A 57671-nucleotide genomic window follows, 5' to 3' on the forward strand; every position below is an offset into this window, starting at 1 on the left:
CAGGCATAGCCATCGGCAAAGCATTTGTCCTGCCCAGTTGGGAATGGGATCTGCCGGATCAGAAGATGGATTCGGTGGATCTCGCCCAAGAGTTCGAACGGCTGTATGAGGGCATACGGACATCAAAGGATGAGATCGAATATATCAAAAATGAGTTCAAGGAAGTCGTTGGTCCAGAGGAGTCCAGTATCTTTGATGCACATCTGGCAATCCTGGAAGATCCGGTATTCATGAACGAGATTCGCGGCATTATCGAGCGTCAATATAAGGCAGCAGAAGTGGCGGTCAAAGAAGCCATTGATCACTTTGTCACAATGTTTGACTTGCTGGAAGACGAGTATATGAAGGAGCGGGCCATTGACATCAAGGATGTGGGTAACCGTCTGCTCAAGCATTTGCTTGGTGCACCGGAGATTACACTTCCTTCGGATACCCAGCCGTATGTACTCGTTGCCAAAGAACTGTCGCCATCTCAACTGGCGCATCTGAATCCCACCCATGTGCTAGGCATTGTAACCTTGATCGGCGGGAAAACATCACATTCTGCGATTATGGCTCGTGCCCTTGGCATTCCTCTCGTTTCCGGTCTGGAAGCGAGTCTTGGCATGCCGGTAGAGACAGGGGATATGCTTGTGGTGGATGGTGACAACGGCTTGGTATTTACGGACCCGGATCGCAAGACGATTGAACGGTATACGATGCTTCGCAGCAAGCAGCTGAAGAAAAAGGAACAACTTCAAGTCCTTGCTACCGTGGATGCTGTAACCAAAGATGGGGCCGTTTTGCACTTGGCTTCCAATATCAGTTCGGTGAAGGAATTGGACCTTGCTTTGAAACAAGGAGCCAAAGGTGTGGGCTTGTTCCGAACAGAGTTTTTGTATATGGACAGGGCTACGTTCCCGGGTGAGCAAGAACAGTATGAGGTGTACCGTCTTGTGGCAGAGAAAACAGTAGGACAATCCGTTGTTATTCGTACACTGGATATCGGTGGTGACAAGCAACTCGATTACTTTGAACTGCCGGAGGAAGACAATCCGTTTCTGGGGTATCGTGCTATTCGGATTAGTCTCGACCGCAAGGATCTGTTCAAAACACAGCTTACAGCCATTCTGCGTGCCAGCGCTGCCGGAAATGTCAAAATCATGTACCCGATGATCTCTTCGGTGGAAGAACTTCAGCAGGCCAATGAGATTCTTCGTGAGGCGATGTCCGATCTGGACGAGCGGGGATTATCATACGACCCTCACATTCAGGTGGGAATTATGATTGAAGTTCCTGCAGCGGTGATGATTGCTGATCTGCTCGCAGAGGAAGCTGATTTCTTCAGTATTGGTACGAACGACCTGGTTCAATATGTACTGGCAGTAGATCGAATGAATGAGCAGATTGCTCATATGTATCACCCCTATCATCCGGCTGTTCTGCGGATGCTTCGTGCGACCGCAGATGCGGCTCATACGGCTGGAATTGATGTCAGTGTGTGCGGAGAGATGGCAGGGGACGAGCGTGCCATTCCGCTTTGGTTGGAGCTTGGCATTCGCCACTTGAGTATGTCTCCACAATCCTTGTTACGTGTGAAGCACAGAGTACTGAACACAACAGCATCGGCCGCCAAAGAAGAAGCGCGAAAGTGCTTCACCCTTCGGACCAGCGGAGATATTGAGGAGCGACTGCAAGTCTTTAATGACTCTACGGGAAGTCCGGATGAACAAAGTGGTTCGAACGCATCGTGATTAGGGAAACTGGATATAAATACCTTTAAGTTAATATATTTACATTTGTGATAATTATTTAAGAAAAACTTGTTATATAAAACAACCCCACTGTGCATGAGAGCACAATGGGGTTGTTTTTACTTGTCAGCGAGTGCATCACAGAATGCCTTGCCATAAGGTGGAAGGTCAGGCGGACGACGTGCTGAGATGATATGTCCATCAACAACAACCGCTTCATCTTTCCAGATAGCACCTGCATTTTCCATGTCATCCCGAATGCCTGGTGTAGAGGTTACTGTAACCCCGTCCAGAATTTTGGCAGAAATCAGCACCCAGCCCGCATGACAGATCTGTCCAATCGGTTTCCGGTCTGCATTCATTTCCTTCACAAGCTCCAGTACTTTGGGATAACGACGCAGCTTGTCTGGCGCCCAGCCGCCTGGCACGAGAATGCCATCGTAATCTGCACTGTCGAGTTCATCGAAACTGTATTCGGCTTCAGCAGGCACACCGTATTTGCCAATATAGGTTTTTCCTTTTTTCTCTCCAGCAAGATGCACTTCTGCACCTTCTTCACGAACCCGATGTACAGGGTACCACAATTCTAAATCCTCGAATTCTTCATCGACCAGAGCGATGACTTTTTTACCAGTTAATCTCATGTCCATCTCTCCTTTTTGCGGTGATTAGGGATGTTGCGTCTTTAATTGTAACAGATTCTCCAAGGGACTTCATGGAAGTGCATATTCAGTTTGGAGGAAGCGATTACAAGTCAGTGACTGCCTGCATTCGACAACCTTCATCTGGAGGGAGTGGTAATTTGTGCAACCTTTCGTTTATAGCAGGATTTGAGCCGAAATAGGTCGAATGGTACTTATATAGAGTATAGAACGAATGAGGTGATGGTGGTGCGCAAGTCGTGCAGATGTGGACATGTAATGGAGTTGGAATTAAGAACAGTGGTATACGCCAAAAAAGTGGAGATTCGAAACGTACCCGTATTTGCGTGTACAGACTGTGTATCATACGAAGTGCTTCCGCCGGTCAAGCCGGACTTAACAGAATGCATAAACACATTGGGTGAACAGCCCGTGAAGCAAGACGTATCTTTTGGTGAACGTAATGAATTGGCAGACCTGTTTCATGAGCTACTGCTGGCCTGGCCGGATGCGACCGATCGGGAGATGGAATATCGAATGCAGCAAGCAGTGGAGGAGCGTATCAATCTGCTGCTTGACATTATGGGTTACGCAACGAAGTCTGGTGATGCAGCGTGGATTGAGACCACGGAGCGTAGATTAAGTCAATTATCCGGATTTGTGTGGCAGGAGTACTTCTCAAATGCTGTCTAATTTTGACGTGTAAAATGCTTGTTTTCATGAAAATTGGCTTTTTCGCGCACTTTTTGTTAAGATATCGAAGAGTGAAAACGCTCAACATAGCGGTATTCTTGGTAAAGGGGGATGTATATCTAATGGCTGACATGACTAAAATGACAAGTATTGAACAGCTAAACTCCGCAGTGGAGGCTACCAAGGATCAACCCATGCTCCTGTTTAAGCACAGCACGCGCTGTCCGATCAGCTCGAACGCTTATCAGGAGATGAACGATTATTTGCTTAACAATGCCAATGAACAAGTGAAATATGGCATTATCTATGTTGTGGAAGATCGCCCGGTATCGAATGAAGCAGCAGACAAGCTGGGTGTTAAGCACGAATCTCCACAGGCAATCCTGATCAAAAAGGGAATTCCTGTATGGCATACTTCCCATTCAGATATTACTAGCGCCACACTTACGAATGTTTTGAGTGAGTCCTAAAGCCTATTTTAATTGATTAATGCAAAAATTTGTCGTAATATAAATCTTAATGAAAATGGTATGAAAATTTACTGGTAATGGAGAGAAGTACTGTGACGGTAACCATTTATGATGTGGCACGTGAAGCTGGAGTGTCTATGGCAACGGTATCACGGGTAGTTAATAATAACCCTAATGTCAAACCGCAAACGCGGAAAAAAGTATATGAAGCCATCGAACGGTTGGGATATCGTCCGAATGCGGTAGCCAGAGGTCTGGCAAGCAAGAAGACAACCACGGTCGGGGTCGTTATTCCAGATATTTCGAATTCAACCTTCGCGGAGATTGCCCGCGGAATTGAAGATATTGCGAATATGTATCACTACAATATTATTTTGTGTAATGCAGATAAGAAGAAAGAAAAAGAAATTCGAGTTATTAACACCTTGCTCGAAAAACAAGTAGACGGACTGCTCTTCATGGGCGGAACAGTAACGGATGAACACATTCAGGCGTTCCAATCTGCGGCTGTGCCGATCGTACTTTGTGCAACGAGTGATGAGAAGGGCTCATTCCCTTCTGTGGATATTGACCATGAGGCGGCTGCGTTTGACGCCGTAAACACCTTGATTCGTCATGGACACAAGGAAATTGCGATGATCAGTGGAACACTGCAAGATCCGGCGAATGGATATGCCCGTTTCCAAGGATACAAAAAAGCACTGGAAGCAGCGGGGATTGAATACCAGGAGGATCTTGTTCGAATCGGTAACTATCGATATGAATCCGGTGTGGAAGCAATGAAATATTTCCTTGGACTCAAGAAAAAACCATCAGCTATCTTTGCTGCTACAGATGAAATGGCCATTGGTGCCATTCACAGCATTCAGGATGACGGTCTGAAAGTACCGGATGACTTCTCCATTATTAGTGTGGATAACATCCGTATGGCTTCCATGGTGCGTCCTCAGTTGACAACAGTGGCTCAGCCAATGTACGACCTTGGCGCAGTAGCTATGCGTTTGCTGACCAAGTTGATGAAGAAAGAAAATGTGGAGAACCCACGGGTTATTTTGCCGCATGAAACGATTCTTCGTCTGTCTGTAAGTCACGCAGATGTAGTTTAATTGGGATTATATACAGTAAGGGAGAAGTCATTCTCTCTACATAGTGGATATGCGAAAGCTCCGGAGACGGAGCTTTTGTGCTGAATGAGGTTAAAAGTGAAAACAGGAGGTATCGGAAGATGCGTGAAACGATTGGGATTATCGGAGCGATGGATGAAGAAGTCGAGCTTTTGCTGGCAGGTATGAAGCAGCTTGAGACGGTCAAACAAACCGGGATTACATACGTTGCAGGCGAGTGGCTGGGCAAGCAAATTGTCGTGTGCAAATCCGGCGTAGGTAAAGTAAATGCAGCGGTTACGACGCAGATCTTGATTGATCGTTTTCAGGTTAATCGGATTATCTTCACAGGTGTTGCGGGTGCAGTTAACCCGGAGCTGAACATCGGAGATATGGTTATATCGTCTGTATGTGTTCAGCACGACATGGATGTAACGCCACTGGGGTTCGCACGCGGGGTTATTCCTTACCAGGAGACATCTGCATTTCCTGCCGAGGCTTCGCTTATTACACTGGCTGAAGAAGCGTGTAAAGCGCAGGGAGCCCATTACCTGATCGGTAAAGTGTTATCTGGAGACCAATTTATTGCGAATAAAGATACGGTTAACATGTTATATACCGAAATGGACGGTGCATGTGCCGAGATGGAAGGGGCAGCAGTTGCTCAGGTCTGTTACATGAATCGAGTACCATTTGTTGTCCTGCGTGGGATGTCAGATAAAGCGGATGGTTCGGCGCATGTTAACTTTGCTGAATTTACCGTGGAATCTTCTCAGCGTTCACATCGCATTGTGGAGCATATGTTAGAAAATATGTAATGGCAGTAACTTGAAAAACCGCCTTTCGATTAGCTGTTCCATGAAGTATGGAGCAACGCTGCTGGAGGCGGTTTTTGTTATGTATATCGTTTTCGAACAAGTCATTGAATTAATACATGAACCGATGGCGGAAGCGCACACGATCGAACTGTTCTTCCGATGTTATGGGCACCTGACTTCCGATTCGTACCATCAAACAGTTTGCAGGATGTGAACAGATTTCGGGGTCGTCTGTTGCATACCAGGTCATGTCGATTGTCTGCATCAGCCTCTCCATCATTTTGCGATAATCCCATACGTTTAGTCCGCTGCCCTTCAGATCCCAATGCCAATAATATTCTGTGGTGAAAATAATGTAGTTCTCCATATGTTTATCTTCTAGAGCCGTAAGCAACATTTCACGTCCAATGCCAAGCGAACGATAGTCGTCCGCAACCTCGATTGCCCCAAGCTCAATCAGATCAGTCATATTGCCCTCGGACCAGCGTTCACAATCATCTGCATAGTGAAAGGTTACATAGCCGATAATCGTTTCATTTTCGTGTGCAATGATAATTCGTCCTTCAGGCAATGCTGCGATCTCTGCGAGAGCTTCCTGCTGCTCCGTTGGGCGCCGAAAGGCATCCAGATCCGGATGGAAGGCTAGACGGGTTATCTCATCGGCCTGCACGGGGCCTTCAATCGTAATTCGGTGGCCGGACTTGAAGATGGAACGCATATGATGTTCTTTGATATGTTCCATGGTTCATGCTCCTCTCTCCCCCTAAAATTGAAAAGCCATAGACGACAATTGAAAAAATTTGCTATAATTGCGTAGACAAAAAATGTTCACAATTCAATACAGTATAGTTAACATCTGTTTGGCCGAGCAAGTACATGATGAGAAGTTCTCTCTACTAATGTAAGCGCTAACTGGAAGTTCAGTCAACACAAAGGCAATGAGAATTGACCCCTAACGGGAATCGAAATGTCGAGTTGAAGGAGGCTGGCAAGCATGAGTCAAGCACATGGTGAGATGCTGCAAACGGTTGTGTCTGAATCTAATCTGGGCGATTACACGGAGGCGAGAAGCCGGTTCGATTGGGAATCGGTGGAAAAGCACTTTACGTGGCACGCCAGCGGAAAAGTAAACATGGCGCATGAAGCGATTGATCGTCATGTACTGGAAGGAAGGGGCGGGAAAACCGCTTTATTGTATAGCGATGCTTCACGCGAAGAGGCCTATACTTTTGCTGATCTGAGTGAACAGTCGAGTCGGTTCGGGAACGTTCTCCGCAAATATGGCATAGCCAAAGGGGAACGAGTGTTTATTTTTATGCCTCGAAGTCCTGAGCTGTATTTTAGTCTTCTGGGCATATTGAAAGCTGGAGCTATCGCGGGCCCTTTGTTCGAAGCTTTTATGGAAACGGCTGTGAAGGATCGGCTGGAGGATAGCGGAGCAGTAGCACTCGTCACCACTCCGGAATTACTGAAACGCATCAAACGTTCCGAATTGCCCGAACTCAAACATATATTTATCGTGGGTGGGGGCGTGCAGACTGAAGAAGGACTCATCGATTTTGATGCAGAGATGTCTGCCGCTTCGGATGAGATGGAAGTAGAGTGGCTGAATCGTGAGGATGGTTTGCTTATTCATTATACCTCAGGCTCTACGGGTAAACCCAAAGGGGTGTATCATGTTCAAAATGCCATGATTCAGCACTATTATACAGGTAAGGTTGTCTTGGATTTACGCGAGGATGATGTATACTGGTGCACTGCTGACCCTGGTTGGGTGACAGGCACCTCTTACGGTATCTTTGCTCCATGGCTCAACGGAGTGACCAATGTGATACGGGGTGGCCGGTTCAGTCCTCAAGATTGGTACAGCACCATCCAGAAAAACAAAGTCACGATCTGGTACAGTGCACCAACGGCCTTTCGTATGCTGATGGGAGCGGGAGAAGAGACCATCGCCCAGTTTGATCTGAGCAGTCTGCGTCATGTCATGTCTGTCGGTGAACCGCTCAATCCGGAGGTTGTTCGTTGGGGATGGAAAGCTTATGGTCAACGAATTCATGATACATGGTGGATGACGGAAACAGGCGCTCAGCTGATCTGTAACTATCCCGGAATGCCGATCAAGCCTGGCTCCATGGGACGTCCGTTGCCTGGAATCGAAGCAGCCATTATTGATGATCGCGGGCAGGAATTGCCGCCATACAGTATGGGTAATCTGGCCATACGGGCACCTTGGCCATCCATGATGGCGAAGATCTGGAATAACCCTGTGAAATACGAGGAGTATTTCAGGCTTACGGGCTGGTATGTATCCGGTGACTCCGCTTATATGGATGAAGAAGGATATTTCTGGTTCCAGGGACGTATTGATGATGTGATTAATTCGTCAGGCGAGCGTATCGGACCCTTTGAGGTGGAGAGCAAGCTCGTGGAGCATCCTGCGGTAGCAGAGGCGGGTGTAATCGGTAAGCCGGATGTGACACGTGGGGAGATCATCAAGGCCTTTGTAGCGCTTCGTGAAGGATATGAGGCGACACCGGAGCTGAAAGAAGAGATCTATCGTTTTGTCAAAGAGGGCCTGTCTGCCCACGCTGCTCCGCGTGAGATTGAGTTCAAAGATAAACTGCCTAAGACACGTTCCGGCAAGATCATGCGCCGTGTCCTGAAAGCCTGGGAGCTTGATCTGCCAACAGGAGATCTATCCACCATTGAAGACTAACGCGACAGTGCTAGGATCATCAATGTGTCGGTATCAATGCCGATACATTGAGTAGTGGGGAAGAAGTTAATATTCTGCGATTCCAAATACAGTGACTCTACCCATTAAAATGGATTGTAAAAGCCTGCTTTATGCCAATGGCATGAAGCAGGCTTTTTTAGCTGTTGCCTGCTGCACATGCAAATAAAAAGCCGCACCCTCAGATACGGTCTGAGAATGCGGCTTGTTTTGGATCGCTATGCCTGAATCAGGGTTGAAAATGTATGGCTGCAGAAGGTTCGGATTCACCCGCACTGTTACTGGCAGATACCTTGAACCATCCACTGGTAGATGCGGGTACTCCATAATCCATGGTATTTCCCGCTGTTGTTCCAATTTTGGTGTAAGGAGCTGAGCCTGTTTCACTGTAATATACAGCATAACTATCTGCGTTTGGAGTTGACGCCCATTGAATACGCAGTCCTTGAGAGAGGGCAGATACGCTGACTTGACCAGGTGTGCCTGGGGCTGTCGTTGTTGTATTATCGGTCTGCGTTTCTCCCGGCGTAATGACTGTACCTGGAACTTCAATCGGCTCATTAATCTCTTCTTCCACAGGAGGAGCTACACCAGCACTATTTACTGTAGCGCTAGGAGCAGACTCTCTGCCGGCAACATCCACTGCGGTTACATAGAAGGCGAAGTTGCCACCTTGCGCTGCATATGCAGAGAATGATCTGGATTCACCAGTCAGGACAACTTGACCCTGGTTCTGGAATCCTCCACCGTTTACAGAACGGTACAGACGATAACCAACGACATCATTTTCAGGTGTCGCATTAAATGTAATTACAGCTCTGTCACCTGAGGTTGAGATGCGTACGTTGCTTGGTGCATCAGGAGATTTGCCGTTATCTGTCCTTGGATCAATCTGTGTTGGCATGTCTGCATCAGCATCTTCAGGAAGGTAATAAGCAAGTGACTCATGTCGACTCATACGTGAGAATGCATTTTGCAATTCCTTGATGAGATCCGAGATTGGCTTTTTACGCTTGATTACTGTTTTTTCCTTCAACATGTCCGAAGGTGTTCCGTCACGCGGAATATAGTTTACACCATTGTAAGTAATGTACCTGGCTTTGGCGACACCGTCATCGCTATCCTTCGGAACAAACTTGCTGTTGAAAATATCCGTAACAAACTTGTCAGTCATGGATGTTGGCAACTTGCCACTGTATGCCGACACCGTGCGCGTTTCGATGCCAGATGGTTTTTTGAACGAATCTGTAACGAACAGATCTTTTTGCGTATCGATCACTTCGTTCAGGATTTTCGACCACAGTTGCTGCGCACGTTTTCTCTGTGATTTACTTTCCAGCGTATTCACCGGCTGTTTGTATCCAACCCACACGCCAAGTGTGACATCTGGTGTATAACCTTCAAACCAGACATCTGCGTAGTTTTGAGTGGAACCCGTTTTACCTACGATTGGAACACTCTTGGAATATTTGTAATTTTCACGTACTTTATCTGCCGTTCCTTCTGTAATAACGGTCCGCAGCATATCGGTCATCAGGTATGCTGTCTGCTCCGAGAAGGCTTGGACAGGTTCGGTATCATGTTTATAAACGATGTTTCCTTTGGAATCTACAATTTTGCTAATCATGTAAGAATCGTTATATACACCATTATTGGCGATAGCACCATAGGCACTGGTTAATTCTTCAACGGTTACACCGTATTGGAGACCTCCGAGAACACCGGTCTGAGCTTGATAGTCTTCCTTCTGAATGGTGGTAATCCCCAGTTTCTTGGCGAAGGTCCAAGCCTTCTCGATCCCTACTTCTTCATTGAACAACTTCAGAGCCGGTATATTAAGAGAATAATTAAGTGCTCTGCGGGCAGTGACCAGTCCCTGATACCGGTTGTTGGCATTCTTGGCAATGTGGTAGCCGCTCGGACCATTTTTGAGAATGATCGGTGAGTCATCAATAATAGAAGCAGGTTGGACCAGACCCTCATCCAGAGCTGGCAGATAAGCTGCAATAGGTTTCATCGTTGAACCGGGCTGACGTACCATCTGTGTTGCATAGTTCATCTGTTCGTCCTGGAAATCCCGACCCTCAATCATACCTAGAATTGCACCGGTTTTGTGATTAATCAGCATAGCAGCAGTTTGTTCTTTTCCTTTGACAGGATCATCAGCTGAGAAATTGCTGTCATCTTCCGCAATGGTACGCATCGTTTTGTAGATACTTTTGTTGATGGTCGTGTATATACGATATCCACCTGTCCGCAGTTGCGTCTGAGCTTCCTCTAATAATGCACTGCTTTCCTTCTGAGGTGTGTCTGCATCCGTAGCTTTGTCTGTAGATTCAGCTGTGTCGGAATTCAACTGTTTCATCAAAATCTGTGCAGCTTGTCGTTCCGTTTCCATCATAAGATATGGATAAGTGTTGTAAGCCTTGATGGTCTTCGGAGCGAGTGAGCTTTTGATATCAAAAGCAAGAGCTTCGTCATACTCGGACTGATTGATTTTGCCCAGTTCAAGCATACGGCGCAGTACCAGATGCTGACGGTTGATTGCGCGGTCAAAATTCTCCTCTACAAAATCACCTTTACCGTTAAAAGCGGAGTAAGAGGAGGGGAGTTGTGGCAATCCAGCAAGATAAGCAGCTTGAGCGATGTTGATTTTTTCCAGATCGTTAATATTGAACAATCCTTTGGCGGCCGCTTTGATTCCGTAAACGTTGTATCCGCTGGAACCATTACCAAAAGGAACTTTGTTCAGATAGGCTGTCATGATCTCGTCTTTGGTCAGGAAACGTTCGAGTCGGAGTGAGAGCAAAATTTCTTTCACTTTCCGATCTTCCGTGCGATCCAGATTCAAAAACACACGACGCGCCAATTGCTGAGTCAGTGTACTACCGCCGGTTTGTACTGATTCTTTCAGCACTTTCTGTTTCACGGCACGTAGGGTTCCGCTCATGTCTACACCTTTATGTTCGTAAAAATGATTGTCTTCAATCGAAATGACAGCATCAATAACCTTTTGTGGGATCTGGTCCGTAGTGACCGGACGCCTGTCTTCTTCCGTACGTAGTTGACCGATCGGACTGCCGTCGGCAAAGTAAGCAAAGCCTGTGATGGAGTTTTCGCTGACTTTTTGTTCAATCAGGGCCCTTGAACGGACAGGCTCGTCTTTCACAATGGAACTGACGTATCCCATCAAAGCACCGCCTACAAATAGTACCCCCATAAATCCAAGGACAACCATCCATTTGACGAAACTTCCCAGTCTGCGGGCAAAACTGCGTTTGCGTACAGGCTGTTCATCGGGCTTTTTCTTATTAACATCAACCATTCAGTGTCTTCCTCCTTTTAACAGCACTTATTATAGCATAAAAAGGCGGGTTTGCATGCCTGAGAAATACAAGTAATGGTCGAAATTTGCCATTCTGCCATGCGTTATGTTATATATCATGCGATATTGAAGCACATTTCATGAGTTGTAAGCCAAAATAAGCAGGCCACCTCCATGCTGAGGTGCATAGGGTGGCCTAAATGATGTGTCGTATTGGAGGTCTTCTACATTAGGTTTTGAATCGTTGAATCAGCTCTAATAGTTCCTGGGTAAGATTAGCCAGTGAGGCAGATGCCGCCGTAATCTCTTCCATGGATGCGAGTTGTTCTTCAGAGGCAGAGGCAACACGAGTTGCGTGATCTGCTGTCTCATGACCAATGGTTTTGAGTTGCGCTAACGTGGCATCAACCTGTTGTGATCCAGCTGACATCTGCTGCGCAATGGCTGAGACATGCTCAATCTGCTCATTAACATCTGTAATCTGTGATGAAATCGAGAGGAATAGTTTACCACTCTCATTAATCACTTCCGCTATATGGCTCACCTGGGCATTCCCATGTTCCATATTTTCAACGAGAGAAAGGACCTCTTGCTGAACGCTATGAATTAACGCTGCAATCTGTGCTGCTGATACTCTGGATTGTTCAGCCAGATTACGAATCTCAGAAGCAACAACACCGAACCCGCGCCCGTGTTCACCTGCTCGCGATGCTTCAATGGAAGCATTAAGGGCAAGTAGGTTGGTTTGACGGCTAACTTCCGTGATCATGCCTGTAATATGGCCAATCTCTTCCGAACGTTGGCGGAAATTCTCCAGTGCGGTCATCGACGTCTGCACAGAAGAAGTGGCACTATCGACCATACGCATAGCGGACTGAATCTTATCAGTTCCGATGGTTGTTCGTTCGGCCACAGTTCGCGATGAATCGGATACATCGGAGGCGGCCTTTGCAATTCTTCCGATCCCTGCAGATATTTCATTCATGGAACGGGAGGACTCTTGCAGCTCCTGCACCTGTTTACCTGCTTTATCTGCAAGTTCGACTCCTGTTAATGCAATCAGTTCGGCTGCTTTACCTGTTTCTTCGGCACCTGCGGTCAACTGTTGAGAGGTGGAGCCGACAGATAAAGCATGTTCGGATATAACCGATATGGTATGACGCAGTGTATCCATCATCTGATTCATATGACCCGCCATGATGCCAAATTCATCTTTGGATCGTACAGGTAACTTTTGTGTCAAATCTCCGCCAGCCAGCTGTCCAGCGACGATATTGACTTGATTCAACTGTCTAACAATGGAGACGATGGTGTAGGTAACCACACCTGCAAGCAGAAGTACTGCCAGTGCGGCAATCAGTATGGACCAGTTCAAGCTGTCATAAAAGGGTTGAAGGATATGGCTCTTTGGCAGCGCCGATACAAGGTACCAGTTTGAATCTGTTCCTTGTAACTTGGCAGGCTCGGCAATAAACAGTTCTTCCCCTACTTCAGGGTCTGTAGCGTAAAACTGAGACTCACCAGATTGTATACGCTGAATGATCGTCTTCATCTCAGATGGAATTACGGCTCCTTCATGAGCCAGTTCCGGTTTGGAGCCGTGTGCAGCAATCTGTCCTTCACTAGTAATAAGCATGGCATAACCTTGATCCGGATTAAGTGATGCTATATTTTGCTGAAAACGATCAATGGTAAAGTCGGCCCCAACAATGCCCAAGAATTTTTTGTTTTCATCTAATAGAGGGAGGACAATCGAAACGAGTAGTGTTTCTTTTCCACCAACCGTATAGGTAACAGGCTCGGACCAATAGATGGATTTGGTTTTCTTTGGCTGCTGATAGTAAGTACTAGTTTCACCGCTTCCCTCATAAGTAGGCATAGGCTCAAAATGCAGGGAGTTGCCATCGCGTATAACGTATGGAACGAATCGACCCGTAGCATCATCATATTCTTTTTTGTTGACGTGCTCCGCATCGTTTCCATCAAAGGCGTCAGGTTCCCAGCCCGTATAAAAGCCAAAAACTTTCTCGTCCTTTTTCAGATACTGTTCAAGGAGTCTAACGACTTCTTCGCGGTTGAGTGATCCGTTCTGAGCGGCATCCAATAACGTGGTACTCATGGTGTCCAACGTGTTTTTCACCTGATTAATGTCAGTCATAAACTCATTTGTAGCCCGGTTTGCTGCCTGTCCAGCAACGGTTTCGCCGTACTGGAGGCTTTTGTCGTAAATGGATTTGGTATTAAATGCAATCAGGGCTCCAATACAACAGAGTAATACGATCCCGAGTAAAAGTCCAAGCTTAACAGCGAGCTTGCGATTGCGAAAAAAATGCATGTTTTAATCCCCCTCGATGTCATTCTTGTGATGTTATACGGATGTGTGCTTCTCCTGAAGGGAGTCTATATTTTATATCGTTATTTACGTTCCTATAATGAAGATAATTAAAAAAAGCATAGAAAAACAGCTGCCGAGAAAATCTCGACAGCTGTTTGAAGTGAAACTTTAATGTGATTGCAACGATTAACGGTTGTAGAACTCGACGATTTGTTTTTCATCGATGTCTTGGGACAATTCAGCACGCTCAGGCAAGCGGATGAATTTACCTTCTACAGCTGCTTCGTTGTATTCAACGTATGCTGGAAGATGCGAACGGCCTTCCAAAGCTTCTTTAATGGAAGAAAGAGCGCGGCTCTTCTCACGCAAGCCGATTACATCGCCAGTGCTTACTTGGTAAGAAGCGATATCGACTTTTTTGCCGTTTACAGTTACGTGACCGTGTGCTACCAACTGACGCGCTCCAGCGCGGGAGTTAGCGAACCCAAGGCGGTAAACGAGGTTGTCAAGGCGGCACTCAAGCAAGAACATGAAGTTCTCACCGGCAATACCTTGCATTTTTTGAGCTTTAGAGAACAGTGTGCGGAATTGCTTCTCGCCCAAACCGTACATGTGGCGCAATTTTTGTTTTTCTTGCAATTGCATACCGTAGTTGCTGATTTTTCTGCGTTGGTTAGCTCCGTGCTGACCTGGAGGGAAAGGGCGTTTCAATTCTTTGCCTGTTCCGCTAAGGGAAATGCCGAGGCGACGGCTCAATTTAAATTTAGGACCAGTGTAACGTGCCATGTTTAAAGTAGCTCCTTTTTAGTTAAAGTTCATATTAGGGCTCTGTTTGCGCTCCAATTTGTTGATGCGGGCTTGGCCACGCATAGAACGATCAGGAAAGTTCAGCCGCTGTCCTGAAAGCAACAAAAAGAATGAGGGTGACACAACCGGTAATGCCCAAATTTAAAGACCCATTAGTAGTCTTCATCAACAATTTATATTACAGTTTATGAGAAACAAAGTCAAGCGTAGAATAAAAGCAAAAAAACGTCTAAATTTGTCGATAGGTCATTGGGCCTAAAATAATGGGACGATTTTCTGAAATATGGATGCAAAAAAGGTTTAAACAGAGTAAAATAGATTGTATCTTAACTTTAAATCATCTTTATGTAGCAAGGTTATCGCGACGGATTTGCAGGTTTGCGATAACGTCTGCAGATTAATGCATCCTGGTGGATGCAAAAACGGTGCAAAGGAGCGCCTGACATGTTAGAACATCTAAGAAGTTTACCTGCCAGCTTGAATTCACGAAGTTCGGGCGATTCCGCATCTTTTGCCGCTCCTCGTTCTCATGAAGAGCATGTGTTGTGGATGCAAAAAATGGATATCACACCTTTTGATTTTTCATATCTGGGCAGCTTGCTAGAGCAGGCATACAGTGACTGGAACTCCAGAGTGGGTTCAAGGCTGGCCGGGACATCAACCTTTTACAGCGTGTGGAACACGGAAGGTGATTGCATAGGATACGATAGCGATCATGAAGCTGATCCGGGCGTAAATGCACGCAGATTGGTATTGGAATGTTTGGATAAAAGACAGGTCCTGTCCCTTAAAGGGACAAGCGAACACGGAGAATATCTTATAATAACACATCCCTTATTCTCCAGAACTAACAAGGATATGTTTGCCGTATTCACTGCTGTGATCTATGAATCCAATGGATATGAAACGTCTGAAGCTGTGGTTCAATCTGAGGCATTGCATTATCGCACCTGCTTTTACCGAAGATTTGAATACATATTTATGACGGACCTGTTACATGCTCATGAACAAACAGCCCGTGAGGAACACCGGAGGTCCATCCTCTTTCAGATTGTTCAGCGAATGCATGACAAAATGGATGTCGAGGCCATATTGGATGAGGTATTTGACAGTATGGACTACTTGTACCCGGCCACTTATATCAAATTGTATATGTCTCAGGATCAGAGCAACTCTGATCCACGGATTAAACCGTTGCTTGTCCACGAGCGAGGAGAAGATATTTGTGTGCGTTCATTTATGGAAGGTAAGCTGATCGTTGCTCGCTCACATGATGCAGAGAACCGCATTGTAGATGTAGGGATTCCGCTGAAAGGCAAACAAGGCATATACGGTGTGTTCCATATCGAAATGAATGAAGAGATCATGGAAGAATCGGACTTGCAATTGATTACGATGATGGTAGACACTGCAGGAACGGCCTTTGAGAACGCCAAGTTGCATGAACAATCCAATATGTTAATTCAGGAACTTCGTTTAATTAATGATCTTACACAGCGGTTGAACAAAAGCCTGCATCTTTCGGAGATTTATCAACTATCCGAGCAAGAGTTAAAGGAAATATTCCAGGCTGAAACGTGTTGCATCCTTCAACTCAATGACAGTACCAATGACTTCGAAGTCATGTCATCTAACGTGAAAGATGTTTTTCACCAATCCTTTTCTGTAGACTACGGTATCGCAGGTTTGGTGTATCGAACAGAGGAACCGCTTATTATAGCCAATTATGCGCAATTTGATAAAGTGTCCTCCTTTTTCATGGAAGATACGGGATCCATGTCACTGATTGCATCACCGATCAGAGTCAATGGTGAAGTGAAGGGTGCCATTTTGCTGGGACACAGCAGAGAGCACTACTTTTCATATGATAACTATAGGCTCTTGCAGATGTTATCCATTCATATCGGGCTTGCCCTTTCAAATGCCACGCTGCATGCCGAGGTTCGGCGCTTGGCTAATCTGGATATGTTGACAGGTCTGTACGTGAGGCATTATCTGGATAGTGTGATTCACGAGCGACAGGCTCATGAATTCTGTGGCTCCCTCATTGTGGTGGATATTGATCAGTTCAAACAGGTGAATGATACGTTCGGACACCAGACGGGGGATCAAGTATTGAAGCAAGTGAGTGAGATCGTCACCAGCTCTGTTCGCTCGGAGGATGTCTGCGCCAGATGGGGTGGAGAAGAACTGGCGATCTATATGCCACAGGTGAGTGTAAGGCAGGCGTTAGATTATGCGGAAGTGATTCGAAAGAGAGTCGCAGAAGAGACTAGACCGCCCGTTACGGTATCCAGTGGCATCGCAGAGTGGAATTGGATGGATGAAAAGGTCAGTGTAGAGTCCTTGTTTTATCGGGCTGATATGGCTTTGTACAGCGCCAAGAATGGTGGTCGGAACAGAATCGTTGTAGAGGAACAGGATGTAACACGTTAAGAGAGAACCATTCCAATTGCGGAGTCGTTCTTTTTTTTTTGTGCATCGGAGATCAAGTTGTGTATAGAAGGAAGTATAAGCGTATACGGGCGGGGCAATCTATGGAGAAAGTTCACGGAAGGGTGAAGATAGACATGTTTAACCGCCATTCGGTACGTACATTATGGTTATTTGTGAGCATCGTGATTATTGGTGTTCCGGGTTGTGGATTAATCCAGCGAGATCAAACGCCTGAAGAGGTTTTTTCATTGGCTTTATCCGGGATAGCGGGAAAAGAAACGTTGAGTTTTGAAGGAGAGGCAGGACTTCGACGGGAGAACAGTGGGCTGTTCGAGAATCAGTTCAAATTCGAAGGCAAGCTGGAGAATCATGATCGTCTGACCCTTCAGACCCGATTACCTGGAGAAGTAACTGCTGTGGGGACAGGCATCCAAACAACTGCCGTAAAAAATAATGGACAGCCCAGTGGGTTTAGCGCCTCTTTCGAGCGGAAACAAGGGCAATGGCTGGCATTGTCAGCGCAGCATGAGCCGCTGCGAGGGTCTCTTTCTCGTTTTAATCCAATTGCCCAATTGGAGAAGATCGATGGGATGCACAAAACCATTCAATCTGAATATGGGGCCGGTCGTCGAACCAGAACATTACGGATTGAACTTGCACCGGAAGACGCCAAATCATGGGCTGTAGCCCAGCTAAACGACGAGATGAACGCCATTCAGGCAGAATATATGCATAAGGCAGCTAACGTGAAAGGGGCGCGTAAGGAGAAGCTTGAGAAGGATCTGGAGAAAGTTTGGAAACAGGGTGAAACAACGATGCAACAGATGATGAAACAAGCGAGCGTGCAGACGGTATATCATCTCACGGTAGATCGGAAGAGCAGTCTGCCTCTTCGCTTATCCTCTGAAAGTCAGATGAGTTACACGGACAACAACCGTAAAAGTAACAAAGAAGCCCTTGTCACCGATGTTAACTTCAAGTCATATCAATAAACGAAGTGAGGGACTGCCTGCTGACGGGATGACTGTTCGCGTGCTACAATAGTATCGTAATTTACCGTTGTTCAATTCAAGTATGGCAGATGACAGGAGGATTTTACCAAGATGAAAGACCCAAGAATTCAAAAGCTTGCAGCAAACCTGGTGGGCTATTCAGTAGATGTACAATCTGGTGAAAATGTATTGGTTGAGATGATTGGATCGGAACGTGATCTGATTAACGCCATTATTGAAGAGGTAGGCAAAAAAGGTGGTAACGTCTTTGTACAGTTGACTGATAAAACCGTACAGCGTGCGATGCTGAAAAATGCCACAGAAGAAATGATGAAAACATGGGCAGAGATTGATCTGAACCGTATGAAACAGATGGATTGTTATATCGGTATTCGTGCGGGAGAAAATGTGAATGATCTGTCTGATGTGCCGGAAGAAAAAATGAAAATGTACAATGCATTGTACTCCCACCCGGTACATAGTGAACAACGTGTCAAACATACGAAATGGGTTGTACTTCGTTACCCTAACGCAAGTATGGCGCAACTCGCCAATACAAGTACAGAAGCGTTCGAAGATTTCTACTTCGACGTATGTAACCTGGATTACGCCAAAATGGACAAAGCGCAGGACTCGCTCGCTAACCTGATGAAGCGGACGGACAAAGTTCGTATTACCGGACCAGGAACAGAGCTGAACTTCTCCATTAAAGATATCGGTGCAGAGAAATGTTCTGGCCAAAAAAATATCCCGGATGGCGAAGTGTACACTGCCCCTGTGCGTAATTCCGTGAACGGAACGATTAGTTATAACACGCCAACGCTGTATAACGGAGTGACATTTGAAAATATCAAGTTCACGTTCAAGGATGGCAAAATCGTTGAAGCGACAAGCAACGATACAGAGCGTTTGAATGAAATCCTGAATTCGGATGAGGGTGCTCGTCATATTGGTGAATTTGCGATTGGATTTAACCCGCATATTCTGCATCCGATGAAAGATATCCTGTTCGATGAGAAAATCGCAGGCAGCTTACACTTTACACCAGGTCAGGCTTACGAAGAAACAGACAATTTTAACCGCTCTTCCATCCACTGGGATCTGGTGTTAATCCAGCGTCCAGATTATGGCGGCGGAGAAATTTATTTTGACGATGTGTTGATTCGTAAAGACGGTATCTTTGTTATTCCTGAGTTGGAATGCCTGAATCCGGACCGTTTGAAGTAGGAACAGGATTTTTCTGTTGCTAGGAAAGCGGATTCACGGTATCATGTAGTGGTAATTAATAGATGATACCAATAGTAAAAAGACGGAGGGATTCCTATGTCGAGTAATAATGTAGCTGTAGTGGAAATTGCTCAAACAGCAGGCAAGTTTACTTCTTCAATCGTGCTTCATTCGGAGAACAAGTATATCGATGTAAAAAGTATTCTCGGATTGTTTACAACGCTGATCAGCACGCACAGCTATGAACTGCATGTTCATGGTCCAGATGCAGTTGAAGCGAAAGCAGCCATGTCAGAAGTATTTGCCAAGCATGGACTGAATGTAAGCATCGCATCTGAGTAATAGCTCTCAAGAAGCACCTCTGCCTTTTTTGGCAGGGGTGTTTTTTTGGCATGGAATGCGCTGAATGCACATCTGGAGGTGACTGGAATAGGAGGATTAAGCTTCAACAAAAGGCTTAACTTTGTGGGCTTATTTTGGTCGGGTTCTTGTATTAGCTCTTCATTTCGTCTAATATTAGAGGTAGAACGTCTTTACGCGATTTTTGGGACATAGGGGGGAAAAATGCATGACTTCATCTGATCTGCAGGACCAGCTGAATTTGAAAGCGATCAGTCTTCTTCAAGAAGATGCAGATAAAATACAGAAGCTTATTGAAGTACAGATGGAGAATCTGGCTACCCGCTACTGCCCTCTCTATGAGGAAGTATTGGATACACAGATGTATGGGTTCTCCAAAGAAGTTGATTTTGCTGTTCGTGCAGGGCTCCTTCCAGAAGGTGCAGGTAAGCAGCTGGTTAGCGCGCTTGAGCGGAATTTGGCAATTCTATATGAAGCCTTGAACAAGAAGAATGAGCAATAGCCTGCAAATGCGCGGGTCAGAATAGAAGGCATGCAGGCGTTTATGCATGCTTTTTTTGTGCATTTGAACGGGGATGGGATGAAAGCCAGCCGGAAGGCGTATACAAGCAAAGAGACAGCTCCAAATGTATATTGTGGCTGCCTCCCGTGACTTGTTTATTTTAATGGTGACTACGTGAGGGCCTGGTTACACCAGGAAGAAAGATACTCCCAGAATAATATATACCACGAGCAGGAGTAAACCTTCGTACCAATTCGTTGAACCATCTTGGGTAATGGACTTCGCAATAAATACGGATACGCCGATGGCGACCAACTCAATCGTTGTAAATACGATATCCATGGTTCTGCCTGTGAAGTAGCTGACAAAAATCAGCACAGGAGCAACGAAGAGCGCAATCTGCAGGCTGCTGCCGACCGCAATTTCAACGGCGGCTCCAATTTTATTTTTCATGGCAAGCATGATGGCTGCACTGTGTTCGGCCGCATTACCGATGATGGCCACAAGGAATGCACCAACAAACAGTTCACTAAGTCCAAATTCCGAAGTGAAGACTTCGAGCGTGCCCACCAGCCATTCACTGACGAAGGCAACCATGACTGTTGCGAGCACCAGGTAGAGAATAGATTTTTTCTTGGACCACGCCGGAGCATGCTCATGAGGTAGCTCTTCATCGCGATCCTCAGTGACGTCTGCGAGGTAGTTCTTATGCGTCACCATGGAGAATAGTAACCAGGCGATATACGCGAGAATGAGCAACCCGGCCACGATGAGACTAAGTGTATTCGTGTCTTTCTGTGTAATGGAATGTGTATTGAGAAAGACTGCCGGAATAAACAGGGCAATGATGGCAACAATCATCAGGGAACCATTCAGACCTGCGAGTGAAACATTATAATTCTGAATTTTGAACTTGAGTCCTCCGGCAAAAATACTTAACCCGAGCACTAACAGCAAATTTCCGATGATGGAACCTGTCAAACTTGCCTTGACCATGTCGAACAGTCCCTCTTTGACGAGGAAAATGGCGATGATCAATTCGGCGGCATTGCCGAAAGTCGCATTCAGGAATCCACCCAGCCGCTGTCCGGCATAGTGGGCCACATTTTCGGTGGCTCTGCCTAAAAAACCGGCCACAAAAATAACCGAAATGGCTGAAATCACGAACTGTAGAATCGAATCCCATTTCATGTAGTGGGCGATGGCACTGAGTGCAAAGAACGCAATCAGCAAAATGGATGAAATCCGGTTTCTCACAACAAACACCTCGGTTATAAATTATTTTGTTTTGAATTGCATTGTAAATCGCTTATGAGATTATTTTCATATTTCAATATAACCAAATGGTGGTAGGTTGTAAACGCATCTTTTTGAGTTTAATTTGCTTTTTGGGGTGGAAAGGATTTAAAATACGAGTAACGAAGTGAAGGAGGATGTGGCATGGCAGAACAACTTCAACTGGAGAGCGGAAACATCCGGATTGCCGATGACGTGGTTGCAAAAATTGCCGGAATGGCTGCAATGGAAACACCCGGAATTGCCGCAATGTCTGGAGGATTGTCAGAGGGCTGGGCGAAGCGACTCAGCGGTAAAAACGTACAGAAAGGCGTGAGCGTTGAGGTCGGCCAGCTGGAAGCAGCCATTGACCTGCGCATCATCGTCCTGTACGAAACCCCGATTCATGAAGTTTCCCGTATGCTTCAGCAGAATGTAAGAGAAGCGGTAGAGACCATGACCGGATTACGCGTGGTTGAAGTCAATGTAAAGGTAGAAGGCGTATCTTTCAAAGGCGACGATCTGTAGAAATCGCAATCCGCAATGGAGGACAGAGCTACATTGACCTGTTCTCCATCTTGATAGACAGAATTGTAAAGAGTACACAGAAAAAGGCTGCGCATCCATTCGATGCACAGCCTTTTTTGTGTTGTTTTTTTATCGAATCCGACGGATGGATTCCCGTGAACGAAGAGCAGGAGAGGTACGAGTCTGTGTCTGTACAGTCACGGACTTCGTTTTCTCTTCCTTGATCACGTCCAGATTGTTGGTGCGTGAGATGCTGAGCAGAATGCCCATGGCAACCATCATTACAAAGAGTGAGGTACCCCCATAACTGATAAACGGAAGCGTAACCCCCGTCACCGGAATGGTCTGAGTTACACCACCGATGTTGATAAATGCCTGAATCGCGATTAGTCCCATGATACCTATACCGACCAATGTTCCGAATGGATCGGGACAGCGGAGAGAGACAATAATTCCGCGCCAGATGAAGTACAGGTAAACGAGCAGGAATAATGCACTTCCGATGAATCCGAGTTCTTCCCCAATTACGGAGAAAATAAAGTCATTATACGCATTTGGCAAATAATGCAGCTTCATCGTACCTTGTCCAATCCCGGAACCTGTCATGCCACCATCACCAATGGCAACAAGGGAACGGTAGAGGTTAAGACTTCCGCCATTAATATCGGATAATGGATTCAAGAAAGCTTGAATACGTCCGATCTTGTAGTTCTGCTCCGCAGTAACTGCTGTTGTAGCAGTCGTCGTGTCGGAAGGTGACATGGAAGAGAACAAGGAATTCGCTCCGAACGCCAGTGCCCCACCGAGTACAACCAGTAGAATGGAGCCCATGATATGTTTCATACTGGCTCCACCGGCATAGATCAAGAGACCACAGGTGGACACCAGAATGAAGGTGGTACCAAAGTCTGGTTGCAGCATAATCAGTCCTGCGATGAATCCAACGATGAACAAGACGGGAAAATACCCTGTCTTGAAAACTCTGAATTTCTCACCTTTTTTGGTGATAAGAGCAGAGAGATATAGAATGATCGCAATTTTGGCGAATTCCGCAGGCTGAAGACTGAAACCAAAAATGTGAATCCAGCTTCGTGCACCGTTCAATACTGCACCTGAGATCAAAACAATCACCAGCATGACCGTAGTGAGCAGGAAAAAGGGTGCATAGAGCTTTTTGTACTTGTTGAAGCGGATATTCATGGCAAAAAACATGCCAAATAGACCGATAATCGCCCACATAAGTTGTTTTTTCGTGAAGAACAGGGCATCATTGTTAAATCTTTCGTTTGCGATTGCAATGCTGGAACTGGAGCTGAATACCATCACCAGTCCAAAGCCCACCAACAATAAAGTGAGGATTAGCAGTTGAAAATCCGGCGTGCCTCTCTTCGTTTTCGTTTGGGCCGTTTGTTGTTTCATCGTTTGGCCCAGCCTATGCTTCCAGCAGTTCTTTAAGCTGCTGTAATTTTTGGGCTGCCAGCTTCACGACTGGTTGCGGAACGGAAGAGTCATAATCCAGGCCGTGAGGGAAGGTGGCTTTGCCAAGGTATACTGCTTCAACAGCAAGAACGGTATCCGGTTTTTCCAATTTGCCTTCTACAGCGCGGGTATTAATGCGTACAAAGTATTCTGAGTTGGTTTGTTCATCTTCAATTTTGTAGTCGTATGTAGCACGGTAATATTCCCATTGCCACCGGACAAATCCGACTTTCTCGGCGCTCTCATCCAGGTATGCCAAGTCGCTCTTCAAGCCATCCAAGCCTGTATTCTCAAAAATCATAAGCGTTTGATCCTCCTCATAAGCTTCCGAGTATAATTTCTCGAGTATTTCTCTAGTTCATGATAGTATGTTTCCCCTTCCCGTGCAAGCTTTCCAAGGGTGTTTCGTATCGGTTTTCTTCCAATTCTGCTACAATATACAGCAATAGGTTTGAAGAGGAAGGTTCGGGCTTGATCCAAGTCCCGTTCAAGATTGAAAGGGTGGAGAGACATGACTAATAATATATGGTGGGAAGATCTGCAGATCCACATGGTGGAATGGCGGCGTCACCTTCATCGCAATCCTGAGGTTTCCTTTCATGAGGAGAAGACATCTTCTTTTATAGCGGATATGTTGGAGAGTTTTGGTGTTGAAGTGAGGCGTCATGTTGGTGGTCACGGGGTCATCGGTACCATTCGTGGGGACAAGCCGGGTCCTGTCGTCATGCTGCGAGCTGACATGGATGCACTTCCAATTCAGGATGAAAAGAATATCGAGTATGCATCACAACAAGCAGGAGCGATGCATGCATGCGGCCACGATGGTCATATCTCAATCTTGCTCGGTACGGCATTGTATTTTAGCCGTCACAAGCAGGAGATCCAAGGAGAGATTCGCTTTTTGTTCCAGCCAGCAGAAGAACTGCTTCCGGGCGGTGCAGTTCAGGTCATTGCGGATGGTGCGCTTGAAGGTGTCGATGTCATATATGGCATTCATCTGTGGACCCCGCTGCCTGTAGGTGTTGTTGCCAGTAAAGCAGGACCGATGATGGCGGCGGCGGACGATTTTTACATTGAAATCAAAGGCAAAGGTGGACATGGCGGGATGCCACAATCCACGATAGACAGTCTTATCGCGGGTTCTGCGCTTGTGATGCAGCTTCAGACCGTTGTCAGTCGTTCGGTGGATCCATTGCAACCCGCGGTGCTGACCATTGGTACAATGCAGGCGGGCTCGGCTCAGAATGTAATTGCAGAGCAATGCAAAATGAGCGGCACGGTAAGAACGTTTGATGAAGAGACCCGAAACGGGATGAAAGAGCGCGTGCTTACCATGGTAGCCCAGACAGGGGCAGCATATGGGGCAGAGACGCAAGTGAAATATATTATGGGATATCCGCCTGTGGTGAATAATGAACAGGAGACAGCACGTTTCTTCAGAGAAGCTACAGAATTATTTGGGGCAGAACGAGTGCAAGCTTCCCCGATGCTGATGCCAGCGGAAGATTTTGCTTATTATCTGCAGAAGGTTCCAGGGTGCTTTATGTTTGTTGGAGCAGGCAACCCGGATAAAAATGCGATCTATCCGCATCATCATCCGATGTTTGATTTTGATGAAGACGCGATGCAGACGGCTGTGAGATTATTTATCGCCATGGCCAAGGGTTACACAGCCGAATGACTTTAGATGGAGTTGGGCATCCTGTTCATACCGAGGTATGGGCAGGATGTTTTTTTGTGGATTTTATAGATGTTGTTCAAAAAGTCCACTTTTCGGTACTGAAAACTAGACTTTTTGAACGTGCACTTAAAGTGGTTCATTTTCGGAAGCTGCCGGAACTGGACTTTTTTGGTGATAGGAGGAAGGCTCGAATGGAAGGAACAGAACATATGGTAAAAACGGATGCTTGTATCGTTCAGCGAGATTTTACAGTTTTGCTGGAAGTTGGCCACCCCGGATTCGAAAGAGCAAGAGAGCAGCTTGGGATGTATTCAGAACTGGTTAAGACACCGGCAGCGTTCCATACTTACCGAATCACTCCGTTATCGCTCTGGAATGCGGCTGCGCTGGGATGGAATGCAGATCAGGTCATCGCAAGTCTGGAACTGGTATCCCGCTGGAACGTGCCTGCTGCACTCATACAGGATGTTCGGAGAATCATGGATCAGTATGGCAAATTAAAGCTGCATTCCGAAGCAGATCACACCAAAATGTGTCTTTACAGTGAGGATGAGCGGTTGCTGGATGAATTAAGTGGATTGAAAACAATAGCTGCCTTTCGCATGGAACGCAAGGACGCTCATGAACTTCTGCTCCCAGGAGAACAGCGAGGGTTATTAAAAAGGGAATTAACAAGGTTAGGCTACCCCGTACTTGATTACGTGGGGTATCGAGAGGGAACCAAGCTTTCATTTGATTGGCGGTCTAATGATCCAAGGGACCACTCTGAGCGATTTGCGCTGCGTTCTTACCAGAGAGAGGCTGTGGATGCATTCGAAGGCAGTGAGGGCATGGGAGGAAGTGGTTTACTCGTACTTCCTTGCGGGGCAGGCAAAACGGTCATTGGCATGGCCGTGCTGGAGCGGCTTCAATGTGAATGCCTTATTTTGACGTCCAATACGACATCTGTGCGACAGTGGATTCAGGAAATTCAAGACAAAACCACGATTACCAGCGAACAGATTGGTGAGTATTCAGGTCAGAAAAAACAGGTGAAACCTGTGACTGTAGCTACATATCAGATTCTTACACACCGGAAATCAAAGGATGCTGATTTTACCCACATCAAACTGCTCAGTGAGCGACAATGGGGTCTGATTATATATGATGAAGTGCATTTGCTCCCAGCGCCTGTGTTTCGTGCAACTGCGGATATTCAAGCTACGCGAAGACTGGGATTAACGGCCACATTGGTTCGAGAGGATGGCTGTGAACAGGATGTATTCTCGCTGATTGGTCCGAAGCTATATGATATGCCGTGGAAACAACTGGAGCAGCAAGGGTGGATTGCTGATGTACAATGTCAGGAGATACGTATCCCTTTCTCCCCGGAACTAAGATCGAATTATCTGCAAGCTGAGGTTAAGCACCAATTTCGATTGGCTGCCGAGAATCCGGCGAAGGTACGTGTAGTTAAGCGTTTGCTGGAACGTCATCGGGATTTGCCTGCACTTGTGATTGGACAATATCTGGATCAGTTAGAGTTGATTGCCCGGGAAATTGAAGCACCTCTGATCTCGGGGACCATGTCACAGCAAGAGCGAATCAAGTGGTTTGCCGCTTTTCGACGAGGAGAGATTAAAACGATTGTGGTATCCAAGGTTGCCAATTTTGCTGTGGATTTGCCTGATGCTGCTGTAGCGCTTGAGATATCTGGGAGTTTCGGGTCAAGGCAGGAAGAGGCACAGCGTTTGGGGAGAATTCTGAGACCAAAAGCTGGAGAAAACAAAGCATATTTCTATGCGTTGGTATCAGAGGATAGTAAGGAACAGGAGTTTGCATTAAACCGTCAGATGTTCTTGGTGGAGCAGGGATATGAATATGCCATCGTTCGTGAGAACGAATAGTCCATTTATACTCGCGATAAGAGGAGGGATTGGAATATGTCTTCATTTGAACCAATAGATGAGCCTGTGGAACTGAACCTTGATACATGGTCAAAGCTGACTTTGGTGGAGCAAAAAGTGCTTGGTGCAATTTTTCACAAACATGCCGGTCAGCCTTTTTCCTCACTCCTGCCGCGAGAACAGTGGGCCATCGAAGGACTAAGTGTCGCAGAAGCCAAATCTTCATTCGCCAAGCTTAGGCAGCAAAGGTGGATTGAATCTGTATATAAGAGTTGGGGAGAGCGATTATTTTATATTCCTGCTTCGTTGATGGACACATTGACGATTGCTTACGCACAAAGAGTGGGTATAACCGTTAAACAGATGGCACAGCATGCTCATGTACTACAGGAAGGAAAGCCGGATATAGCTGCAGAACTACTTCATCTGATCGCGTGGATCGAAAGAGAAGGACTTCCTTTGACAGGTAAGGGCACTATACATAAGAAAAGTGTTCAAAAATTAAGTGTGATCACAGTATTATCTTCGACAGACTTTGAAGGTCTGGGTATCCGATATGAACATTCGGATTTGTATCCGACCCACGTAGCTATCCTTCTCGATCTACTGCTCAGTCTGAATCTCGTTCAGAAGTCAGATGGCCAAATTCAGATTGTAGATCATCGATTACAAAAATGGTTGAAGCTCTCGTGGAGACAGATGCATCGGGAAATATATCAAGCGTGTATGGAAAGATACGGAGAAGCTGAACCCGCGTTGCAGCATTTCCGTTATCAATTGGCAGTGTTTGCTCCAGAAAAAAACATATGGTGCCATATAGAGAATTCGGAACTGAAACCACGGGTCAGGGGCTGGCTCTGCGCACTGGCTGGCTGGGGTTATGGTGAAGTAGGAGAAGATCAGTCTGGAGGGCTAACATTCCGCTGGTTGATCGAACCGCAGAGCCTGTTATATCGAGAACAAGAGATGGTAAGTGAAACGGAGCCGTGTGGATTTTACATGCAGCCTGATTTTGAATTGTTGGTGCCTCCGGAAGCAGGGCCTGATGTGATCTGCATGCTGGAGCAATGCGCAGAACGGGTGACGCGTGATCGAATGTCCATCTACCGCATGACAAGAGAACGAATCATTTCGGCCATAGCCAGAGGGTATGGACTACATGAAGTGATAGAGTTTCTGGATCAATATGCGCTGACAGGCATACCGGAGAATGTACGGATTGCGTTAGCAGATTGGGGAAAGGAGACGGATGCTGCACCGTTGACTGTAATTCGGAACATGGAGGTAATGGAGGCAGGTACAGGCTCCGCAGATGATCCGAGGTTATTAGAAAAAGATGTGTTGAGTGGTGTATATTCTTCTTTCTACACACCCAATAATCAAGGTCTGGTTGATGTCCCTGCTTCTCTGCATGGGTTGGAGCGTGATCATTCTGTAATTGAGAAGAAGTTCTCTCTGTTGGGATTTGAGGAGATACCGGAGACCTGGTACAGGGAGTGGCGTCGATATCATAGTTCAACCGCCCGACAGATTGCTGCCAAAGCCATTGAGTGGCAGACCAAGCTGGGTATACAACAGGAAAATCGTACGCAATACCTCATTCCACATCAGGTAGAGGGTCATGAACAATGGACTTTAAGCGGTTGGTGCATGTTGGATTCAAGTGAACATACATCAGAGACGGAATGGCGTACATTCTCCCCATCAGAGTGGGATACAATGCGTCTTATCCTGCCAGATGATGTCATAACCTGACTATTTCACATGAATATCAGGGTGAAAGGCGAATTTTCGAGTTCTCCCTATTTCTAATTGCAGGAAAAACTCTTCTTAACTATTCATGGATATGCTATGATGAGGTAGTCTACGTTAAGTAGAACTTTATATATAGATAGGATGAATATTTCATGAGCGTAGCGGAAATGAACACGGTCGATATGGCCCAAGTGTTAACGGGCGCATATGAACTGGGCGACATGATTAACCAATCTGCCGAAGTATCGGATTATTTATATTGGAAGCAGCAAGTCGAGACTACCCCTGAGATTCAGATGGGGATTCGGAAGCTGAATGCCAAGAAGGAATTGTTTGAAGAAACACAGCGTTTCGGTCATTTTCACCCGGATTTCCATGCAGCGAAAGACCAGGTGAAGGCTCTGGAACAGGAGTTGGAAAATTTCGAGGCGGTAATCCGCTTCAAACAGGCAGAGAAGTCCCTGGATGATATGTTATTCCAGATGTCAGAGACCATTGCATTTGCAGTGTCAACGACCATTAAGGTACCGAGCAATGATCCGAATCCGAAGGGCGGCTGCGGTAGTGGCGGCAAGTGTGGTTGCAGTTAAGTAATCAATCATTATAGAAGGGCGGGGAACGATGATGTTTGCGGAAAGGACAGGATTTATTATTTGGGTCAGTGATTTGAAGGCTGCCCGTAATCTCGAAAAATATGGCACCGTGCATTATATCTCCCGCCGTATGCATTATGTAGTCATGTATGTTAATGCAGAACGGGCAGATGATACGATGAAAAATGTGAAGCGACTTTCCTATGTGCGCAAGATCGAACGCTCGTATCGTAATGAGATCAAAACCGAGTATGCCAGCAAAACGATGGACAAAACGAGCTTTTACGGAATATAGACGAGAAACTGGAGGGACCCTTTGGGGTCGCTCTTTTCTTGAATTATGCACAAATTGGCTATTGTGAAAAAAAGTTAAACTTACGCCTTGAGGTTGCGGGACTAATGTTGTAATATATTTGGTAATAAATAGATAGAAAGTCCTATCTGGTGGAGAGTGATTCCCATGCGTGATAAGGTGATGCAACGTTGGAGCACCTACGAGCCGTTTTTCGTGGCTCTTGGAGACAAGAAAGTGGCCGACATCGTCATTACCCATCATGCCAAGATGCGGTATGCAGACCGTATTGAGCCTGCACGTAGTGATGATGACCATATTGCGGCGTGGTTATGGGAGTGTCTGAAGCAGGACCGTATAACACCATACTACCGTAATGAACAGGACGTCTACCTGATTGATGAGGATCTGGTGGTGGTCGCCGAATTTTCCGAACTTGAAGGAGAATATGATATTGCGGGCAACCCGCTGCACAAAATGATTGTAGTTACGTTTCTGGGACGTATGTCGGAGACCATTGAACTAAGGGACCTGAAGTCATATTATTCATGGTTAAGACATTCAAGAAGAATGACGCTGGTCAAAAATAGCCGTAAGCATAAGTAAGTTGATTAGATTCAATATGTTGAAATCATAGATTCAATTATTATCGCATGCAGACAAGCTGCATGCTTTTTTTGTTGCCAAGCGTGAAATCGGCTACAATGTAGAGAGTGTAATCGAAGAGGGGCGAAGATATGAATTTTCACCAATTGCATATTTTTTATACGGTAGCAGAGAAGGGGAGTTTCTCGGCTGCTGCACAAGCATTACATATGACTCAACCGGCAGTAACGATGCAGATTCAATCATTGGAGGACTATTTTGGCACCAAGTTACTGCATCGTTCCACCAAAAAAATAGAATTATCCGAGGCGGGCCGGACTTTATTACCTCATGCGAAACGGAGTGTAGAGCTGGTCAGACAGACGGACGAAGCGATGTCGGCGTTTACTCAGATGTTACAGGGCAGACTCCAGCTTGGAGCCAGCTTAACGATCGGGGAATATGTGCTTCCACGCATGCTTGGGCCATTTGCACTTCAATATCCGGATATTTCAATTGTCATGAAAGTGATGAATACAACGCAAATTATGGATGATATATTGAAGCACCAGCTTAATTTTGGTCTGATTGAAGCGCCAGTGCACCACCCGGACATGATTGTAGAGCCTATCATGCAGGACGAGCTGAAACTGATTGTACCTGCCGGGCATGATCTGGCTAAGCGTAGCAAAGTGAATATTGAGGATGTAATGAATTATCCTTTTGTGCTGCGTGAGAAGGGCTCGGGTACTCGTCAGGTGATGGAAGACCAATTGCAAAAGAAAAAGATTGATCCACAGGATATGAATGTTGTGATGGAACTTGGCAGTACAGGGGCGGTAAAATCGGCCGTAGAGGCAGGGGTAGGCATTACGATGTTATCTCCTTCTTCGGTGCAGCATGAACTGGCTCTGGGACTCGTTCATATTGTGGATATCCGCGGACTCGAATTCAAAAGGCAGTTCTATGCCATCCATCTAAAATCGTCCTTGTTGCCCCTGTCAGCAGTCGCTTTCCTGAACTATCTTCGTCAGCAGGAGCAGCCTGAGTCGGTACATAAGGCGGGGAAGGCATAGTAGTTGGCAACATCAATGATAGATAAGATTGAATCATAATCAATTTTACACAAAGGAGCTGTTGATCATGGATCAGCGCCAAGGACGCTGTGATCTTCATACGCATAGTCAGGCTTCCGATGGAATGCAGCCACCTGCTGATAATGTGAAGCTTGCCAAACAAAAAGGGCTATCTGCGGTTGCCCTAACGGACCATGATACAGTAGCCGGTGTAGCGGAAGCACAGCAAGCGGGAAAAGAGTACGATATTGATGTTGTTGCCGGAGTGGAGATCAGCACTCGGGCTGGTGGGAAAGATATTCATGTGCTCGGGTATTATGTGAATACAGAGGATGAGCTATTCCTGCAACGGTTGCGCGGATTACGAGAAGCGCGAGATGAGCGGAATCATCTGATTATTGGCAAGCTCCAAGAACTCGGGCTTGATATAAGCTGGCAGGAGGTACTGGATGAGCTAGGACGACCGTTAGAGCCGGATGAGAGTATTGGAAGACCTCATATGGCCGATGTGCTGGTGAAAAAAGGCTACGCTGTTGACATGCGGGATGCATTTGATCGATATCTTGCTGAAGGCAAGCCTGGCTTCGTGTCTGTACCCCGCGTTGCACCAGAGGATGCGTGCGAGTGGATCAGAGCCGCAGGTGGAGCCACTGTGATTGCCCATCCGGGTCTCTATAATGATGATGAATTGGTGCGACGTATCATCGAAGACTCTCGTCCAGATGGCATTGAGGTGTTTCATTCGGACCATGGCCCGGAAGCGGAACACAGGTATGGTGAGCTGGCCAAGGAATATGACCTCATTGAAACCGGTGGATCTGATTATCATGGCAAACGGCAAGGTGTTGTTTTCCACGGGGATCTTGGTAGCAAGACCGTAACGGTTGATGTGTTGGAAAGGCTGAAGGCAGCTGCCTCACAGCAAAAAGTAGAGTAAGCGAGACGTTGCAACGCTCTATCTGACTATAATAAATTCTGTATTACTGGATACATTTTAAGATCAAAGTAGTAAAGGACATGCAAACATGATAGGGCTGAACCTTCATGTTTGCATGTCCTTTTTTTTGTGCTCAAAAGAGTCTACGTAATGGAATAGTTTACCCATGCGCCACGTGTAGCTCCAAGACGCTCGAATAATTGCTGTGCCCGCTCATTGGTCACTGCTGTGATCCAAGACATATATGCACATCCATGGTCACGCGTATATTGCTGACAGTGTGCAAATAATTTGGCTTCTGCTTCACCCTCTCTGAATGTTTCTGTAACAAATAGGTCATTCATGCTGGCGACACGCTCTGCTTTCATCGTGCTGTAAGTAAAGAACAGGGTGGAAAATCCTATGAGCTTCCCGTCCTCTTCTGCCACGAATTGAGCACCGATCTGCTGGTTAAGCAGGTTGTTGATCAAAAGCTGGATGGATTGATCACCAGGCCAAGGGTTGTTGTAGAATCCCACCACATAGTCATGCATTAATGCCATCAGGGGTTTCAGATCATCAGGTTGAGTTTCTCTGATATGTATGGTCATGATACACTTCCTTTAACTATAACTTTTATTCATCACAATTGAATTATTATACATATAAATGAATTAATATTCAATGAGAAAGCTAAATAAGCTGAGCTTCACATATCATTCAAACAAGTAATGCAACCACAAAAATCCCCTGAACCGTTAATGGTCAGGGGATTCTGTCTTTGTTACTGTTACATCTATATAAGTTGAACTAATCATTTACACGATAACGGAGAGGACAGAAAAAACCTGAAAAAGCGAAGCGTGCGCCTTTATCACCGGATTTTCCCTTGAGAAAAGGGATCGAAAAAATCTGGGGATAACAGCGATTGGAAGGTTGTTCTGTCAGTGTAAATAATCTTTAGTTCAACTTATATATACTATCCATTTTTAATCGTGGATGGCAGACTTTTGATCAATTCATCATTTGGCGTGACAAACAACGTCTTCTGATGATCATAGATCACAAAACCAGGCTTCGCACCACTTGGTTTGCGTACATGACGGATAAACGTGTAATCCACAGGCACACTGCTGGACTCCTTGGCTTGGCTGAAATAGGCAGCAAGCTGTGCTGCTTCTTCCAATGTAGCTTCACCAAAGTCCGTACTGCGAATGACGACATGTGAACCTGGAATATCTTTGGTATGCAGCCAGGTGTCGTTGGAAGAAGCGAGACGGTTGGTCACGTACTCATTCTGCAGGTTGTTTTTGCCCACAAGAATATCAATCCCCTCGGAGGAGGTGAACTGGTGTACGGTTGGACGGTCACTTTTCTTCTTCTTTTTACCCTTTTTATTGCGGTCACGAAGGTATCCCTGCTGCACAAGCTCATCACGTATTTCCTCAATGTCGTTCATCGATGCAATGGACAGCTGTTGCAACAGGTTATCTAGATAGCCAATCTCGTCTTTGGTTTTGCCAAGCTGCTCATGAATGACAGCCAGACTGTTCTTGTATTTGTTATACCGCTTGAAATAACGTTGTGCGTTGTCAGATGGTGTAAGCAACGGATCAAGTTGAATGGTAATGTTGGCTTGGTCTTCATCATAGAAGTTCACAAGCTCCACGCTCTTGTCCCCTTTGTGGACCTGATGCAGGGAGGCAAACAGCAACTCACCCCATAGCCTGAACTTGTCCGCATCGTCCGCTTCTAGCAGATCCTTGTTCAGGTTATCCAGCTTTTTGATGTTTTTGTTTCGCTCATTCTGCAGAAAACGGAGCAGATCACTTACTCTCTGTTTTACCGTATCCCGTTCAGCCTTGTCTCCGTAATAATCTTCCATGCAATTGCTCATCGTGTCATAGGTTTTCTCCAACTCCTGAATGCTCTGAAGATGAACGGCCGAGAAAATCATTTTGCCTTTGGCGTTCATTCCGGTTACAGGCGTGTAGATATGATCTCTGACAGGTCCCATCACGGATTCAAAAACATTCCAGAGTTCCCCAGCCTCTATACGGCTCTCACCCTCAACCACATCTGGAGTGCTCACTGTGCCTTCAGCAGCAATCCCACGGGCAGCAATCTCTCCCGCAATTAACGGGCTAAGACCGCTAAAGGAGTTCACAAGAAAGCGTGATGCCTCTTCCTCAGCGGCATGATAGCTGTCCTCGAATGCTGTACGGCTCACTTCGAGCGGATTACTTTTATGTTGCTCGGGTGGGGCAGTATACGCGAATCCAGGCATGATTACCCGGTAGCTACTGATGGACGGAGTCACATGATGAATGCCATCCAGAATCGTTCCTGTAACGGGATCAAGCAAAATAATATTACTGTGACGCCCCATCAATTCAATGATGATCCGTTTAACTGAAACATCCCCCAGTTCGTCGCGCTGGCGAACATTGATGTGGATAATACGCTCCATGCCAATCTGACGGATCTCCTCAATGATTGCACCTTCACAATGCTTGCGAAGCAGCATACAGAACATGGGTGCTTCCGTAGGGTTAAGGAATGTCTTTTCCGTATAATGCACACGGGGATAGGTCGGGCTTGCCGAAACAAGTAATTTACTATTTCCGCGCTGAGCACGCAGGGTGAGAACTACGTCATGGCCATTCGGCTGATGGATCTTGCTGATACGTCCACCAATGCAGCCTTGCAGTTCATGAACAATGGCCCGTGTTACGATGCCGTCCAATGCCATTTTTTCCACTTCCTCTCTCTATCGAGCATCTGCATTTATCATGCCAAATGCTTCATCTATATAACTGAAACGTGCAACCAGGTATGTAAAAAAACAAGGACTGGCTACAGATTCTTCGTTGCTTGCCTGTTGAACGCTGGAATTGGTACTGCGCAGAACATCGCAGACTTTTATTTTAGCCTATTCTGTCCATCAGGGAAAGGATTCACCTTCCGGGTGCTAATCACAGACCTGTCCGAATACATATAGAGCAGGTAGTTTGTCCGGCATAGTGTACAGCCTGTCGACCAGCGCGCCGGTGAGTCATGTGAGCTTATTTTGCAGATGAAATACAGACTGGGAGGGAAACTTGAAGCATGGAACATACCAAGTGGCATCAACTTAGTGATGAAGAGCTTCGTAACACTCTTGGCGTCAGCCCGCAGGAAGGATTGACGGATGAAGCTGTAGCAGAGAAGAGGAATGCTGTCGGTTCTAATGAGCTGAGCGAGGGGAAACGCATTTCTCCCATTACATTGCTCTTGAATCAGTTCAAGGATTTTATGGTGCTGGTGTTGATGGGAGCAACGTTGGTATCCGGATTACTGGGTGAGTATCTGGATGCGGTAACGATTGTGGCTATTATCGTACTGAATGCGATTCTGGGGTTTGTACAGGAATTCCGGGCTGAACGATCTCTTCGTGCATTGAAACAGTTGTCCGCACCTCTCGCCAAAGTGCTTCGATCGGGTCAGGAAGTGCATCTTGCTGCCACACAGCTCGTGCCCGGGGATATTGTCATGGTAGAGAGTGGGGATCGTATACCTGCTGATGTGCGCTGGCTGCAAACGAACAGTCTGGATGTCGAGGAGTCGGCCCTTACCGGGGAATCGGTTCCCGTAAGCAAACATTGCCTTCCGATTGCTGATGAAGACGTTCCGCTTGGTGATCAGAAGAACATTGGTTTTATGGGTACCATGGTCACTCGTGGTACAGCCAAAGGGGTGGTTATCCGTACGGGGATGGAGACGGAGATGGGCAAAATCGCCGATCTGATCCAGAATACGGAGGAGCAAGAAACACCGTTACAGCACAGGCTGGAACAACTGGGCAAAATTCTGATTTTTGTCGCATTGGGATTAACCATTATGGTTGTCGTCGCCGGGATATTACACGGACAACCAGCCGTTGGCATGTTTCTGGCAGGGGTCAGCCTCGCGGTGGCCGCCATACCGGAGGGCCTGCCTGCGATTGTAACCATTGCACTTGCACTTGGTGTGCAGCGAATGATCAAGCGTAAAGCCATTGTGCGCAAGCTGCCCTCTGTTGAAACCCTTGGCTGTGCGTCCGTGATTTGCTCGGATAAGACAGGCACGCTCACGCAGAACAAGATGACGGTTACGGATGTGTGGCTTGAGGGCCGCAGCATCAAAGTTACCGGAGATGGTTATGCTCCCGAAGGACAGATGCTGGAGAACGGTCGTATGGTGGAGCTGAAGAGTGACCAAACGTTACGCAGAATGCTCCAGATCAGCGCGCTATGTAACAATGCCAGTATTGTTGAGAGTGTTGTAAACGAGACAGGTAATAAGAAAAAAGGAAAAGATAACAAAAAGGACGGCAAGAAAAACACGAAAAAAGGTGACCTCCAAGAAGAAACCGTTCAACGAGATAATGTATTCTGGGAGCTGAAGGGTGATCCGACGGAAGGGGCACTGGTCACACTGGCCTCCAAAATGGGGCTTACTCCTGCCGGACTCAAAGAGTTGTATGCCCGCCAGCAGGAATTCCCGTTTGACTCGGAGCGAAAACGCATGTCGGTTCTGGTTCATCATCAGGGGGGCCGAATGATCTACACCAAAGGTGCCCCCGATGTGTTGATCGGACACTGCAGTTATATTTTGTGGGAAGGAAAGGTCGTGCCCTTCACTGGAACACTGCGGCAGAAAGTGATGGCAGCTAACGAGAGCATGGCCGGAGCAGCACTGCGTGTCCTCGGAATGGCCTACCGTGAAGTGCGGCCGGAAGAAAAAGTGGCAGACGAACATGCCGCCGAAAGTCAGCTTGTATTCGTAGGACTTGCAGGTATGATTGATCCGCCGCGTCGTGAAGTGCGAGATGCGATTGCCACATGCCGCAAAGCGGGCATTCGTACCGTCATGATCACAGGTGATCATGGAACAACGGCAGAAGCCATTGCGCATCAGCTGGGGATTCTTCCACGTGGAGGCGCCTCGCTAAGTGGTCAGCAACTGGCAGGCATGACAGACGACCAACTGGATAAACAGGTAGAGGGCATCTACGTATTCTCAAGAGTGTCTCCTGAACACAAGCTTCGCATCGTGAAATCGTTACAGCGCAAAGGGCATGTCGTTGCCATGACGGGCGATGGAGTGAATGATGCTCCGGCCATTAAAGCGGCTGATATCGGGATCGCGATGGGCATTACAGGAACAGATGTCACGAAGGAAGCTTCGGCGCTTATTCTGAGTGATGATAACTTTTCAACGATTGTGGCTGCCATTGAAGAAGGCCGTAATATTTATGAGAACATTCGCAAATTTATCCGTTATTTGCTGGCATCAAACGTGGGCGAAATATTGACGATGTTCTTTGCAATGATGATGGGCCTGCCGCTACCACTCGTACCTATTCAGATTCTGTGGGTTAACCTCGTAACGGATGGTTTGCCTGCAATGGCGCTGGGGGTAGATCAGCCTGAGAAAGATTTGATGGAACACAAACCCCGTGGCGCCAAGGAAAACATTTTTGCCCGCAGACTGGGGTGGAAAATCGTCAGCCGGGGTGTGTTGATTGGATTATGTACACTCGGAGCATTCTGGCTTACCCTTCAGGCTGCACCGGATAATCCGGGGCAACTGATCAAGGCACAGTCTGTAGCTTTTGCTACACTCGTTTTGGCGCAGCTTATTCATGTCTTTGATTGCCGTAGTTCGCGGTCCATCTTCCACCGGAATCCTTTACAGAACAAATATCTGGTTCTTGCGGTGATTTCATCGGTTGTACTGATGCTGGTTGTCATGTACGTTGAACCGTTGCAGCCGATCTTCAAAACCGTACCTCTGGGATTGCGTGAATGGGCGATCTGTATCGTTGCTGCGGGCATTCCAACGTTCCTTATGGGCGCAGGCAGCGTCTGGGGTGGTCGTCGTAATCGCCGCCGTATGGGTGGTACTGGCCGCTTCGTACCGAAAAGTACAAAGTTTTCGGCATAAAATCAATACCTTTTCCTTACCTATTTCGGTATGCTATCCTCAAAATGATTCAAAGCGGAAGCTTTGGCATTTTGCTGGATAGCTTTTTTGTGTAAATGTTGAATATGAATTTCTATGGTAATCCTGTAGAAGAGCAAGAATATAGCTTTGGCAGCAGACTGCCAAAAGGAGTGGGCAAGATTATGGAATTTACGAAAATGCATGGACTTGGTAACGATTTTATCGTTGTATTTGGTGAAAAGGAGCTTCCGGCAGATGCAGCAGAATTGGCTGTGAAATGGTGCAACCGTTTCTTTGGCATCGGTGCGGACGGCCTGGTTTATATACTGCCTTCAGAGAAGGCGGACTTTCAGATGCGCATCATGAATTCGGACGGTTCGGAAGCAGAGCAGTGTGGGAATGCCATTCGCTGTGTATCCAAATATGTATACGATCATGGTCACGTGAACCAGGAGCAGATCACTATTGAAACGATTGGTGCAGGGGTACAACCTGTGAGTCTCAACATTCGTGATGGTAAAGTGGAAACGGTACGTGTGGATATGGGTGAGCCGATCCTGAACGGTCTTCAAGTGCCTACAAAGGTAGATGCCAACCCAGTGGTTGATCACTACATTGAAGCAAATGGACATGCGTTCAAATTCACTGCCGTATCCATGGGTAACCCGCATGCGGTTATCTATGTAGATGATGCTGTTAATTTTGACCTCACAACTTGGGGCCCACTTCTTGAAGTGCACCCGATGTTTCCGAAAAAAATCAATGTGGAATTCGCCACAGTTCGTGACCGTGGATATGTGGACATGCGTGTATGGGAACGCGGAGCAGGTCCAACACTTGCTTGTGGAACCGGAGCTTGTGCAACACTGGTATCCTCTGTCCTGAATGGACATACAGATCGTACAGCAGTCATCAGCCTCAAGGGTGGAGATCTCCACATTGAGTGGAATGAAGCTGACAATCATGTGTACATGACTGGACCTGCTGAAGTTGTTTTTAAAGGAATCACTTCATAAAAAGTGGAAGGTTTAACCAAAGAGGCCTGCGGGCCTCTTTTTTTAATCTGCATCAAAAACCTGTGTTTTTCTTCGTTTTTTAGCGTTTTTTGTGTTACATTAGTATGAAAATGATCACAGCTAGGCGGGGGGAAATGGGATGAAGGCGGATTTGCGCAAAGTTATGCAGGAACGGGTTCTCGTTGGAGATGGGGCCATGGGAACATTTCTGTACCAAATGGGGTTCCCGGTAGGGATTTCATATGAAGAATTAAACTTGATTTCACCTGAAGTGGTGGCGGATGTACATCGCCGTTATCGGGATGCAGGTACAGAAATATTTGAAACGAATACGTATTCTGCCAATTACGACAAGTTGTCCAAGTTTGGTCTGGAGTCCAAGGTGGAGGACGTGAACCGTGCCGGCGTACGCATTGCCAAAGAGGTAGCTGGAGATACCGGTTATGTGCTTGGTGCAGTAGGCTCTATTCGCGGCGGCAAGCGGACGAATGTCTCCACAAGTGAACTCAAACGCTTTTATCAACAACAGATCTCTGCACTGCTTGATGAAGGTGTGGATGGCATTCTGCTTGAGACCTTCTATGATATCGAGGAAATGGATATTGCCCTTTTGCAAGCGCGCAAGCTAAGTGATCTGCCCGTGATTGGACAGTTCGCGGTAGAGGATGTAGGACACACACTGGACGGATATACAATGCCTGAAGCCTTCCGGATCATGCGGGAGCAGGGTGCGGACGTAATTGGTTTTAACTGTCGCTCCGGTCCAAACGGAATTATGCGTGCCATGGAAACCGTCTCGGGACGAATTGGCATTCCAATGTCTGTTTACCCGAACGCGGGTGCCGCAGATTATGTGGATGGTCAGTTCCGTTATGGTGCGACTCCGGAGTACTTTGGTCAGACGGCAGTGCAATTTGCTGAACTGGGCGCTCGTATTATCGGCGGTTGCTGTGGTACGACACCTGATCATATTACCGCTATGAAAGAGGCGCTTGCTGACTATGTGCCTTCGCCCATTCTGGAGCCAGATCCGTCAGAATCCAAACCGCGCATCGTGTTGCATGAAAATGTGGATGAGCGTTCCGGACGTGGAGGACAGCCTACAATCGTTGATCTGGTCAAGCAGCGTCACACGGTCATTGTTGAACTTGACCCGCCACGTGACTTGGACATTGCCAAGTTCATGAAAGGTGCCGAGACATTAAAAGCGGCAGGAGCCGATGCCCTGACACTGGCCGATAACTCACTCGCGGTTACACGCATGAGCAACATGGCGCTGGGTCACCTCGTTCAGGATCGCACGGGCCTTCGTCCACTTGTGCACATTGCCTGCCGTGACCGGAACCTAATTGGAACACAGTCCCACATGATGGGTTTTGATGCTCTGGGCATTAATCATGTATTGGCTGTTACAGGAGATCCTGCAAGATTTGGTGATCTGCCGGGTTCAAGCTCGGTATACGATCTGACTTCTTTTGAAATTATACGCATGATCAAACAGTTGAACGATGGAGTGGCTTTCTCAGGTAAACCGCTGAAGCAAAGAGCTGGTTTTGTAATTGGAGCAGCATTTAATCCTAATGTGAAATATTTGGAGAAAGCTGTACAACGTCTGGAGAAGAAAATTGCCTCTGGCGCTGATTACATCATGACACAACCGATCTATGATCCTGAGTTGATTGTAGCAATGCACGAAGCGACCAAACATCTGGATGTGCCTATTTTTGTAGGTGTAATGCCGCTGGCAAGTGGACGGAATGCAGAGTATCTGCACAACGAAGTTCCCGGAATTCAGCTTTCGGATGAAGTGCGTTCCCGTATGGCAGGTCTGGAAGGCGAAGAGGGCCGTGCGATGGGGGTAAAAATTGCCAAGGAACTGCTGGACGTAGCAACAGCGCATTTCAAAGGCATCTATCTCATGACACCGTTTATGTTCTACGGCATGACGGCCGAACTGACTCAATACGTATGGGAGAAGTCGGAGCATCAATGTCCTACTTGTTTCAACCCTAATAATCAATTACAATAGTAAAACGGATGTGATGCCGATGTCATTCAGTATGACCGGATACGGTCAATCCGCCTTTCATTTTGGCGGCTATAAGGTACAATTAGAGATCAAATCTGTTAATCATCGTTATTGCGAAGTGATGATGCGTCTGCCAAGAGAGTGGACGTATTATGAAGACGGTTTGAGGAAGATCGTACAGAGTCGTTTGAAACGTGGGCGGATTGATGTTTATGTAATGAAAGAAAAAGAGGAAGACCAGGCTCTTCCCGCTGTTCTGAATGAACAGACGGTCAGGGCCTATCTGCAGGCTGCAGAGCAACTGGAGACCCAATATGGAATGCAGGGCAAACCAAGTATTGTGGATATGCTTGGGCTGCCGGACGTCATGTTTCATTCGGATGGGACAAGTTCCATTCCCGAAGAGCAGAAGGACGAATGGGAGCGAGTTCTGCAAGAAGGATTGAAAGAGGCTCTGTCCAGCCTTGAACAGATGCGCGCTCGCGAGGGTCTTCATCTGGCCAGTGATCTGGAACGGCGGATTACCCGTCTGGAGTCACTGCATACCGAGATGCTTGATCTTGCACCGACTGTGGTAAGTGATCACCGCAACAAGCTAAGACAGAGGCTTACGGAAATGCAGGAAGAAGGCTCTTTCCCTTTTGATGAGCATAAATTGGGTATGGAAATTGCAATGTTTGCCGATCGTTCTAACATAGAAGAGGAGCTTACGCGTCTACAGAGTCACTTTGGACAGAGCAGGGAACTGCTGAAGAGTGATGAGCCCGTAGGTCGTAAGTTGGACTTTCTAATTCAAGAGATGAATCGGGAAGTCAATACGATTGGATCAAAAGCCAACCATTTGGCTCTGGTGAATCGTGTTGTCGAGATGAAGGCGGAGCTGGAGAAGATTCGTGAGCAAGCTGCGAATATCGAATGAACGGCCAAATTTCGGCAAAAGAGTCGCATGTATAGGGGGAAGAACCTGATTATGGCAATCAAACTCATTAACATTGGATTCGGTAACATCGTATCGGCGAACCGGATTATATCCATCGTGAGTCCGGAATCGGCGCCGATCAAGAGAATTATACAAGAGGCAAGAGATCGTCACATGCTGATTGATGCAACGTACGGAAGACGTACTCGTGCCGTAATTATTACGGATAGCGATCATGTCATTCTGTCTGCAGTTCAGCCTGAGACGGTCGCCCATCGTCTTTCTTCGAAAGATGATGATAACGACGAATAAAATGGAGTGTAATATGTCTAAGGGATTACTGGTAGTGTTGTCCGGCCCATCTGGGGTCGGGAAGGGTACTGTATGCAGCGCTTTGCGCAAACGGGTGCCGGAATTGATCTATTCCGTATCGGCGACAACCCGTCAGCCTCGTCTTGGTGAAGAACATGGTGTGAACTATTTCTTCAGAAGTCATGAAGAGTTCCAGAACATGATTGCTGAAGATCAATTGTTGGAACATGCGGAGTATGTTGGTAATTATTACGGAACACCGCGTGATTTCGTGGAGAAAACGATTAACGAAGGCCGCGACATCATTCTGGAGATTGAGGTTCAAGGCGCGTTAAAAGTGAAAGAGAAATTCCCGGAAGGCATCTTTGTTTTCCTGCTTCCTCCTTCATTGGACGAGCTGAAAGATCGCATTCAGGGCCGTGGTACGGAAAGCCAGGCAACCATCGATCACCGGATGTCCGTAGCGGTGGATGAGATCAGTCTGCTGGAGCAGTATGATTACGCTGTTGTGAATGATGAAATTGATTTGGCGTGCAAGAGAATAGAAAGCATCATAATCGCCGAACATTGTAAGATCAATAAATAATCTCTTTTGCCGCTGCAGAATGCGATATAAGTGGGGCAGTTGTCATATCATGTACTGAAGCAGCCCATCTCGGACTGCTCGAATGTGCAGACATGTCACATCAGTTCTGTCAGGCGGCAACTTGTGATTATACTAATGCGAAGAGGTGTTTGTTAATATGCTGTATCCTTCTATTGATGAAATGATGAACAAAGTCGACAGCAAGTATTCCCTTGTTGTTGCTGCTTCCCGCCGGGCTAGACAGCTACGTGAAGGTGAAAAAACGGATTTAAGAGGTGCGAGATCCCATAAACAAGTGGGCGTTGCACTGGAAGAAATCTATGGAGACCTGCTCATTGTCATCAAAGGACAGGACGAAGAAGAAGAGTAAGCCGCCTGCGGCTGCTCTTCAACTGCATACGGCGTAAGCCGGATTAATTAACAACCGCGAGGTTGTTATTTTTTTACGAATAAGCATATTTTAACGGAATCATTAGACATCGTATAAATATCGGGGGAAATAACCATGTTGAACGGTAAAAAAATCGTGCTTGGTGTGACTGGCGGCATAGCCGCTTACAAAGCGGCAACATTATGCAGCAGACTGGTGCAAAAGGGAGCGGATGTTCATGTGATCATGACAGCTTCCGCTACACAGTTTATTACCGAATTGACGCTGCAAACGTTGACCCGAAACACCGTATATACCGATACATTTGATGAGCGTGAACCAGCAGTCGTATCTCATATTCATCTGGCCGATCTGGCTGATCTTGTTCTGGTTGCTCCGGCTACAGCCAATGTGATTGCCAAGATGGCGCATGGCATGGCAGATGATATGCTCTCAACGACTCTTCTTGCTACGACTGCCCCTGTCATGATTGCTCCGGCCATGAATGTTCATATGTATGATCATCCGGCTGTTCAACATAATATGAATTTGCTTGCTGAACGAGGCACCTTGATGATTGAACCGGGTGAAGGACAACTGGCATGTGGATATGTGGGCAAGGGACGTCTGGAAGAACCGGAGAGCATTGTGGATGTGGTGGAACGTTTCTTTGAACAGCGAGAATCTGCAGACATTAGTCGGCAGGGACAAGCTTCATTGTTACAAGGCAAGAAGGTTGTCGTTACGGCTGGAGGTACGATTGAGCGCATTGATCCAGTACGATACATTACGAACGATTCATCTGGCAAAATGGGATTTGCCATAGCCGCAGCTGCGCGTGATCTGGGGGCAGATGTGAAATTGGTTATGGGCAGTACCCAAGCCAAGCCACCGGAGAACGTTGAGTTGATCCCTGTACAATCTGCACAGGATATGTATGAAGCTGTAACACGCGAGTGGCATGACGCAGATATCGTGGTTAAGGCGGCGGCTGTTGCCGATTATCGCCCAAAGGAAGTTTACACCGAGAAAATCAAGAAGAAAGGCGACACGTTGTCGCTCGAACTTGTTAAAAATATAGATATTCTTGAAACGCTGGGCAAACAGAAGACCCATCAGTTTTTGATTGGTTTTGCTGCGGAGACTCAGTCCGTTGAGATGTATGCACGTGAGAAATTAGAACGGAAAAACTGTGATCTGATCGTAGCCAATGATGTAACCCGCACGGGTGCAGGATTTGGAACAGACACCAACGCGGTACATATCTATGACCGGGAAGGTTTGGTGGAGGAGCTTCCATTGATAGCCAAGGACGATGTGGCTCATCGGTTGCTCCGGATTGCGGCGGAGCGCATTGCCGGGAGGAATTAGGATATGGAGATTGCCAAGGTCATAGTCGATGTTCCCGTGAAGGAAACAGACCGGCCGTTTGATTACCTGGTACCTGAATCGATGAGGGAATGGATCGAGATTGGCAGCCGGGTGGGTGTACCTTTTGGTCATCGGACGGTGCAGGGATTCGTGATTGATCTTGTGCCGCGTACCGGAGAGGAATCATTCAAGCTTAAGCAGATTCAGGAGTTGCTGGACATTGTTCCCCCGTTGTCAAAGGATTTGGTTGAGTTGGCCGAATGGATGAGTGGACGTTATGCCAGTAACCGGATTTTGTCATTGCAGGTCATGGTGCCGACGGCATTGAAAGGGAAAGCAGAGCGATACATCTCGCTGGGAGATGCACTTGATGGACAGATGGCGGGTGCACAACCGGATGATGAGGTGTTATTTGTTTGGGGAGAAGAGTCTACGACCGAGAAGGTACAGCAGGATATCATCCGTTTTGTCAAAAGTCGGGGTCAGGTACCGCTGCAACAACTGAGTCGAAAATATCCCAATCATGCTGCACTAATTAAGAAATTATTGCTTGGTGGCGTACTGCTGGAGAGTCAGGCCATCAAGGACAAGTTGAATAAAAAAACGATGAAGTCCGTTGATCTGGCTGTAGATATTGCTGCTGCTCAGGAAGCACTTGCTTCATTCCCGGCGAAAGCACAGCGGCAGAAGGAGATTCTGGCTTTTTTGCTGGAAATGAAAGAACTGCTGCCCATGCCGATGAAAGAAGTGTTATCTACACTACAGGTATCCGCCGCAACGATTAAGGGTCTTGAGGAAAAGGGACTGATCGTCACCGAGGACGTTGAGGTCTTCCGTGACCCTTATCAGGGCAGGAAGTTCAAAGCGACTGAACCGCTTGTTCTGACCGATGAGCAAAAACTTGTCTACGACAATATCAATGGCCGATTGCAGGAACAACGCCATGGGGTATTCTTGCTACATGGTGTTACGGGAAGTGGCAAGACGGAAGTCTACCTTCAAACCATTCAACAATGCATCGAGCAGGATCGGCAAGCTATCGTTCTGGTGCCCGAGATTGCACTCACACCACAGATGGTAGAACGTTTTAAAGGGAGATTTGGGGACCAAGTTGCTGTTATGCACAGTCGTCTGTCTGGCGGTGAACGTTATGATGAATGGCGCAAGATTCGTGAGGGTCAGGTGAAGGTTGCAATTGGGGCACGTTCAGCTGTATTTGCTCCATTCAGTCGGCTTGGGTTGATCATTATGGATGAGGAACATGAGACTTCCTACAAACAGGAGGAAACTCCGAAATATCATGCTCGGGATGTAGCGGTAAAAAGAGCACAGCAGCATCAGGCCGTGGTTGTTCTGGGTTCAGCGACACCTTCGCTGGAAAGTTATTATGCTTCACGCTCGCAGAGTAATGATGATTTTGCACCACTCTTACTGGAGATGCCAACACGGGCACTGGGTAACAAGTTGCCTGAAGTACGAATTGTTGACATGCGTGAAGAGTTGAAGGATGGCAACCGCTCCATGTTCAGCAGGGCTTTGCACAAAGGGCTGGAGGAGCGCTTGGAACGTGGTGAACAAACGGTGCTTCTGCTGAATCGCCGTGGATATTCAACCTTTGTCATGTGCCGAAGTTGTGGATATGTGGCAGGCTGTCCCGAATGTGATATTTCATTAACGTATCATCAGCGCTCGAATAATCTCCGCTGTCATTACTGCGGGTATGCGGAAGCGGCACCGGAAGTGTGTCCGGATTGTGGAAGTGAGCATATTCGGTACTTTGGTACAGGTACACAGCGAGTCGAGGAAGAGCTTGCCAAGCTCTTTCCGGGTATTAGGGTCATACGAATGGATGTGGATACAACAACGGAAAAAGGGGCTCACGAGAAGCTGCTGAAACAGTTTCGTGAGAAAAAGGCGGATGTATTGCTCGGCACCCAGATGGTTGCGAAGGGACTTGATTTCCCAGATGTAACCCTGGTTGGTGTGATAACAGCGGATTCAGCGTTGAATTTACCTGATTTCCGTGCTGCGGAAAAAACGTTTCAGTTGCTAACACAGGTAGCTGGCCGAGCTGGTCGGCACCAATTGCCTGGTGAGGTGTTTGTTCAGTCCTATACGCCGGAGCACTACTCCATTGGCCATGCGAGTCAGCATGACTACGTGTCGTTTGTACGTGAGGAATTGCTGCATCGTCGCAATTTGCAATATCCGCCTTACTGTCGCCTGATTCTGGTGACCTTTTCGCATGAGCAACTTCCGGTATTGATTCGTCTTGCCGAGAACTATACGCGGATACTGAAAGAGAAGGCTAATGCGGCCGGATGGCTCGGCAGTCTGGATCGATTCAGCAATGATGCCTTTGATGTACTAGGGCCGGTAGCGTCTCCGATTCCTCGGATCAAGAATAGATACAGATTCCAATGTATGATAAAATGGCGGGGGGATGTAGACGCCATAGGACTCGCTCTGGCTACGGCCCGGCGCATGGACGATGATGTTCAGGCGCAAAAATTGCTTATTAGTCTGGATGTAGACCCGCAAATGTTAATGTAAGCATTTTGCAGCAATGCGGATGTAAACAAGCGGTATAAACATAGATTAAAATGAATACCTCAAAAATACAGATATCGTCCTGAAATTATGATGAGGATTAGGAAGGTGCTTACAACATGTCGATTCGCATTATCGTGCAAGAACCAGATGAGGTGCTCCACAAGAGAGCCAAAGAAGTAACCAAAATTACACCAAATGTACAAAAATTGCTGGATGATATGGCTGATACCATGTACGATGCGGAAGGTGTAGGTCTTGCTGCGCCGCAGGTTGGCATTTTGAAACGTCTGATTGTTATCGACGCAGGTGATGAGCAAGGGCTGATCAAGATGATTAACCCGGAGATCATTGCAAGTGAGGGAGAACAATTTGGACCGGAAGGTTGTCTGAGTATCCCTGGAATTAATGGTGATGTTCGCCGTTTCGAGACCGTTACGGTTAAAGGTCTGGATCGTGAAGGCAAAGAGTTGATTATTACGGGTAGTGGCTTGCTGTCCCGTGCATTCCAGCATGAGATTGATCATCTGGATGGCGTACTCTTTACGGATGTCGCCGAGAAAGTGTACGAAATTGCAGCCGATCAAACGGGACCGCGTCGTAATTAAGGAGTGATCGATTTGAATATTGTTTTTATGGGAACACCTGAATTTGCAGTTCCTTCTCTCGATATGCTGATGTCAGAGGGATACAATGTGGTGGGTGTGGTGACTCAGCCTGATAAACCACAGGGACGCAAAAAAGTACTTACGCCAACACCGGTTAAGGCCGCGGCAGAACGCCACGGTCTGCCGGTGTTTCAACCTGTTAAATTGCGTGATCCGGAAGCCGTAGCCCGCTTGGCTGAATGGAAGCCGGATCTGATCGTGACTGCGGCTTTTGGTCAGATTCTGCCCAAAGCCGTACTGGATATGCCTGTTCGCGGTTGTGTGAACGTGCACGGCTCTCTTTTGCCGAAATATCGCGGAGGAGCCCCGATCCAGCGTTCTATTATTAACGGGGAATCCGTGACAGGAGTCACATTGATGTATATGGCTGAAGGCCTGGATACCGGAGATATGATCTCGCGTGTGGAACTGCCGATTACGGATGAAGATACATCAGGATCGATGTTTGATAAATTAAGTGAGGCTGGTTCCAAACTGCTTCAGGCAGAAATGCCACGATTGATTGCAGGCGAGACAACGGCGGTCCCTCAGGATGATGCCGAGGCTTCGTATGCTCGCAATCTGACTCGGGATGACGAGAAAATGGACTGGAGTCGTACTTCACGCGAACTGTTCAATCAGATTCGTGGTCTTGTGCCGTTCTCCGGTGCATTTACGATGTGGGATGATCAGGTCTTCAAAGTCTGGGCTGCGGCTAACCCCGATCAGGTGGATCTGGCAACTTCTTCGGATGCTGGACAAGCAGAGCCGGGAACCGTGCTGCAATTGAACAAGGCAGGGATTGAAGTCTGCACAGGGAATGGGTCTCTCTGGTTGACTGAAGTACAGCCTGCAGGCAAAAAGGTGATGCAGGCCGCTGACTTTGCTCGCGGTGGTACACTGAAACCTGGAACGGTGCTGCGATGAGCGGTAACACACCAGGTCGTTCGTCAGGAAAAGGCCAGAAAGCTACTGGAAATTCATCCGGGCGTGAAGGAAACCGTCGTCCGAATTCGGGTAAATCGGGTGGCGCAGGAAATGCTTCCGCAAATGGTGCATCTCGCTCCCAGAAACCCAAAACATCTGCTCGTGCATTGGCAGTCAAGGTTCTGAGTGCTGTTGAGCAAGATGGAGCATACAGTAATCTGGAGTTGAACCGTCGTCTGAAAGAGGCGGATTTAAGCCCCGCAGATGCTGGACTAGCTACCGAATTGGTGTATGGAACAATCGGCAGATTGAATACACTTGATTATTTTCTGGAACGTTACGTCGCCAAAGGAGTATCCAAACTGCAACCATGGGTTCGTAGCCTGCTGCGAATCAGCGTATATCAGATGATATATCTGGATCGTATTCCGGAGCATGCCGTGGTGAGCGAAGCGGTTAATCTGGCGAAGAAACTGGGCCATCAGGGAATCTCGGGTATGGTGAATGGAGTGCTCCGCAATATGATCCGCAATCGGGATGAACTTCGTATTCCAGAACATCTGCCCGTTGCCGAACGTATTTCACTGGAGCATTCCCACCCGTTATGGATGGTTGAACGCTGGATTGCCCAGTACGGCGAAGAGACGGCGGAAGCGATCTGTCGTGCGAATAATGAGCCGCCAGCGGTGAGTGTCCGGGTCAACACAACAATGACCACACGGGAGAAACTGATGCATGAGATGACCAGTACAGGTGCAGTCGTTGTAGCTTCTCAGCTGAGTTCCGATGGAATTCTTGTACGTAGTGGCGGAAACATGGCTCTAACGTCCTGGTATCGGGACGGGTTGTTCTCTATACAGGACGAAAGTTCCATGCTTGTCGCTGAAGCAGTTGCGCCAGAAGTAGACCAACTTGTATTGGATTGCTGCGCAGCTCCAGGTGGTAAAACAGCTCACATGGCTGAGAAAATGCAGGATCGCGGTCGTATTGTCGCTAATGATGTACATGCTCACAAGCGCCAGCTGATCCTGGATCAGGCGGAGCGTCTCGGTCTGAGCTGTATCGATGCTGTAACTGGAGATGCGCTAGACCTGAATGAACGGTACCCTGAAGCGTCGTTTGACCGCATTTTGCTGGATGCACCATGTTCAGGTCTTGGTGTTATTCGCCGCAAGCCTGATGTGAAATGGACCAAAACCGTAGAAGATATCGAAGATATCGCAGGCTTGCAGCGTGAATTGCTTGATCATGTTGCGCCGTTGTTAAAACCAGGTGGTATTCTGGTGTATAGCACTTGTACGATTGAGCCTGCTGAGAATGAGGATATGGTTGCAGACTTCTTGAATCGACATCCGGAATACAGCCCAGCAGAAGCATCCGTCAGGTCTGAATCGGAGAAAGCGAACTTGAAGGTTGTGAACGGTGGTATTCAGATTTTGCCACAATACGCTCACAGTGACGGATTTTTCATCGCACGGTTGACAAAAACAGTGGAATAACAGTTTAATAGAGCACGGAAGTATGACCGCCGAGGGGAACTTCGGCGGATTTCTTTGTGATGGGACTTCGATATAATTGTCAGAGAATGTGATGACAGGGTGCGATGGCGGCATTGAGATGTTATAATGCATGAAGTACAGATATCAAGGGTATACATGGATGTAACGTGGTCTTTGTGATAGAATAGGACGAATGGAACGAAAAGAAAAGAAGGAATAGGTGTTGACAACAAAATGAAACCTTTTATATATGATTATTCTCTGGAACAACTGCAGCAATGGGCTGTGGAGAATGGGGAGCCGGCGTTTCGCGGTGGCCAAATCTTTGACTGGATTTATGTAAAACGTGTGAATGATTTCAGTGAAATGACCAATCTGTCCAAGCCATTGCGTGAAAAACTGACAGAGCAATTTGAATTTGTAACACTTAAGGAAATTACCAAGTTTGAATCCAAAGATGGAACGGTTAAATTCCTCTTTGGTCTGCATGATGATCATGCCATTGAGACAGTAATCATGAAGCATAACTACGGGAACAGCATCTGTGTAACCACACAGGTTGGTTGTCGTATTGGTTGTACGTTCTGTGCATCCACATTGGGTGGTCTCAAGCGTAACCTTACGGCTGGTGAGATTGTTGCCCAGGTTGTGCAGGCTCAAAAAATTCTGGATGAACGCAATGAGCGTGTCAGCAGCATCGTGATCATGGGTTCGGGTGAACCTTTCGAAAACTATGAAGCTACGATGACTTTCCTGCGAATTATGATTCATGAAAAAGGGCTGAACATCGGTCAGCGTCACATCACGGTATCCACGAGCGGAATCGTTCCGAACATCTACAAGTTTGCAGATGAAGATACACAGATTAACCTCGCCATTTCGATCCATGCACCAAATGATGCACTGCGTTCGAAATTGATGCCGGTTAACCGTCGTTTTCCTTTTGAAGACGTGATGGAGTCCCTTCGTTATTATCTGGCCAAAACAGGTCGGAGAATTACGTTCGAGTATGCACTTATTGGTGGGGTAAACGATCAGCCAGAGCATGCAGCAGAACTGGCAAGTGTGCTTAAGAACATGTTGTGCCACGTGAATCTGATTCCGGTTAACCATGTACCTGAACGCAAATACGTAAGAACATCGAGAAGCGACATTTTCAATTTTCAGAAGATTCTCTCGGAACAGGGTGTTAATGTAACCATTCGTCGTGAACAGGGACATGATATTGCTGCCGCTTGCGGTCAGCTTCGTGCAAAGCATATGGAGTTGAGGTGAGAACGTTTTGATCAAAACAGTTCATGTGAGCCATATCGGACGAGTGCGTTCGGTGAATGAAGATTCAGCTTGGATTCGTAATCTCGATACAGGATATATTCTGGGTATTGTTGCCGATGGCATGGGTGGACATCTTGCAGGGGATACGGCAAGCCGCTTGGCAGTAGAGACGTTGGTGAAAGATCTGGGAACACTGGAACCAGGTCTGTCACATGCGTCTCTGTCTGCGGCTCTCAGCGATGCTATTTTGCATGCCAACGAAGTTATCTTCCGCACGGCATCAACAGATGACAAGTATCACAACATGGGAACAACGGTGGTTGCGGCTTTATTGAACGATACGGAAGGTGTTATTGGACACATCGGTGATAGCAGAGCCTACAAAATTGCGAACAAAGCTGTGATCCAGCTAACCGAGGACCATACACTGGTGAATGAATTGTTCAAAAATGGTCAGATTAGCAAAGAGGATGTGTCCCATCATCCACGTCGCAACGTACTAACTCGTGCGCTTGGAACAGATGCCGAGGTGAAGGTAGATCTGGATACCGTCAAGCTGGAGGAAGGCGAAGTTCTTCTCCTGTGCAGTGATGGTCTCAGTAACCTGGTCAGCAATGAGCAGATTATTCAGGTTGCCGGCAATCTGGAACTGGCATTGGAAGATCGTGCAGACCGACTGCTTCAGTTGGCTTTACTTGCTGGGGGAGACGACAACATCACGCTTGCTTTGTTCGAGTTGCAGAGGGAAGGTTCCGTAGATACGGAAACGGGGTGTGAGTCATGATTGGGCACCAGCTAGGCGGACGCTATGAAGTGATTGAGCGTGTCGGCGGTGGCGGCATGGCTCTTGTGTACAAAGCCCAGGATCTTCTGTTGAACCGGAATGTAGCGATCAAAGTCCTTAGACAACAGTTTGTGCATGACGAAGAGTTTATTCGCCGTTTCCGCAGGGAAGCACAGTCGGCAGCATCGCTGTCTCATCCGAATGTAGTTAGCATTTATGACGTGGGGCAGGAAGATGACGTTCATTATATTGTCATGGAGTACGTGGAAGGCAAAAACCTGAATGAAATTATCAAAGAACGTGCCCCTCTGCAGGTGGACGAATCGGTGCGAATCGCTTCCCAGATTGCAGATGCTCTTGATCATGCACATCATAATCAAATCATTCATCGGGATATCAAACCCCACAATATATTAATTGGCCGGAATGGCCGCGTGAAAGTCACGGATTTCGGGATTGCCCGTGCCGTTACATCTACAACGATTACGCAGACGGGTTCCGTAGTTGGTTCTGTACATTACTTCTCACCGGAGCATGCCAAAGGCATCGTTACTGGTGAAAAATCGGACTTATATTCTCTTGGGATCGTACTTTACCAAATGCTTACCGGGCAACTTCCGTTTCTGGGTGAAAGTCCAATCAGTGTGGCATTGAAGCATTTGCAGGAAGAGTTCGATGAACCACGCAAATTCAATCCATTGATTCCGCAAAGTGTGGAAAATGTCATCTTAAAATCCATGCGTAAAAATCCGCAGGAACGTTATCAGTCGGCTAAAGAAATGCAGACCGATCTGGAAACTTGCCTGATGCCGGAGAGACGTAATGAAACGAAGATTGATTTTCCGGATGAAGATGATATAGACCAGACTCGCGTTATGCCAGCCATCAAGCCTGAACCGCGCGGAGTTACATCGACGGGTGCGGTGCCAGTGATGGAGTCTAACGAAGAAACTGGCAAGGGTAAGGCAAAATCCAAGAGCTGGAAGAAGCCAGCACTACTCATTTCATTAACCGTTCTTATTCTAATCGCCATGGTGGGCGTTGTATGGTATGTCAAGGGTATGTTGGTTGTACCTGAAGTAACCGTGCCTAACGTGATCACCCAGACAGAAGAAAAAGCTCGGGAAATGCTTGAGGAGAAAGGACTCGTCGTCAGTGATGAGGTCATCCGTCTGTACCAGGAAGGTGTCGAACCCGGTATCGTCTATGAACAGAGCAGAAAAGAAGGCGATGTTGTCAAAGAAGGTTCGGAGGTCCAGATTAGTGTTGGTGCAGAAAAAGAACTGGTGAAGATGATTGATGTCAAACAAGAAACTTATGATGAGGCTGTCAAGAAGTTGACTGCGCTTGGCATTAAGGAAGATCAGATTCAGCGGAAAGATGACTTCTCCAATGATGTGGCTTCAGGTTCTGTTATTTCCCAGACGCCGGGTGTGAATGAGGAATTCGATCCTGTGACAGTTCAGATTGAGTTGACCGTAAGTAAAGGCACTGAAACGGTCAAAATGCCTGATCTGAAAGATCTTACCCGCAGTGAAGCCGAAAAAAAACTTAAATCAGCTGGACTTGTGCTTGCTCAGGTGCAGGAAGAATCAAGTTATACGGTGGACCAGGGCAAAGTGACGCAGCAATGGCCTGTGGAAGCGGGCGCCGATGTGAGTCCTGGCGATAAGATTACAATCTTTATCAGTACAGGGTATCCGCCCGAAGCGCTGGAATATCCTTTTAATATCAATGTTTCACCCAAAGAAGAGGGCAAAAACAGTAAAATCCGTATCACATATGAAGACGCGCGTGGCAAGAATCAGGAATGGGGAACACGCACCGTGAACTCAACCCAGACCTTAACCATTCCACTTGTGCTCGCTCCAAATGAAAATGGGGCTGTGTCCGTGTATCGTGATGGACAGTTCCTGGATACGTATCTTGTCTCCTACAGTGAAGCCAAAAACGGAACAGTAAATGTACCTTCCATTGACCCGGAACAAAGCACCCAGACGCCGCCAGAAAATGAGCCTGATCCAGGTGAAGGTAGCGTTGATGAGGGCAGTGTTGACCCCAGTCAGGAAGGTGAACCTGAGTCCACACCGGCAGACGGTGAGGGTGACAGCGTAGATGAAGACACTTCTGCCATGAATAATGGTAAAGGACACGGCAAGGAAAAAGAGAAGAAAAAGGAAGTCATTAACGCATCAAGCCGTCCATAAGGGCGGCTTATGCTGGCGTCTGGAGTAAATGAACCACCATCTAAAGGAGGGCGACGGAGCTATGCCAGAAGGTATCATCGTTAAAGCGCTAAGCGGTTACTATTATGTCATGCCAGTGGAAGACAACGGGGTTCCTTCGGTTGAAGGTTCCGCCGTTCAATGTCGAGCCAGAGGTATCTTCAGAAAGCGGGGAACATCACCGCTTGTAGGTGATCGCGTCAGCTACATGTTGACTGAGAACGGAGAAGGAACGGTTGATGAAATTCGGAAGCGTGAGACGGAACTTATCCGTCCTCCTGTAGCCAATGTAAGTTTGGCTGTTCTCGTGTTCTCTGTGAAGGAACCGGATATGAACCTGAACCTGTTGGACAAGTTCCTTGTTCACATCGAGCAGGCGGGGCTGGATGCACTCATTGTGTTGACCAAACTGGATTTGGCTGATCCAGCCAAAGACACTGTTGCTGAAGTGAAAGCATTGTATGAACAGGTTGGTTATGAAGTGATCTCCACAAGTTCACGTACCGGTGAAGGCAGTGAATTGCTCAGAGACCGTCTGGCTGGTAAGATCAGCGTATTCTCCGGACAATCCGGTGTAGGCAAGTCTTCGATGTTAAATGCATTGATGCCGGGCCTGACGCTGGAGACAAATGCGATCAGCATGCGTCTAGGACGAGGGAAACACACCACCAGGCACGTGGAGCTTATTCCGTTGGATAATGGTGGATTTGTTGCGGATACGCCAGGATTCAGCCAACTGGACTTTCTGGAGATCGGTGTGGAGGAACTCTCCACTTGTTTCCGGGAATTCGCCCAGTTTGCAGATCAGTGCAAATTCCGAGGTTGTACCCATACACATGAACCAGGCTGTCGTGTGCTTGCGGCCAAGGAGGAAGGTCTGATCTCCGAAAGCCGATATCAGCACTATGTGCTGTTCCTGACCGAAATGAAAGATAAGAAGCGGAGGTATTAACATGATTAAAATTGCCCCATCGATATTATCAGCTGATTTTGCCCGCCTTGGTGCGGAAGTTGCAGAAGCCCAAGCTGCAGGAGGAGACTGGATTCATGTTGACGTTATGGACGGTCATTTCGTCCCTAATATTACGCTTGGACCTGCGATTGTGAAAGCAATCGCTCCACATACAAGCTTGCCGCTCGATGTGCATTTGATGATTGAGAATCCTGAGCGTTATGTTGAGGAATTTGCCAAAGCGGGTGCAGCGGTAATTACCGTTCATGCTGAGGCTTGTGTGCATTTACACCGCGTTATTCATCTAATTAAGGAGCAAGGAGTGAAGGCAGGAGTTGCCCTTAATCCAGGAACGCCAGCGTCTGCCATTCTCGAAGTTCTGGATGATGTGGACATGGTTCTTGTTATGACGGTCAATCCTGGATTTGGCGGACAGGCTTTCATCTCGGGTACCATGAACAAAATCAAACAGATTCGTACCTGGTTGAACGAAAAGGGACGCCATGATGTACATATCGAAGTAGATGGCGGGATTGCAGCCGATACAGCTCCACTTGTAGTGGAAGCTGGAGCGGATGTGCTCGTTGCTGGGAGTGCCGTATTTGGCCGTGAGGATCGCGCTGCCGCGATTACTGAAATTCGCCGTAGCTACGGAGGCTGATCTATGACCCTCAAGGAGACACTGTGGACGATGGCTGCGAGTCTCGTGACGGGACTTGTGCTTGCTTTGTTTGCGGTTATTCAATCCCCGTTTAATGCCATTACGTCATTAATCGGGGTAGGCGTTGTTATTATGTATTTCCGCAAATTTGATCGTACCGGACATCGGGTTACTTTTGTCATATTCGGCATACTGTATTATTTACTGAGTGTTTTCATGATCGCTGCCTATCAATATATTCCTTCCCAAACGTAAATGACCTGATCTTCTGGCTTGTCATTGTGGAATAGGGATCGAAGGTTCCGCATAAATATGGTTACATGAGCAGGTTTCTCATGTAGCCTTTTTTGTCGTGTTTGAGGTAAAGAAGGCCTGAAGCATAGGATACGGCGGACGCATGAGCATGATGGGGAGGGTGAATTATGAAATTTTACACATTCAAACTGCCGAAGTTTTTGGGAGGGTTTGTAAAGGCGATTCTTAATACGTTTCAAAAGCACTGATCCGATTGATAAGGTAACAGGGAATACCGCCGCTTTGGCTCAGGCTTATCTGGAATTCGTACCTGCGAAGCGCCATGCGGCGGCCATTCACATGTTAATGAGCGTATTCAAGAATCCCTTTTTTGAATACCAAAAAAGCACCTGCAAGGAACAAGGTGCTTTTTGCTTACCCGATTTATAGTAGCTTTGCGTGATTATACGCGAGTCACTTTACCGGCTTTCAGTGCACGGGTGCTTACGTATACACGTTTTGGTTTGCCGTCAACGAGAATGCGGACCTTCTGAACGTTTACGCCCCAAGTACGACGGTTACGGTTGTTAGCGTGGGATACGTGGTTACCGGTGCCCGGTTTCTTACCTGTCACATAACATTTGCGAGACATAGATTACACCTCCTATCCTAAAATAACCAGTTGCCTTCAGAAACGAAAAGTCATTCCATAAGGACTAAATTGTTCTTCCTGATCATAAAGATCAGGTTTCAGTAGCTAATGGCGTTGTTTAAGCCGGCATGAACCGGATCATTTCCATTACTTAACCTGCATAAAACAATACTTGAATATAATATCATAATTAAAAAAGCTTCGTCAACTGATCCAAAAACTTTATTTATTTCTCCTGTCTAATATAGTACAATGTTGAGTAGTCCATAATACAGTGGTGAACAGGCTGTTGCCGCGAGGAAGTCGGAGAATAAACCGTACTTAGAGGTCGGTGGTCTGCTTTTTTGGCAACGCTGTGAGCTGCGGCATTCCATCATTGGCACCAGTCTCCATGCGGCATTCATGCCGGCTCTTGATACCGGTGCATATCCGTATGCCCCGAAGTTAGGG

50 protein-coding genes (1 of these 50 cut by a window edge) are annotated in these 57671 nt (G+C 47.0%); 39 read left to right on the forward strand and 11 right to left on the reverse strand.

Annotation, left to right across the window (positions count from 1 at the left end; translation table 11 throughout):
* On the forward strand, window positions 1–1733 hold the 3' portion of the coding sequence (gene ptsP, locus D829_RS0103290; protein WP_017687411.1) for a phosphoenolpyruvate--protein phosphotransferase. 28 nt of this gene lie to the left of the window's left edge; the window shows 1733 of its 1761 coding nt (coding positions 29–1761); its start codon lies beyond the left edge, outside the window; the stop codon is at window positions 1731–1733.
* A gap of 119 nt (window positions 1734–1852) precedes the next feature.
* On the opposite strand, the gene D829_RS0103295 is transcribed toward ptsP, so the two are convergent.
* On the reverse strand, window positions 1853–2377 hold the full coding sequence (locus tag D829_RS0103295; RefSeq protein ID WP_017687412.1) for a type 1 glutamine amidotransferase domain-containing protein: 525 nt from the start codon (window positions 2375–2377) through the stop codon (window positions 1853–1855).
* A 276-nt stretch (window positions 2378–2653) separates the two neighbouring features.
* Between D829_RS0103295 and D829_RS0103300 the strand changes: the two genes are divergently transcribed.
* The 4 genes from D829_RS0103300 (at window position 2654) to D829_RS0103315 (ending at window position 5458) form a co-directional block, all read left to right on the forward strand.
* Window positions 2654–3067 (forward strand): hypothetical protein, encoded by a 414-nt coding sequence (locus D829_RS0103300; protein ID WP_017687413.1) that lies wholly within the window; start codon window positions 2654–2656, stop codon window positions 3065–3067.
* A 122-nt stretch (window positions 3068–3189) separates the two neighbouring features.
* On the forward strand, window positions 3190–3537 hold the full coding sequence (ytxJ, locus tag D829_RS0103305; RefSeq protein ID WP_017687414.1) for a bacillithiol system redox-active protein YtxJ: 348 nt from the start codon (window positions 3190–3192) through the stop codon (window positions 3535–3537).
* Between the two features lie 92 nt (window positions 3538–3629).
* Window positions 3630–4643, forward strand: coding sequence for a catabolite control protein A (gene ccpA, locus D829_RS0103310; RefSeq protein WP_017687415.1), 1014 nt, complete (start codon window positions 3630–3632; stop codon window positions 4641–4643).
* Between the two features lie 119 nt (window positions 4644–4762).
* Window positions 4763–5458, forward strand: coding sequence for a 5'-methylthioadenosine/adenosylhomocysteine nucleosidase (locus tag D829_RS0103315; protein WP_017687416.1), 696 nt, complete (start codon window positions 4763–4765; stop codon window positions 5456–5458).
* 109 nt (window positions 5459–5567) lie between these two features.
* Here the strand turns inward: D829_RS0103315 and D829_RS0103320 are convergent, their stop codons facing one another.
* Window positions 5568–6200, reverse strand: a complete 633-nt coding sequence (locus D829_RS0103320) for a GNAT family N-acetyltransferase (RefSeq protein WP_017687417.1) — start codon at window positions 6198–6200, stop codon at window positions 5568–5570.
* Window positions 6201–6452: 252 nt separating this feature from the next.
* Here D829_RS0103320 and acsA point away from each other — a divergent pair, with 252 nt between their 5' ends.
* Window positions 6453–8177, forward strand: coding sequence for an acetate--CoA ligase (gene acsA / locus D829_RS0103325; RefSeq protein WP_017687418.1), 1725 nt, complete (start codon window positions 6453–6455; stop codon window positions 8175–8177).
* A 247-nt stretch (window positions 8178–8424) separates the two neighbouring features.
* On the opposite strand, the gene D829_RS0103330 is transcribed toward acsA, so the two are convergent.
* The 3 genes from D829_RS0103330 to rpsD form a co-directional block, all read right to left on the reverse strand.
* Complete coding sequence (locus D829_RS0103330; RefSeq protein WP_017687419.1) at window positions 8425–11520, reverse strand: transglycosylase domain-containing protein; 3096 nt, start codon at window positions 11518–11520, stop codon at window positions 8425–8427.
* A 229-nt stretch (window positions 11521–11749) separates the two neighbouring features.
* Entirely contained in the window at window positions 11750–13855 is a 2106-nt protein-coding gene (locus D829_RS32300; RefSeq protein WP_017687420.1) for a methyl-accepting chemotaxis protein, read from the reverse strand.
* Window positions 13856–14041: 186 nt separating this feature from the next.
* Window positions 14042–14641: a 30S ribosomal protein S4 gene (rpsD, locus tag D829_RS0103340; protein ID WP_017687421.1), complete on the reverse strand. Its 600-nt coding sequence runs from the start codon at window positions 14639–14641 to the stop codon at window positions 14042–14044.
* Window positions 14642–15106: 465 nt separating this feature from the next.
* On the opposite strand from rpsD, the gene D829_RS0103345 reads away from it, so the two are divergent.
* From D829_RS0103345 to D829_RS0103365, 5 genes are all read left to right on the forward strand, one after another.
* Entirely contained in the window at window positions 15107–17098 is a 1992-nt protein-coding gene (locus D829_RS0103345; RefSeq protein ID WP_017687422.1) for a sensor domain-containing diguanylate cyclase, read from the forward strand.
* A 134-nt stretch (window positions 17099–17232) separates the two neighbouring features.
* The gene (locus D829_RS0103350) at window positions 17233–18090 is read left to right on the forward strand and encodes a hypothetical protein (RefSeq protein ID WP_026080979.1); all 858 of its coding nucleotides are present in this window, start codon (window positions 17233–17235) and stop codon (window positions 18088–18090) included.
* A 111-nt stretch (window positions 18091–18201) separates the two neighbouring features.
* The gene (locus tag D829_RS0103355; protein ID WP_017687424.1) at window positions 18202–19317 is read left to right on the forward strand and encodes an aminopeptidase; all 1116 of its coding nucleotides are present in this window, start codon (window positions 18202–18204) and stop codon (window positions 19315–19317) included.
* Window positions 19318–19413: 96 nt separating this feature from the next.
* Window positions 19414–19659 (forward strand): HPr family phosphocarrier protein, encoded by a 246-nt coding sequence (locus D829_RS0103360; RefSeq protein ID WP_017687425.1) that lies wholly within the window; start codon window positions 19414–19416, stop codon window positions 19657–19659.
* Between the two features lie 226 nt (window positions 19660–19885).
* Window positions 19886–20179: a YlaN family protein gene (locus tag D829_RS0103365; RefSeq protein ID WP_017687426.1), complete on the forward strand. Its 294-nt coding sequence runs from the start codon at window positions 19886–19888 to the stop codon at window positions 20177–20179.
* A 186-nt stretch (window positions 20180–20365) separates the two neighbouring features.
* Here D829_RS0103365 and cax read toward each other — a convergent pair whose 3' ends face one another.
* On the reverse strand, window positions 20366–21436 hold the full coding sequence (gene cax, locus D829_RS0103370) for a calcium/proton exchanger (protein WP_017687427.1): 1071 nt from the start codon (window positions 21434–21436) through the stop codon (window positions 20366–20368).
* A 183-nt stretch (window positions 21437–21619) separates the two neighbouring features.
* Here cax and D829_RS0103375 point away from each other — a divergent pair, with 183 nt between their 5' ends.
* Window positions 21620–21982: an Asp23/Gls24 family envelope stress response protein gene (locus tag D829_RS0103375; protein WP_017687428.1), complete on the forward strand. Its 363-nt coding sequence runs from the start codon at window positions 21620–21622 to the stop codon at window positions 21980–21982.
* A 129-nt stretch (window positions 21983–22111) separates the two neighbouring features.
* On the opposite strand, the gene ftsW is transcribed toward D829_RS0103375, so the two are convergent.
* Together ftsW and D829_RS0103385 are read right to left on the reverse strand one after the other, a co-directional pair.
* The gene (ftsW, locus tag D829_RS0103380; RefSeq protein ID WP_017687429.1) at window positions 22112–23401 is read right to left on the reverse strand and encodes a putative lipid II flippase FtsW; all 1290 of its coding nucleotides are present in this window, start codon (window positions 23399–23401) and stop codon (window positions 22112–22114) included.
* Between the two features lie 13 nt (window positions 23402–23414).
* Window positions 23415–23762, reverse strand: coding sequence for a YugN family protein (locus D829_RS0103385; RefSeq protein WP_017687430.1), 348 nt, complete (start codon window positions 23760–23762; stop codon window positions 23415–23417).
* A 210-nt stretch (window positions 23763–23972) separates the two neighbouring features.
* Between D829_RS0103385 and D829_RS0103390 the strand changes: the two genes are divergently transcribed.
* The 8 genes from D829_RS0103390 (at window position 23973) to D829_RS0103425 (ending at window position 32266) form a co-directional block, all read left to right on the forward strand.
* Window positions 23973–25142, forward strand: coding sequence for a M20 family metallopeptidase (locus D829_RS0103390; RefSeq protein WP_017687431.1), 1170 nt, complete (start codon window positions 23973–23975; stop codon window positions 25140–25142).
* 191 nt (window positions 25143–25333) lie between these two features.
* The gene (locus D829_RS0103395; RefSeq protein WP_017687432.1) at window positions 25334–27028 is read left to right on the forward strand and encodes a DNA repair helicase XPB; all 1695 of its coding nucleotides are present in this window, start codon (window positions 25334–25336) and stop codon (window positions 27026–27028) included.
* A 36-nt stretch (window positions 27029–27064) separates the two neighbouring features.
* Window positions 27065–28783: a helicase-associated domain-containing protein gene (locus tag D829_RS0103400; protein WP_017687433.1), complete on the forward strand. Its 1719-nt coding sequence runs from the start codon at window positions 27065–27067 to the stop codon at window positions 28781–28783.
* A 152-nt stretch (window positions 28784–28935) separates the two neighbouring features.
* A complete protein-coding gene (locus tag D829_RS0103405; RefSeq protein ID WP_017687434.1) occupies window positions 28936–29373 on the forward strand; it encodes a YlbF family regulator in 438 nt (145 codons plus the stop codon).
* Window positions 29374–29407: 34 nt separating this feature from the next.
* Window positions 29408–29671, forward strand: a complete 264-nt coding sequence (locus D829_RS0103410; RefSeq protein WP_026080981.1) for a YlbG family protein — start codon at window positions 29408–29410, stop codon at window positions 29669–29671.
* 165 nt (window positions 29672–29836) lie between these two features.
* Complete coding sequence (locus D829_RS0103415) at window positions 29837–30274, forward strand: hypothetical protein (RefSeq protein WP_017687436.1); 438 nt, start codon at window positions 29837–29839, stop codon at window positions 30272–30274.
* Between the two features lie 131 nt (window positions 30275–30405).
* Window positions 30406–31329, forward strand: a complete 924-nt coding sequence (locus D829_RS0103420) for a selenium metabolism-associated LysR family transcriptional regulator (RefSeq protein WP_017687437.1) — start codon at window positions 30406–30408, stop codon at window positions 31327–31329.
* A gap of 67 nt (window positions 31330–31396) precedes the next feature.
* Window positions 31397–32266 (forward strand): PHP domain-containing protein, encoded by an 870-nt coding sequence (locus D829_RS0103425; protein WP_017687438.1) that lies wholly within the window; start codon window positions 31397–31399, stop codon window positions 32264–32266.
* A 143-nt stretch (window positions 32267–32409) separates the two neighbouring features.
* Here the strand turns inward: D829_RS0103425 and D829_RS0103430 are convergent, their stop codons facing one another.
* Window positions 32410–32856, reverse strand: a complete 447-nt coding sequence (locus tag D829_RS0103430) for a GNAT family N-acetyltransferase (RefSeq protein WP_017687439.1) — start codon at window positions 32854–32856, stop codon at window positions 32410–32412.
* Between the two features lie 368 nt (window positions 32857–33224).
* Window positions 33225–34997 (reverse strand): NFACT RNA binding domain-containing protein, encoded by a 1773-nt coding sequence (locus D829_RS0103435; RefSeq protein WP_017687440.1) that lies wholly within the window; start codon window positions 34995–34997, stop codon window positions 33225–33227.
* A 356-nt stretch (window positions 34998–35353) separates the two neighbouring features.
* Here D829_RS0103435 and D829_RS0103440 point away from each other — a divergent pair, with 356 nt between their 5' ends.
* The 19 genes from D829_RS0103440 (at window position 35354) to spoVM (ending at window position 56838) form a co-directional block, all read left to right on the forward strand.
* Window positions 35354–38212, forward strand: coding sequence for a calcium-translocating P-type ATPase, SERCA-type (locus D829_RS0103440; RefSeq protein ID WP_017687441.1), 2859 nt, complete (start codon window positions 35354–35356; stop codon window positions 38210–38212).
* 182 nt (window positions 38213–38394) lie between these two features.
* Complete coding sequence (gene dapF, locus D829_RS0103445; protein ID WP_026080982.1) at window positions 38395–39228, forward strand: diaminopimelate epimerase; 834 nt, start codon at window positions 38395–38397, stop codon at window positions 39226–39228.
* Between the two features lie 139 nt (window positions 39229–39367).
* On the forward strand, window positions 39368–41257 hold the full coding sequence (locus D829_RS0103450; RefSeq protein ID WP_017687443.1) for a bifunctional homocysteine S-methyltransferase/methylenetetrahydrofolate reductase: 1890 nt from the start codon (window positions 39368–39370) through the stop codon (window positions 41255–41257).
* A 19-nt stretch (window positions 41258–41276) separates the two neighbouring features.
* A complete protein-coding gene (locus D829_RS0103455; protein WP_017687444.1) occupies window positions 41277–42176 on the forward strand; it encodes a YicC/YloC family endoribonuclease in 900 nt (299 codons plus the stop codon).
* Window positions 42177–42227: 51 nt separating this feature from the next.
* A complete protein-coding gene (locus D829_RS0103460; protein WP_006209218.1) occupies window positions 42228–42488 on the forward strand; it encodes a DUF370 domain-containing protein in 261 nt (86 codons plus the stop codon).
* A 13-nt stretch (window positions 42489–42501) separates the two neighbouring features.
* Window positions 42502–43074 (forward strand): guanylate kinase, encoded by a 573-nt coding sequence (gene gmk / locus D829_RS0103465; protein WP_017687445.1) that lies wholly within the window; start codon window positions 42502–42504, stop codon window positions 43072–43074.
* Window positions 43075–43231: 157 nt separating this feature from the next.
* Window positions 43232–43444: a DNA-directed RNA polymerase subunit omega gene (gene rpoZ, locus D829_RS0103470; protein ID WP_017687446.1), complete on the forward strand. Its 213-nt coding sequence runs from the start codon at window positions 43232–43234 to the stop codon at window positions 43442–43444.
* 135 nt (window positions 43445–43579) lie between these two features.
* Window positions 43580–44815, forward strand: coding sequence for a bifunctional phosphopantothenoylcysteine decarboxylase/phosphopantothenate--cysteine ligase CoaBC (gene coaBC, locus D829_RS0103475; protein ID WP_017687447.1), 1236 nt, complete (start codon window positions 43580–43582; stop codon window positions 44813–44815).
* Between the two features lie 3 nt (window positions 44816–44818).
* On the forward strand, window positions 44819–47368 hold the full coding sequence (gene priA / locus D829_RS0103480) for a primosomal protein N' (protein WP_017687448.1): 2550 nt from the start codon (window positions 44819–44821) through the stop codon (window positions 47366–47368).
* 116 nt (window positions 47369–47484) lie between these two features.
* Window positions 47485–47973 (forward strand): peptide deformylase, encoded by a 489-nt coding sequence (gene def / locus D829_RS0103485; RefSeq protein WP_017687449.1) that lies wholly within the window; start codon window positions 47485–47487, stop codon window positions 47971–47973.
* Between the two features lie 12 nt (window positions 47974–47985).
* Window positions 47986–48939, forward strand: a complete 954-nt coding sequence (fmt, locus tag D829_RS0103490) for a methionyl-tRNA formyltransferase (RefSeq protein WP_017687450.1) — start codon at window positions 47986–47988, stop codon at window positions 48937–48939.
* The gene (rsmB, locus tag D829_RS0103495) at window positions 48936–50438 is read left to right on the forward strand and encodes a 16S rRNA (cytosine(967)-C(5))-methyltransferase RsmB (protein WP_017687451.1); all 1503 of its coding nucleotides are present in this window, start codon (window positions 48936–48938) and stop codon (window positions 50436–50438) included. Before fmt ends, rsmB begins: the two co-directional genes overlap by 4 nt.
* Before the next feature lie 234 nt (window positions 50439–50672).
* The gene (rlmN, locus tag D829_RS0103500) at window positions 50673–51713 is read left to right on the forward strand and encodes a 23S rRNA (adenine(2503)-C(2))-methyltransferase RlmN (RefSeq protein WP_017687452.1); all 1041 of its coding nucleotides are present in this window, start codon (window positions 50673–50675) and stop codon (window positions 51711–51713) included.
* Between the two features lie 7 nt (window positions 51714–51720).
* A complete protein-coding gene (locus D829_RS0103505; protein ID WP_017687453.1) occupies window positions 51721–52497 on the forward strand; it encodes a Stp1/IreP family PP2C-type Ser/Thr phosphatase in 777 nt (258 codons plus the stop codon).
* Window positions 52494–54704 carry a Stk1 family PASTA domain-containing Ser/Thr kinase gene (gene pknB / locus D829_RS0103510; RefSeq protein WP_017687454.1) on the forward strand — a complete coding sequence of 737 codons (2211 nt, stop codon included), beginning with the start codon at window positions 52494–52496 and terminating at the stop codon, window positions 54702–54704. Before D829_RS0103505 ends, pknB begins: the two co-directional genes overlap by 4 nt.
* Window positions 54705–54765: 61 nt before the next feature.
* Window positions 54766–55674, forward strand: coding sequence for a ribosome small subunit-dependent GTPase A (gene rsgA / locus D829_RS0103515; RefSeq protein WP_017687455.1), 909 nt, complete (start codon window positions 54766–54768; stop codon window positions 55672–55674).
* A 1-nt stretch (window position 55675) separates the two neighbouring features.
* Window positions 55676–56335 (forward strand): ribulose-phosphate 3-epimerase, encoded by a 660-nt coding sequence (rpe, locus tag D829_RS0103520; RefSeq protein ID WP_017687456.1) that lies wholly within the window; start codon window positions 55676–55678, stop codon window positions 56333–56335.
* Between the two features lie 3 nt (window positions 56336–56338).
* Entirely contained in the window at window positions 56339–56590 is a 252-nt protein-coding gene (locus D829_RS0103525; protein ID WP_017687457.1) for a hypothetical protein, read from the forward strand.
* A gap of 167 nt (window positions 56591–56757) precedes the next feature.
* A complete protein-coding gene (spoVM, locus tag D829_RS30315; protein WP_017687458.1) occupies window positions 56758–56838 on the forward strand; it encodes a stage V sporulation protein SpoVM in 81 nt (26 codons plus the stop codon).
* Window positions 56839–57032: 194 nt separating this feature from the next.
* Here the strand turns inward: spoVM and rpmB are convergent, their stop codons facing one another.
* Entirely contained in the window at window positions 57033–57221 is a 189-nt protein-coding gene (rpmB, locus tag D829_RS0103535; protein ID WP_017687459.1) for a 50S ribosomal protein L28, read from the reverse strand.
* Between the last annotated feature and the right edge of the window lie 450 nt (window positions 57222–57671).

Origin of the sequence: Paenibacillus sp. PAMC 26794 (assembly GCF_000316035.1) — a bacterium.
GTDB lineage: Bacteria > Bacillota > Bacilli > Paenibacillales > Paenibacillaceae > Paenibacillus.

Excerpts from the sequence above, each read along its gene's own strand:
- D829_RS0103295 (WP_017687412.1), bottom strand. The coding sequence starts at position 2,377 with ATGAGATTAACTGGTAAAAAAGTCATCGCTCTGGTCGATGAAGAATTC.
- D829_RS0103300 (WP_017687413.1), top strand. The coding sequence starts at position 2,654 with ATGGAGTTGGAATTAAGAACAGTGGTATACGCCAAAAAAGTGGAGATT.
- ytxJ (WP_017687414.1), top strand. The coding sequence starts at position 3,190 with ATGGCTGACATGACTAAAATGACAAGTATTGAACAGCTAAACTCCGCA.
- D829_RS0103315 (WP_017687416.1), top strand. The coding sequence starts at position 4,763 with ATGCGTGAAACGATTGGGATTATCGGAGCGATGGATGAAGAAGTCGAG.
- D829_RS0103320 (WP_017687417.1), bottom strand. The coding sequence starts at position 6,200 with ATGGAACATATCAAAGAACATCATATGCGTTCCATCTTCAAGTCCGGC.
- acsA (WP_017687418.1), top strand. The coding sequence starts at position 6,453 with ATGAGTCAAGCACATGGTGAGATGCTGCAAACGGTTGTGTCTGAATCT.
- D829_RS0103330 (WP_017687419.1), bottom strand. The coding sequence starts at position 11,520 with ATGGTTGATGTTAATAAGAAAAAGCCCGATGAACAGCCTGTACGCAAA.
- D829_RS32300 (WP_017687420.1), bottom strand. The coding sequence starts at position 13,855 with ATGCATTTTTTTCGCAATCGCAAGCTCGCTGTTAAGCTTGGACTTTTA.
- rpsD (WP_017687421.1), bottom strand. The coding sequence starts at position 14,641 with ATGGCACGTTACACTGGTCCTAAATTTAAATTGAGCCGTCGCCTCGGC.
- D829_RS0103345 (WP_017687422.1), top strand. The coding sequence starts at position 15,107 with ATGTTAGAACATCTAAGAAGTTTACCTGCCAGCTTGAATTCACGAAGT.
- D829_RS0103350 (WP_026080979.1), top strand. The coding sequence starts at position 17,233 with ATGTTTAACCGCCATTCGGTACGTACATTATGGTTATTTGTGAGCATC.
- D829_RS0103355 (WP_017687424.1), top strand. The coding sequence starts at position 18,202 with ATGAAAGACCCAAGAATTCAAAAGCTTGCAGCAAACCTGGTGGGCTAT.
- D829_RS0103360 (WP_017687425.1), top strand. The coding sequence starts at position 19,414 with ATGTCGAGTAATAATGTAGCTGTAGTGGAAATTGCTCAAACAGCAGGC.
- D829_RS0103365 (WP_017687426.1), top strand. The coding sequence starts at position 19,886 with ATGACTTCATCTGATCTGCAGGACCAGCTGAATTTGAAAGCGATCAGT.
- D829_RS0103375 (WP_017687428.1), top strand. The coding sequence starts at position 21,620 with ATGGCAGAACAACTTCAACTGGAGAGCGGAAACATCCGGATTGCCGAT.
- ftsW (WP_017687429.1), bottom strand. The coding sequence starts at position 23,401 with ATGAAACAACAAACGGCCCAAACGAAAACGAAGAGAGGCACGCCGGAT.
- D829_RS0103385 (WP_017687430.1), bottom strand. The coding sequence starts at position 23,762 with ATGATTTTTGAGAATACAGGCTTGGATGGCTTGAAGAGCGACTTGGCA.
- D829_RS0103390 (WP_017687431.1), top strand. The coding sequence starts at position 23,973 with ATGACTAATAATATATGGTGGGAAGATCTGCAGATCCACATGGTGGAA.
- D829_RS0103395 (WP_017687432.1), top strand. The coding sequence starts at position 25,334 with ATGGAAGGAACAGAACATATGGTAAAAACGGATGCTTGTATCGTTCAG.
- D829_RS0103400 (WP_017687433.1), top strand. The coding sequence starts at position 27,065 with ATGTCTTCATTTGAACCAATAGATGAGCCTGTGGAACTGAACCTTGAT.
- D829_RS0103405 (WP_017687434.1), top strand. The coding sequence starts at position 28,936 with ATGAGCGTAGCGGAAATGAACACGGTCGATATGGCCCAAGTGTTAACG.
- D829_RS0103410 (WP_026080981.1), top strand. The coding sequence starts at position 29,408 with ATGTTTGCGGAAAGGACAGGATTTATTATTTGGGTCAGTGATTTGAAG.
- D829_RS0103415 (WP_017687436.1), top strand. The coding sequence starts at position 29,837 with ATGCGTGATAAGGTGATGCAACGTTGGAGCACCTACGAGCCGTTTTTC.
- D829_RS0103420 (WP_017687437.1), top strand. The coding sequence starts at position 30,406 with ATGAATTTTCACCAATTGCATATTTTTTATACGGTAGCAGAGAAGGGG.
- D829_RS0103425 (WP_017687438.1), top strand. The coding sequence starts at position 31,397 with ATGGATCAGCGCCAAGGACGCTGTGATCTTCATACGCATAGTCAGGCT.
- D829_RS0103430 (WP_017687439.1), bottom strand. The coding sequence starts at position 32,856 with ATGACCATACATATCAGAGAAACTCAACCTGATGATCTGAAACCCCTG.
- D829_RS0103435 (WP_017687440.1), bottom strand. The coding sequence starts at position 34,997 with ATGGCATTGGACGGCATCGTAACACGGGCCATTGTTCATGAACTGCAA.
- D829_RS0103440 (WP_017687441.1), top strand. The coding sequence starts at position 35,354 with ATGGAACATACCAAGTGGCATCAACTTAGTGATGAAGAGCTTCGTAAC.
- dapF (WP_026080982.1), top strand. The coding sequence starts at position 38,395 with ATGGAATTTACGAAAATGCATGGACTTGGTAACGATTTTATCGTTGTA.
- D829_RS0103450 (WP_017687443.1), top strand. The coding sequence starts at position 39,368 with ATGAAGGCGGATTTGCGCAAAGTTATGCAGGAACGGGTTCTCGTTGGA.
- D829_RS0103455 (WP_017687444.1), top strand. The coding sequence starts at position 41,277 with ATGTCATTCAGTATGACCGGATACGGTCAATCCGCCTTTCATTTTGGC.
- D829_RS0103460 (WP_006209218.1), top strand. The coding sequence starts at position 42,228 with ATGGCAATCAAACTCATTAACATTGGATTCGGTAACATCGTATCGGCG.
- gmk (WP_017687445.1), top strand. The coding sequence starts at position 42,502 with ATGTCTAAGGGATTACTGGTAGTGTTGTCCGGCCCATCTGGGGTCGGG.
- rpoZ (WP_017687446.1), top strand. The coding sequence starts at position 43,232 with ATGCTGTATCCTTCTATTGATGAAATGATGAACAAAGTCGACAGCAAG.
- coaBC (WP_017687447.1), top strand. The coding sequence starts at position 43,580 with ATGTTGAACGGTAAAAAAATCGTGCTTGGTGTGACTGGCGGCATAGCC.
- priA (WP_017687448.1), top strand. The coding sequence starts at position 44,819 with ATGGAGATTGCCAAGGTCATAGTCGATGTTCCCGTGAAGGAAACAGAC.
- def (WP_017687449.1), top strand. The coding sequence starts at position 47,485 with ATGTCGATTCGCATTATCGTGCAAGAACCAGATGAGGTGCTCCACAAG.
- rsmB (WP_017687451.1), top strand. The coding sequence starts at position 48,936 with ATGAGCGGTAACACACCAGGTCGTTCGTCAGGAAAAGGCCAGAAAGCT.
- rlmN (WP_017687452.1), top strand. The coding sequence starts at position 50,673 with ATGAAACCTTTTATATATGATTATTCTCTGGAACAACTGCAGCAATGG.
- pknB (WP_017687454.1), top strand. The coding sequence starts at position 52,494 with ATGATTGGGCACCAGCTAGGCGGACGCTATGAAGTGATTGAGCGTGTC.
- rsgA (WP_017687455.1), top strand. The coding sequence starts at position 54,766 with ATGCCAGAAGGTATCATCGTTAAAGCGCTAAGCGGTTACTATTATGTC.
- rpe (WP_017687456.1), top strand. The coding sequence starts at position 55,676 with ATGATTAAAATTGCCCCATCGATATTATCAGCTGATTTTGCCCGCCTT.
- D829_RS0103525 (WP_017687457.1), top strand. The coding sequence starts at position 56,339 with ATGACCCTCAAGGAGACACTGTGGACGATGGCTGCGAGTCTCGTGACG.
- spoVM (WP_017687458.1), top strand. The coding sequence starts at position 56,758 with ATGAAATTTTACACATTCAAACTGCCGAAGTTTTTGGGAGGGTTTGTA.
- rpmB (WP_017687459.1), bottom strand. The coding sequence starts at position 57,221 with ATGTCTCGCAAATGTTATGTGACAGGTAAGAAACCGGGCACCGGTAAC.